13 protein-coding genes (1 of these 13 running past the window's edge) are annotated in these 57,671 nt (G+C 73.1%); 1 reads left to right on the forward strand and 12 read right to left on the reverse strand.

What is annotated here, in order from left to right:
- Window positions 1-396: 396 nt before the first annotated feature.
- The 10 genes from K8638_RS41090 to K8638_RS41140 are packed head-to-tail and all read right to left on the reverse strand — an operon-like array spanning window position 397 to window position 53,988.
- Window positions 397-4,941 carry a non-ribosomal peptide synthetase gene (locus K8638_RS41090; protein ID WP_223760236.1) on the reverse strand — a complete coding sequence of 1,515 codons (4,545 nt, stop codon included), beginning with the start codon at window positions 4,939-4,941 and terminating at the stop codon, window positions 397-399.
- On the reverse strand, window positions 4,938-11,333 hold the full coding sequence (locus K8638_RS41095) for a type I polyketide synthase (protein ID WP_223760237.1): 6,396 nt from the start codon (window positions 11,331-11,333) through the stop codon (window positions 4,938-4,940). The genes K8638_RS41090 and K8638_RS41095 overlap by 4 nt, the downstream gene beginning before the upstream one ends.
- A complete protein-coding gene (locus K8638_RS45055) occupies window positions 11,330-26,899 on the reverse strand; it encodes a type I polyketide synthase (RefSeq protein ID WP_305071229.1) in 15,570 nt (5,189 codons plus the stop codon). The genes K8638_RS41095 and K8638_RS45055 overlap by 4 nt, the downstream gene beginning before the upstream one ends.
- Before the next feature lies 1 nt (window position 26,900).
- On the reverse strand, window positions 26,901-32,477 hold the full coding sequence (locus K8638_RS41110) for a type I polyketide synthase (protein WP_223760238.1): 5,577 nt from the start codon (window positions 32,475-32,477) through the stop codon (window positions 26,901-26,903).
- Between the two features lie 16 nt (window positions 32,478-32,493).
- Complete coding sequence (locus tag K8638_RS41115; protein WP_223760239.1) at window positions 32,494-38,070, reverse strand: type I polyketide synthase; 5,577 nt, start codon at window positions 38,068-38,070, stop codon at window positions 32,494-32,496.
- Entirely contained in the window at window positions 38,067-43,655 is a 5,589-nt protein-coding gene (locus tag K8638_RS41120; RefSeq protein ID WP_223760240.1) for a type I polyketide synthase, read from the reverse strand. Before K8638_RS41120 ends, K8638_RS41115 begins: the two co-directional genes overlap by 4 nt.
- Window positions 43,656-43,677: 22 nt before the next feature.
- Window positions 43,678-50,235 carry a type I polyketide synthase gene (locus tag K8638_RS41125; protein WP_223760241.1) on the reverse strand — a complete coding sequence of 2,186 codons (6,558 nt, stop codon included), beginning with the start codon at window positions 50,233-50,235 and terminating at the stop codon, window positions 43,678-43,680.
- On the reverse strand, window positions 50,232-51,932 hold the full coding sequence (locus K8638_RS41130; protein WP_223760242.1) for a 2-oxo acid dehydrogenase subunit E2: 1,701 nt from the start codon (window positions 51,930-51,932) through the stop codon (window positions 50,232-50,234). Before K8638_RS41130 ends, K8638_RS41125 begins: the two co-directional genes overlap by 4 nt.
- Entirely contained in the window at window positions 51,932-52,900 is a 969-nt protein-coding gene (locus K8638_RS41135; RefSeq protein ID WP_225938024.1) for an alpha-ketoacid dehydrogenase subunit beta, read from the reverse strand. The genes K8638_RS41130 and K8638_RS41135 overlap by 1 nt, the downstream gene beginning before the upstream one ends.
- 5 nt (window positions 52,901-52,905) lie before the next feature.
- Window positions 52,906-53,988 carry a thiamine pyrophosphate-dependent enzyme gene (locus K8638_RS41140; RefSeq protein WP_223760244.1) on the reverse strand — a complete coding sequence of 361 codons (1,083 nt, stop codon included), beginning with the start codon at window positions 53,986-53,988 and terminating at the stop codon, window positions 52,906-52,908.
- A 278-nt stretch (window positions 53,989-54,266) separates the two neighbouring features.
- Between K8638_RS41140 and K8638_RS41145 the strand changes: the two genes are divergently transcribed.
- Entirely contained in the window at window positions 54,267-55,052 is a 786-nt protein-coding gene (locus K8638_RS41145) for a thioesterase II family protein (RefSeq protein ID WP_223760245.1), read from the forward strand.
- 143 nt (window positions 55,053-55,195) lie between these two features.
- Here the strand turns inward: K8638_RS41145 and K8638_RS41150 are convergent, their stop codons facing one another.
- Together K8638_RS41150 and K8638_RS41155 are read right to left on the reverse strand one after the other, a co-directional pair.
- Window positions 55,196-56,134, reverse strand: coding sequence for a DUF2381 family protein (locus K8638_RS41150; RefSeq protein WP_223760246.1), 939 nt, complete (start codon window positions 56,132-56,134; stop codon window positions 55,196-55,198).
- A gap of 106 nt (window positions 56,135-56,240) precedes the next feature.
- A protein-coding gene (locus K8638_RS41155) for a serine/threonine-protein kinase (RefSeq protein WP_223760247.1) crosses the window boundary here: on the reverse strand, window positions 56,241-57,671 show its 3' portion. Its footprint extends 552 nt past the window's final position; only the last 1,431 of its 1,983 coding nucleotides appear in the window; its start codon lies beyond the right edge, outside the window; its stop codon occupies window positions 56,241-56,243.

Here is a 57,671-nt window from a genome sequence, read left to right on the forward strand (position 1 = left end):
GGCGCTCGTCGCCGCCGAGCGCCACGGCAGTGCCGCGGAGGTGAAGGACCGAATCCGCAAGATGGTCGCAGCGGAAGATACGAGCGATCGGTTCGTGTTGAAGGTGCTCGGCAGGGAGCTGGGGCTGTGAGGGAGCGCGCGCGGAGATGCGTCACTTGAGCGTCTCGAGGCCCGTCCATTCGCCCTCGTCGTCCGCCTCCCAGCCGCGCCGACTCCAGCGCCCACTCGATGCATGCCGAGGCCCTCCCCTCCTACACACGATTCAGGACCTGACCAGCGTCTGCGCCGTGCTGCCCAGCGCGGCGGTCGCGAGCAGGAACCTCCTTCACTACACGTGCACCTGCCGCTCGAAGCGGGCGGGCACATACCCGTGCCCCCCCCGCCAAGGCGTGGAGGTCATGCGTTCACCGGGGCATCGATGAAGCCTCGACGCACGAGCGAGGAGAGGTAGGTCGACATCAGTGTGTCATTGACCGGGGGGCAGGACGTCCCGAGTGCTTCGAGGGCCTTCACCGCGTTACGGCTGTCGCAGACCGCCATGCGGGGTCCCGAGGCGGTCCGGTCCTCCGGCGGAACCTGCTGGAGGATGGAGTGAAGCTCCCGGAGGACGGCATCGGACGCCTGCGCCGAGGCGAGCTCGGACAGCCACGTGTCGAACCCGAGGATGCGCAGCGGGTAGCCGAACGCCTGCATGCCACTCCAGAGCGCGGTGGCGCGCACGGTCCTCGGGTTGACGATGTGGAACGTCTTGCCGAGCGACTCCGGGCGCATCGAGAGGTCCACGATGGCGCTGCTCGCGTAGTCCACGGGCGTCAGCTCGATCATCGCATCGAGCTGGGGAGCCGCCCCCAGCCGGACGCAGGCCTTGAGCGTCCTGCACAGCAGGTCATCCGTTCCCCAGGCGCCCGTCCGGCTGTGGCCGGTGATGCGCCCGGGCCGATGGATGGTGACGGGCAGGCCCCGCTGCGAAGCCACCCTCACGAGGCTCTCCGCCACCCACTTGCTCTGCGAGTACCCCCCCGCGACGGACGAGGGCGGGCCAAGTGGCTCGTCCTCGCGGATCGGCTCCGCACGCCCCGAGGGCAGCACCGAGATGGTCGACACGTAGTGCAGCGGCTTGACCCGGGTCCGCGTGGCCAGCCGGAGGATCTCCCGCGTGCCGAGCACGTTGGCCGCCCGCAACCCCTCGTAGGGGTAGAGGAAGTTCACCAGCGCGCCGTTGTGGTAGATGACGTCGACCTCTTCCGTCAGGCGCTGGAACTCCGCCTCCGAGAGGCCCAGGAGCGGCCGGCCGATGTCCCCGCGCAGGGGGACGATGCGGGCGGCCAGGGCGTCGCTCCAGAGCGAGTAGCCCTCCAGGTTCTTGCGAATCCGGCGCATCCCGTCCTGCGCATCCGCGCAGCGCACCAGGCAGTAGATCCTCGCCTCCGTCTTGCGGCAGAGCTCCTCCAGCAGGAAGGCGCCGAGGAAGCCGGTGGCCCCCGTCAGCAGCAACGTGCGCGGCGCCCGCGGGCTCGGCCCGGGGAGCCGGCTCGGGTCGATGTCGGCATCGAGCACGGCATCCGCCACCATGTCCGCCTGGGTATCGCGCACCTCGCGGACTCCCGAGCGCGCGGCGTCGATGGTCCTCGCCAGGTCGGCCAGGGTCGGCGCCTGGAGCAGCTCCCGCAGCGACAGCTCGATGGAGAACGCCGCGCGCACCCGGGTGAGCACCTGGTACAGCGAGAGCGAGCTGCCCCCGAGGTCGAAGAAGTTGTCGTGGACGCCGACCTGCTCGACGCGTAGCAACTCGCGCCAGAGGGTGGCGAGCGTCTCCTCGTCGGGAGTCCGTGGCGCGACGTACGCCTTCGTCACCCCCGCTCGCGCACCCTCCGGCGCCGGGAGCGCCTTGCGGTCCACCTTGCCATTCGGCGTCAGCGGCAGCGCGTCCAGGCGCACGAAGACCCAGGGGACCATGTACTCCGGCAGCCGGGCCTTCAGGTAGTTGCGCAGATCGGCCGGCTCGGGGGCCTGCTCACCACGCGCGACCACGTAGGCGACGAGCTGCTTCTCCGCCCCCAGGTCGTCGCGCACGACGACCACGGCCTCGCGCACGCCGGGGTGCCGCGCGAGCTCCGCGCCAATCTCCCCCAGCTCGATGCGGAAGCCGCGGAGCTTGACCTGGTGATCCATCCGCCCCAGGTAGTCGAGCCGCCCGTCCGGGAGCCACCGCGCCAGGTCTCCCGTCCTGTACATGCGGGCCCCGGGCTCCGCTCCAAAGGGTGAGCGCACGAACCGCTCCGCCGTGAGGTCCGGGCGGTCCAGGTAGCCTCGCGCGACCCCGATGCCACCGATGTAGACCTCGCCCGGCACGCCTGCCGGGACCGGCTCCAGGTTCGCGTCCAGCACGTAGACCTGCGTGTTGCCGACCGGGCGGCCGATGAGCACATGCTCCCCGCGCCCCACCCGCGTATAGGTCGAGTACGTCGTCGTCTCGCTCGGGCCGTAGAGGTTGAACACGTCCCGCACGTGGCTCAACTGGTAGATGCGCTCGACGAGCACGGCCGCGAGGGCCTCACCCGCGAGGTTCACCGTGGTGATGGACGGCGGGACGGCGCCCGCCTGGAGGAGCGCGTTCATCGCCGAGGGGACGGTATTGAGGAGCGTCACCTCCCGGGCGGCGGGGAGCTCCGGCAGCTCCAGCGCGTTCTTCGCGACGATGACCTTCCCGCCACAGCACAGCGGCGCGAACATCTCGAAGACGGACAGGTCGAAGCACATCGACGTCGAGGCCAGCGTCCCCGCGAGCTGCTCGCGCGAGAAGACGCTCGTGGACCAGACGAGGAAGGCCGCCGCGTTGCGGTGTTCAATCATCACCCCCTTGGGCCGCCCCGTGGAGCCCGAGGTGTAGATGAGGTACGCGAGGTTCTCCGGCCCCACCGTGCGCGAGGGATTCTCCACGCGCTCCGCGTCGAGGACCGGCCCGTCGGAATCCAGGCACAGCAGGCGCGCGGAGTGGGCGGGCAGGTCCGGGAGGAGGCGCTGCTGCGTGAGCAGCACGGGCACCTGGGCGTCCTCGATGATGAGCGCGAGGCGCTCCTTCGGGTATGCGGGGTCGAGCGGGACATACGCGCCCCCTGCCTTGAGGATGCCCAGCAGCCCGATGACGACGTCCTCCGTGCGCTCGACACAGATGCCGACTCGCACCTCGGGGCCCACGCCAAGGCGGCGCAAGTGGTGCGCGAGCTGGTTGGCGCGCCGGTTCAGCTCGGCGTAGGTGAAGCGCCGCTGCCCGCTCACCAGGGCCACGGCCTCCGGGGTCCGCTCGACCTGAGCCTCCACCAGCGCGTGGAGGGTCACCGGCGGGACGGGGAGCGCCGTGTCGTTCCACTCGACGAGGACCTTGTGCCGCTCCTCCCGCGTCAGCAGCGGCAGCCTCGACAGGCGCTCCGCCGGGCGGGCCACGATGGCCTCCAGCACCACCTGGAAGTGCCCCACCATCCGCGCGGCCGTCGCCGCGTCGAAGAGCTCCGTCGAGTACTCCAGCATGCCGGCCAGCCCGCTCTCGGCGGTGGCCATGATGAGCGCGAGGTCGAACTTCGCCGTGCCCTCCACGCTGCCGTCCGGCGCGCCGCGCAGGAACGACCACTTCGTGCCGGGCAGGTCGAGCGAGGGCGCCGGGATGTTCTCCAGCGTGAAGCAGGCGCGCACCAGCGGGTTGAAGCCCCCGTCACGCGGCGCGCCGGCGGCCTGCACCACCTCGCTGAACGGCAGCTCCTGGTGGTCCATGCCCTCGAGCACGAGAGAGCGCGCGCGGGCCAGCCACTCCGTGAAGGTGGGGTCACCGGACAGGTCGCAGCGCAGCGCGAGGGTGTTGGCCACGAAGCCGATGAGGTCCGGTGGCACCGTCCCACGGTTCGCCACCACCGTCCCCAGGCCGAAGTCGGCCTGCCCGGAGTAGCGGTGGAAGAGCGCCGCGAGCGCGGCGAACAGGACCATGAAGAGGCTGCACCCCTCGCGGCGGGCGAGCTCCTTCAGCTCCTCACTGAGCGCCGCCTGCAGGTGGAAGGGGAGGATGGCCCCCCGGTACGTCTTGAGGGCCGCCGCGCGATCCACCGGCAACTGGAGCTGCGGGAGGCCCGCGAGCTTCCCCTTCCAGTACGCGCGCTCCCGGGCCGCCGCGTCCCCGCGCAGCCACGCCTGCTCGCGCAGCGCCGCCTCCGCGAACTGCATGGAGACGGGCGGCAGCGGCGAGGGGCGCCCCTGCGCATGGGCCGCGTACAGCGCCGAGAACTCCCGGACGAAGACGCCGAGCGACCAGCCGTCCGTGATGATGTGGTGCTGCGTGAAGAAGAGGCCGAAGTCGTCGGGGCCCAGCACCAGGAGGGTGACACGCAGCAGCGGTCCCCTGGCCAGATCGAAGGGACGCCGGGACAGCTCCTCCGAGCGGCGGAGGAGCTCCTCCTCACGCTCCTGCTCCGAGAGCCCCGGCAGCTCGACGATGGACAGCCCCGCACCGGAGCCGGGGGGCGCGATGACCTGGCGGGGCCTCCCCTCCCCCTCGGGGAAGCTGGTGCGGAGCACCTCGTGCCGCCGCACCACCTCGTCCAGGCTCCAGCGCAGCGTCGGGACGTCGAGCGCCCCTCGCACCCGGAGGCCGAGGTGGACGTTGTACTGCGGCGTGCCGGGCAGGAGCCGGTCGAGGAACCAGAGCCGCTCCTGGCCGGTGGACAGCGGGAGGGTGTCCGGCCTCGCGGGGGCCTGTGCCGCCTCGCTCCCCTGCCCCGCGTTCCCCGTGTGCTTCTGGAGGAAGGCGAGGATCTCCCCCTTGCGCGCCGCGAGCTCCGAGCGCAGCTCCGGGGAAAGGACGGCCTTGCCCGCCTGGACGATGAGCTTGTCTCCGTCAGCGCGGAGCCCCACCCCCTTCTGGGTGAGGGTGACCAGGAACTCGCGGATGTTCATAGGACCAGGACCTCGTTGTCGTCAGCGGCGCTCTCGCCGTCCGCCACGGCCGCGCCCGCGTCCGCCTGCGTGAGCAGCTCGGCCAGGGTGCGATCCATCACTTCGCCATACAGGTGCTCGCCGAGTGCCGCCAGCGTCGGGTGCTTCCACATCAGCGAGGCCGGCAACGGCACTCCCAGCGCCGCCTCCAGGCGGTTGCGCAGCTCCAGGCCCATCAGCGAGTCGAGCCCGAAGCTCTGCAGCGGCGCCTCCCGGTCGACGCGCGAGGAGTCCAACCGGAGGACGCGGGCCATCTGCTCACGGACGAGCTGCTCGATGCGCCCGCGCCCCTCCTCCGGCGTCGCGTTGCGCAGGGCCTCCAGCAGGGCCTCGTCCCTCGCGCCGGCCCCCGCGACCGCTCCGGCTGGAACCAGCTCCGACCACCAGGGGGAAGAGCGGGCCTGTGGCGAGAGCTCCGTCCACCGGCGCAGGTCGAGCGGCATGACGCCCATCTGGGCCGCGTCCCCGTCGAGCAGCCGCCCGAGGATGGCATTGCCCTCGGCCGGCGTGAGGCTGCCCGCCCCCCGCTGGGCGAGCCGCGCTCCGCGGTTGTCCTGCGCCGCGGCCAGGCCCACCTCGGAGAAGGCGCCCCAGTTGATGCTCACGGCGGGCAGTCCCCGCGCCCGGCGCTGGTGGGCGAGCGCATCCATGAAGGCATTGGCGGCCGCGTAGTTGCCCTGCCCCGGTGCGCCGAACAGCGACGCCGCCGAGGAGTACAGGACGAAGAAGTCGAGCGGCAGGTCGCGCGTCAACTCGTGCAGGTTCCACGCGCCGAGGACCTTGGGCCCCATGACGCGGCGGAACCGCTCCTCGGTCTGCTGCGACAGGACGCCGTCATCCAGGACACCGGCGGCGTGGATGACGCCGCGCAGGGGGAGCGCCCCCGCCGCGATGTCCGCGAACACCCGGGCGAGCCGCGCCCGGTCGGCCACGTCGGCGCCAGCCACGGTGACCCGCGCCCCGGCGGCCTCCATGGCGGACACCGTCTCCCGCTGCGCCGGATTCAACTGAGTCCCGCGTCCGAGGAGCACGAGGTGCCGTGCCCCCTGCTCCACCATCCACCTCGCCACCGAGAGGCCGAGTCCGCCCAGGCCGCCCGTGATGAGGTACGTCCCGTCGGAGCGAAGCCGGCGTGCCTCCTTCGCGGGCACGACGACACGCGCCTTCGGGTCATTCAGGTCGAGCACGACGAGCGCTTCCGCCGTTCCGGGCTCGGAGAGGGCCTCCTCCACCCGCGAGACGGGGACGGTCCGCACGCTCGGCGGCGGTACCTCCTTCGCTTCGAGGGCAGCCGACACCTCACGCCAGAGGGCCGCCAGCCGCTCGGGCCGGCGATGGGCGAGCTCCGCCACATCGACGGCGCAGTAGGCGACATTGGCCTCACCCACGCGCGCCCGGGCACCTGGCTCGCGCAGGTCCAGCACCCGGCCTCCCTCGCTCAGCACGGACAGGCTCCGGTCGACCTCGACCGCGCCCGGCGTGATGACGGCGAGCTCGACTGCGCCCTTCACCGCGGCGGCATCCTGGAAGACCTCCGCGCCCGCCCGGCGGGCCAGCTCGACCACGGCCCTTTGCACCCCGCTCGGAGCGCCGAGGAGGAGGACACGGTCGCCGCCGTGGAGCCGCCCCAGGTGGTGCAGGGCGTACCACGCGGGCAGGAGGGTCGCCGCCATCGCCGCGACCTCCGCCATCGGCACCGACGACGGGCGCGCGGCGGTGCACGCGACAGGGACCCTCACATGGGAGCCGAGCACCGACGTCACGAGCGCGACTCGCTCCTCCCCCACCGCGACGCCTTGCACGCCCTCACCGAGGGCCACCACCCGCCCGCCGCAGCCCATGACGGACGCGCCGCCGTCACCACCGGGCACCACCGCCTCGGCCTCGATTTCAATCTCTCCCGGTCCAGGCGGGCACCGCTCGCCCGCTCGCAGCTCGAAGCGGCCCTCCGCGGAGCGCTCCACGCGGAAGGTGCGTCCCCGCGCCGGAACCACGGCCTCATGCTCGGACCTGCCGGGCGTGCTCCGCACGATGCGGGCGACGTAGCGGCCGTCGGAGCGAAGGGATACTTCCTCCTCCGCGTCCGCTCCCACCAACTCACGAACCAGCGCCGCTCCAGCGTCCCCGGGGCCCAGCAGGGTGGACACATCCACCCGCTTGCAGCGGAACTCAGGGTGCTCCTGCGCCAGCGTGCGCCCCAGGCCCCAAAGGGGGGCCTGCCCCACCCCCGCGGCCAGGTTTCCGTCGGCGCCGTCATGCACGCCTCGCGTGACGAGCCACAGACGGGGCGCCTGGCGCAGGCGCGCCCGGGTGAGCGCATGCAGGAGGTGCAGCACGGGGCCACAACCCAGGGACTGGCTCGCCTCCAGCGCCTCGGGTGAGAGGTCCTTCCCGTGTGCCCCACCGGGGCTGGCGAAGTGAATCAACCCTCGCAGCCCGGAGCCCGCCCCCGCCTCCGCCAGCACGCGGTCGAGGTCCTGGACACCCTGCCCCGCGACCTTCACGCGGAGGACGTCCTCCTGGCGCGCACGCAGCATCGACTCGACCGCATCGGCCAGCTCGCCGCCATCCCCCAGGACCCACCAGCGTCCCGCGCCACGCGCATCGGCCACCGGCTCCGCCGGAGCGGGCGCCTGCCGCCACTCGAGCCCGAAGAACAGCTCGCGCGTGTCGCGCTCCGCGGCCGAGACCTCCAGCCGCTGCATGCGCAGGCCGAGCGCCTCCACGAGGAGGCGGCCGGACGCATCCATGAGCACGATGTCGAAGTCGAGCGCCGCGCCCTGCCCCTGCTGCCCCGCGCGAGGCCGCACGTGGCAGAAGACCTCGGCGCCCGGGCGCTCGTGGATGCGCAGGCACTCCAGCGACACGGGGACGGCGGGACCGGAGTGGGCCCCCGCGTCCTCCCCGGAGACGGCCGCGGCCACCACCTGGAAGCACGCATCGAGCAGCACGGGGTGGATGCGGTACGCCGAGTCCTTCGCCGCGAGACGCTCCGGCAGGCGCACGTGTCCCAGCGCCTCCGAGCGGCCGCGCCACACCTGCCGCACGCCCTGGAACAGCGGGCCGTAGGTGACACCACGGCTCGCCAGCGCCTCGTAGTACGCCTCCCGGGCCACGCCGGTGACACAGCGCTCCCGGATGGCCTCGAGGGACTCGGGCGTCCGCTCCGGCCCGATCCGCGTCTTCCTGACACGGCCCGCGGCGTGGGTCAGCCAGCCCGTCCCCGCCTCGCCGGCCTTCTGGCTCGACAGCAGGAACGACAGGTTCCCCTCGCCCTCGTCCGTCAGCGCCGTCTGCACCGTGCGCGTCTGGCCCTCCGGGAAGAGCAGCGCCTCCCTGAAGGAGGTCCCGACGAGCTCGTACGCCGCGTCGCCGAGCACCTCGTGCGCCGCAGAGAGCGCCATCTCCAGGTACGCCGCACCCGGCAGGATGATGGCGCCCCCGACGCGGTGGTCCGCCAGGTAGGACGGCTCCGCCGGCGCCAGCACGGACTCCCAGAAGCGCGCCCCCGGCTGCACCGAGGTCGTGAACGAGACCCCGAGGAGCGGATGCCCCGCGCCCCCCGCACGCACCCGCCCCCGCGCGGCCGGGCCGGCCTCCACGTCAATCCAGTACCGGTCTCGCTGCCACGGATACGCCGGCAGCGAGACCGGGCGGCGCTTCACCGGGTGCAGCCGGCGCCAGTCGACCCCGTCCACGCTCGTGTACAGCCTGCCCAGCGAGGACAGCAGGACGGGCCACTCCTCCTGCTCGCGGCGCAGGCTCGGGACGACGAGCCCCCGGCCGGAGGCGTCCCACTCCTTCAGCATCGCCTCCACGAACGGGATGAGCACCGGGTGCGGACTCAGCTCGATGAACGTCACATGCCCGTCGCCCACGAGGCGCCGCACCGAGTCCGCGAACAGCACCGGGTCGCGCAGGTTGCGCACCCAGTACGCGCCATCCAGCTCGCGGCCGTCAATCACGGCCCCCGTCACCGTGGAGTAGAGCGGGATGGCGCTCGCGGCCGGCTTGACGCTCACCATCCGCTCCAGCAGGGCCTGCCGCAGCGGGTCCATCTGGGGGCTGTGCGAGGCCACGTCCACCTTGACCCAGCGGCAGAAGACCTCGCGCCGCTCCAGGCGCTCCACCACTTCCTTCAGCGCCACCGGGTCGCCCGAGAGAACCGTCGAGCGCGGGCTGTTGCTGACGGCGATGGCGAGCCGGTCCTCGAAGCCCCGGAGCTCCACCTCCGCCTGGGCCCGCGAGAGGTCCACGACGGCCATGGCGCCCCTGCCGCTGACGCCGCGCAGCAGCTTGCTGCGCTCGCAGATGATGCGGGCCGCGTCCTCCAGCGAGAGCGCCCCGGCCACGTGCGCCGCCGCGACCTCGCCCATGCTATGGCCCACCACCGCGTGAGGCTCCATGCCCAGCGAGCGCCACACCGCCGCCAATGCCACCTGCATGGCGAACAGCGTCGGCTGGATGACGTCGATGTCGTTCCAGCGCGGCGGCGACTCGGGCTGCGTCAGCATGTCGCGCAGGGACCAGTCGGTGAACGGGCGCATCGCCTCGTGGCAGCGGTCGATGGCCTCGCGGAAGGTGGCGTCCTCCGCGTACAGCCTGCGTCCCATGCCCTGCCATTGCGAGCCCTGGCCCGGGAAGACAAACACAATCTTCCGAGGCAGCCCCGCGCTCCTCCGGCCCACGGACAGCCCGGGGTGGCTCTCCCCCGCTTCGAAGGCGTCGAGCTGTTCGAGGAGCTCCTGCCGGGTCTTCGCCACCAGGGCGAGCCGGTGGTCATGGTGCGCGCGGCCGAGCGCCGCCGTGTAGCCGAGGTCCACGACCGGAACGCTCGCGGCCTCGTCCCGCTTCAGGTACGTGCGCCAGGACTCCGCGGCGAGCGCCAGCGACTGCTGCGTCTTCGCGGAGAGCACGACGAGCTGCGCCCTGCCATCCCCGGCGGGGGCGGCGGCCGGCGCGGGGGCCTCCTCCAGCACCACGTGCGCGTTGGTCCCGCTCAGCCCGAAGGCGCTCACGCCCGCGATGCGCCGGCCCTCGATGGCGGGCCAGGGCGTGCGCTCGGTGGGCACCCGGGCCGGGATGCGGTCCCACTCGATGTGCGGATTGGGGGTGCGGAAGTGGAGGTGCGGCGGAAGCTCCTTGTTCCGCAGGGCGAGGATCGTCTTGATGACCCCGGCGATGCCCGCCGCCGGCTCCAGGTGGCCGATGTTCGTCTTCACCGAGCCGATGAAGAACGGCCGGTCCTGGGGGCGTCCCCTGCCCAGCACCGCGCCGAGCGCCCGGAGCTCAATCGGGTCGCCCAGCGGCGTGCCGGTGCCGTGCGCCTCGATGTACCCCACCAGGGCCGGGTCGATGCGCGCGTTGTCGAGGGCGCGCTGGATGACGCTCTGCTGCGCCGGGCCGCTGGGGACCGTCAGGCCCCCGCTGGCGCCGTCGTGGTTGACGGCGGAGCCACGAATCAGCGCGAGGATGTTGTCCCCGTCACGCTGCGCGTCCGAGAGCCGCTTGAGCACGAGGACGCCGCAGCCCTCGCCACGCACGTAGCCGTCCGCGGCGGCATCGAACGTCTTGCACCGCCCGTCCCCCGCGAGCGCCTGCATGTTGCAGAGGCAGAGGGTGATCTCCGGGGAGAGGATGAGGTTGACGCCTCCGGCCAGCGCCATCGCCGACTCGCCGTTGCGGAGGCTCTCACACGCCAGGTGCAGCGAGACGAGCGACGACGAGCAGGCGGTGTCCACCGGCATGCTCGGCCCTTGCAGCCCGAGCACGTACGAGAGGCGGCCCGGCACGAAGCAGAAGCCATTGCCCGTCGCCGAGTAGCCGTCGAAGCGGGTGTCGTCCTCCCGCTTCATCAGGCGCGCCATGTTGTCGTTGGACATCACGCCCAGGAACACTCCCGTCTTGCTGCCGACGAGCCGGTCCGGGGCCTGCCCGGCGTTCTCCAGCGCCTCCCATGCGACCTCCAGCACCAGGCGCTGCTGCGGGTCGAGCGTCTCCGCCTCGCGAGGCGAGATGCCGAAGAAGGGCGCGTCGAAGTGCTCCACGTCGTCGAGGAAGCCGCCCCGGGTGCCGTACATCTTCCCGGGCACGCCCCGCTCGGGGTCGTAGTAGCTGGCCGCGTCCCAGCGCGAGGCCGGCACCTCCCGCACGGCATCCACACCGTCCCGCAGGAGCTTCCAGTAGGACGCCTCGTCGGAGGCACCTCCCGGGAAGCGGCAGCCCATGCCGATGACGGCAATCGGCTCGGTGCGCGCACGCTCCACGCCTTCGAGGCGGGCCTGCAGCTTCTCCACGAGCAGCGCGGCGCGCTGGAGCGCGGACAGTTCAGTCGGCTTTCCTGGCTTGCTCATCCGTCGTCTTCCATCAGGGCCGCGAGCTTCGCGTCGAGCGACGCGGCGAGCTCATCCGGCGACAGTTCCATGATCTTCTCGACGAGGGCGGTCTCCTCCGCCTTCGCCTCCTCGACACCCGCCGCCTGTTCCTCCTCCAGGTGGAGGACCTCGCGGAGCAGGTACGTCGCCAGCGCCTCGACGCTGGGGTAGTCGAACACCAGCGTCGAGGGCAGCGCCGCGCCCACGCCACCCTGCAGGCGGTTGCGCAGCTCCAGGGCCATCAGCGAGTCCAGGCCCGCCTCGAACAGCCGCTGCCGGGGCTCCAGCGGGAACGCCGGGTCCAGGCCGAGCACCTTGATGGCCTCGGCCCGCACGTGCTCCATGAGGAGCGACAGGCGCTGCCGGGGCGCCGCGGCCTCCAGCCCGCGACGAAGGGCCTGCGATGCCCCCTGCTCCGCCGAGGCCTGGTTGCCCACCCGGGCGGCCAGCTCCGAGAACAGCGAGGGAGCCGCGCCGGGCGGGAGCTGCGAGAGGTAGCGCGACCAGTCGACCCGCATCAGGGTGAGCTGCGCCTTGCCGAAGCCCAGCGCCCGCCAGAGGGCCTTGAGGCCCTCCGCCGGGGAAAACGTCTCGATGCCCTGCGCCCGGAAGCGGGCGGCGAGCGAGGCGGCCATGCCCACCTCGGCCCAGGGCCCCCAGTTGACGCTCAGCGCCGGCAACCCGAGGGCCCGCCGGTGGTGGGCCAGCGCGTCCAGGAAGGCGTTGGCGGCGGCGTAGCTGCCCTGGCCCTGCGCGCCGAGCAGCGAGGAGGCCGAGGAGAACAGGACGAAGAGGTCGAGCTCCATCCCCTTCGTCAGCTCGTGCAGGTGCCACGCGCCGTCCACCTTGGGGGCGAGCACGCGGGCGAAGCGCTCCCAGTCCTGCTGCAGGAGGACGCCGTCATCCAGCACGCCCGCCGCATGCACCACGCCACGCAGGGGCGCGTGCGCCGCCGCCGCGTCGAGGGCCCGGCGCACGTCCTCCCGCTTCGAGACATCCGCCTGCTGGACGAGGACCTTCGCCCCGGCCTCCTCCATGGCGCGGATGGCCTCCAGCGCCTCCGCCCCGGGCGCGCTACGGCCGATGAGCACGAGGTGACGCGCTCCCTGGCCGACCATCCACCGCGCCAGGGCGAGGCCCAGGCCACCGAGCCCACCCGTGAGGAGGTAGCTCGCGTCCGGACGCAGCCGGGGCGGCTCCGCCCGGCGCTCGTCCCTCGCGGCGCGCACGCGCGCCACGTGCCGCTGGCCCTCGCGGAGGGCCACCTGCCGCTCGCCGTCCGGCGCGCTGATCTCCCGCCAGAGCGCGAGCGCGTCGCCCTCGGAGGCGACCGGGTCGAGGTCCACGAGCGCCCCGCACAGCTCGGGGTGCTCCTGCGAGAAGACGACGCCGAGGCCCAGCAGCGGCGCCTGCTCCAGCGCGAGCGGCCTGGAGTCGGGTCCCACGGCGCGGGCTCCCCGTGTCACCAGCCACACGCGCGCGGACGAGCGGCCGCCGCTGGCCAGTGCCTTGACGAGGAGGAGCACGCTGCCGCAGCTCAGCGCGTGCACCGCCTTCAGGTCCGCCGGCTCGCCGCCGTGGAGCGCCCAGAGGTGGACGACGCCCGCGAGCGGCTCGCCTGGCAGCGCCACCTCCGCGAGCAGCCGCGTGTAGTCCTCGGCGCGCCGCGGGTCGATGGTGAAGCGCTCGTCATCCTGGCGGAAGAACGAGTCCCCCGAGTAGACGAGCGCGGGACGGCAGCCGCTCTCGCGCAGCTTCGCCGCGAGCGCCTCCGCCGGACCGGCGCCATCCGTGAACAGGAGCCACCGCCCGCGAGCGGGCACGCCCACGGGCAGGGCCCGGCGCTGCCAGCCAATCTCGTACAGGGCGTCGCGCGAGTCCTGGCGCAGCACCGCCATCAGGGCCTCGCGCGGGGCGCGCTTGTGCTTCAGGCCCTCGATCTCGACCAGCACCCGGCCCTCCGCGTCGACCACGTACACGTCGCCGGAGATGAGCTCTCCGGTGGCTCCGCCGCTGTCCCTGCGCACGGCGTAGGCCCACACGGGGCCGCTCGGGCGCTCGTGGAAGCGGAAGCGTCCCAGGGAGATGGGCACGTAGACGGTGGTGAGCTGCTCCTGGGCGCGGATGAGGTCCGTCCCCAGCGCCTGGAGGAACGAGTCGACGAGGCCCGGGTGGATGAACAGGCTCCGGTCGTCCCGGTCGGTCGGCCCCCGCATCTGGCAGAGCACCTCGCCCTCCCCGCCCCAGATGCGCTCGATCCACCGGAACCCGTGGCCCAGGTGGTAGCCGATGTCGCGGTTCTGCTCGTACATGCTCGCGTCCGCCTGATGCTGGCAGCGCGCTTCAATCTCCTTGAGCGTGAGCGGCGCCGGGCGGGCGGCCCCCTCTCCCGCGTGCAACGCGCCCGACCCGTTGAGGACCCAGTTCGCGGACTCATCCTCGGCGGACGCCTCCACGCTGTAGATCTCGAAGCCGTACCGGTTCTGTCCCTTGGGGGTGAGCACGAGCTGCACGAGCCGCTCCTCTCCCTCGGCGAGCACGATGGGCTGCGGGAAGAGGCAGTCCTCCAGGGTGTAGGGCCCGGCCCCGAGCGCCTGGGCGGCTGTCGCCAGGATGCGTGAGATGTGGCACGAACCCGGCACGACGACCGTTCCATAGAGCCGGTGGTCATCGAGGAAGGGCAGCGCCTCGGCGCTGAAGCGGGCCTCGAAGACGAGCGCCTTGTTCAGCGGCGAGCGCACACGCTGGCCGACGAGCGCATGGGCGCTGGACGCGCGCGGCGTGGCCGGACGGGACGCCCTGGGCGCCTCCAGCCAGTGCCGCTGGTGCTGCCAGGGGTACGTCGGCAGCGCCACGCGCCGGCGGCGGCGGTCGCCGTTCAGCGCGGCCCAGTTCACCGCGAGGCCCCGGGTGTACAGATCGCCCAGGCTCGTGAGGATCAGCGGCTCCGAGGGCTGGCCCTTGCGCATCGAGGGCAGCCAGGTGAGCCCCTCGTCGCCGAGGGCCTTCATCGCCATGCCGGTCAGCGTCGGATGCGGGCCCACCTCCACGAAGACGTCGGCGCCCAGCTCGCGCAGCGCACGCACGCCGTCATGGAACCGGACGGCCTCGCGCACGTGGCGGCGGAAGTAGGCGGCGTCGAGCGTGGCCTCTCCGTCGAGCACCTGGCCCGTGACGTTGGACGCGAGGCGGAGGCGCGGCGCGCGGAAGGAGACCTTCCGGGCCTCGTGCTCGAACGCATCCAGCATCGGGTCCATCAGCGGCGAGTGGAAGGCGTGGGAGACCGTGAGCCGCCGGGTCTTGAGTCCCTCGGCCTGGAGCGCCGAGGCGATGGCGTTCACCGCCTCGCGCTCCCCGGAGATGACCGTGTCCTCCGGCCCGTTCACCGCCGCGATGGAGACCCGCCCCGCGTACGGCGCCAACGCCGCCGCGACCCGGGCCTCTCCCGCGGTGACGGCCACCATCTCACCGTCCCGAGGCAGCGCCTGCATGAGCCGCGCGCGCTCGGTGATGAGCCCCAGCGCCTCCTCCAGCGTCATCACCCCCGCCACACAGGCGGCCACGTACTCGCCGACGCTGTGGCCCAGCACGCCCCAGGGCTCAACGCCCCACGAGCGCCACAGCTCCGCCAGCGCGTACTCCAGCGCGAACAGGGCCGGCTGGGTGAACTCCGTCTCGTCGATGCGCTCGCCCGAGCCATGCATCACCGACAGCAGGGACTCGCCCAACCGCCCCTCGAGCAGCGCGTCGCAGCGGTCGAGGGCCGCGCGGAAGACGGGCTCGGAGGCGTACAGCTCCCGGCCCATGCCCGCGTACTGGGAGCCCTGGCCCGTGAACATGAAGACGACCCGGGGAGGCTCGTCGCCCATGCGGCCGTGGACGAGGCGCGCGGCCTCCTCCCCTCGCACGAACGCCAGCAGCCGCTCGCGCGCCTGCGCCGCCGACTCCACCACCAGCCCCAGGCGGTGCGGGAAGTCGGAGCGCTGGGTGCTCGCCGAATAGCAGACGTCCGCGAGCGACTGCTCGGGGTGCTCCGCGAGGTGCTCGCTCATCCGCGCCGCGAGCTGCTTCAGCGCCCCCTCCGTCTTCGCCGACAGCGCGAGGACCTGGAAGGCCCGCTCCGCCTGCGCCACCGTGGGCTCGGGAGCCGGAGCCTCCTCGATGACGATGTGCGCGTTGGTGCCGCTGAGGCCGAAGGCGCTGACACCGGCAATCCTCGGGCGCTCGCGCTCCGGCCACCGCGTGGGCTTCGTCGCGATGTCCAGCGGGAAGCCGTCCAGCTCGATGTGCGGGTTGAGCCGCTTCAGGTGCAGGTGCGGAGGAATGACGCCGTGCCGGTGGGCCAGCACGACCTTGATGAGCCCCGCGATGCCCGCCGCCGCCTCCAGGTGGCCGATGTTCGTCTTCACCGAGCCGATGAGCAGCCGCTGCTCCGGCGTGCGCCCCTCGCCCAGCACGCTGGCCAGCGCGCGGATTTCAATGGGGTCTCCGAGCGACGTGCCCGTGCCGTGCGCCTCGATGTAGTCCACGTCGCCGGGCCTCACGCCGGCGTTCTCCAGCGCGGCGCGGAGGACCTGCTGCTGGGCCGCGCCGTTGGGCACGGTGAGCGCGCTGCTCGGGCCGTCATGGTTGACCGCCGAGCCGCGAATGACGGCCAGCACCTCGTCGCCGTCCCGGCGCGCGTCGGACAGCCGCTTGAGGACCACGATGCCGCAGCCCTCGCTGCGCACGTAGCCGTCCGCGGACGCGTCGAAGGTCTTGCACCGGCCGTCCCTGGAGAGGGCCCGGAGCTGCGCGAGGTACACGGTCGAGTGCGGCGACAGCGTCAGGTTGACGCCGCCCGCGATGGCCACGTTGCTCTCGCCCGAGCGCAGGCTCTGGCAGGCCAGGTGCACGGCCACCAGCGACGAGGAGCACGCGGTGCTCAGGCTCATCGCCGGGCCCTGGAGCCGGAGCACGAAGGACAGCCGGCCCGCGGCGAAGCTCGCGTCATTGCCCGTGGCGATGTACGCGTCACCCGAGGCCTTGTCGGTGCCCACGCCGTGGATGGAGGCGTACTCGTTGCTGCCCAGGCCCACGAAGACACCCGTGCGGGTGTTGGCGAGCCGCGCCGGGGCGATGCCGGCGTTCTCCAACGCCTCCCACGTCACCTCCAGCAGCAGACGCTGCTGCGGGTCCATGCTCGCCGCCTCGCGGGGGGAGATTCCGAAGAATTGCGGGTCGAACTGGTCGACCCCGTCCAGGAAGCCACCCCACCGGGTGTAGCTCTTCCCTGGCGCGCCCTCCGGGTCGTAGTAGGCGTCGAGGTCCCACCGCTCGGCGGGCACCTCGCGGATGGCGTCCACGCCGCGCTCCAGCAACCGCCAGAACTCCTCCGGCCCCGAGGCCATCGGCACCCGGCAGCCCAGGCCGACAATGGCGATGGGCTCGTTCGAGCGGATGGCCGCGCGCTCCACCGCCACCACCTGCTCCTCCACGCGGATGACGTCCCGCAGGAGGTGGGTCGCGAGGGCCTGCACCGAGGGATGGTCGAACGCGACCGTGGAGGCGACCTGCACGCCGAGCCGCGCCGACAGCCGGCCGCGCAGCTCCACCGCCGTCACCGAGTCCATGCCCGAGTCGACGAAGCCCTGGTCCAGCTTCACCGCCGTGACCGACGGGAAGCCGAGCACCCGGGCCACCTCCTCGCGCACCCATGCCGTCACCAGCTCCTTGCGGCGCTCGCTGGAGGCGTTGCGCAGCGTCGCCATCCACTCGCTGCCGGTGGCGGCGGGCTCCGCGGGACGCGGCGCCACCGGGGCACCCAGCCCCTCCAGCAGGGGCCGGCGCCCGCGCGCCTCGTACACCGTCTTGAAGCGCTCCCAGTCCACCACGGCGACGCTGCGCTGGGTGACGTCCGAGGCCATCAGCGCCTCGAGCACCTGGAGGCCCTGCTCCACGGAGATGGAGCCCATGCCCATGCGGGCGAACCAGCGCTGACCCTCCTCCGTGGCCATGCCCTCGGCCGCCCAGGGCCCCCAGTTGATGCTCAGCGCGCGCTCGCCCTTCGCGCGGCGGTAGTGCGCCAGCGAGTCCAGGAACTGGTTGCCCGCGGCGTAGTGCGCCATCTGCGCCGAGCCCCACACCGCCGAGCCCGACGAGAAGTAGACGGTGAAGTCCAGGTCCAGCCCGCGCGTGAGCTGGTGCAGCAGCCAGCTTCCCGCCACCTTCGGCTTCAGGATGGCCGAGAGCGTCGCGTCGTCCATCGACTCGAACGGCACGAGCGTGGAGACGCCCGCGGCGTGGATGATGCCACGCAGCGGGGCGGGCCCCTTCTGAAGGGCGTCGATGACGGCGGCCATGCGGGCCGCGTCTCCGGCGTCCGCGCTGACGGCCCGCACGGTGGCACCGGCCGCTTCCAGTGCCTCGACCGCGGCGATCTGCCGGCCGGTGTCGCTGTCACGCGGGACGGTGGGCCACGTCGAGCGCTCGGGCAGCCCGCGCCGGCCGAGCAGCACGAGGTGCCGCGCGCCCTTCTCCACCATCCAGCGCGCGACGTGGAGGCCCAGTCCCCCCAGGCCGCCGGTGATGAGGTACGTCGCGTCGGCGCGCAGGGAGAGCGCCGTGGCCACGGGGGGCGGAGCCGCGGGCACGAGGCGCGCGACATGCCGGATTCCGCCACGGAAGGCGACCTGATCCTCTCCGTCAGGGCCGGACAGCTCGCCCCACAGCGCCTCGGCCTCACCCGCCGGGGCGCCCGGCTCCAGGTCCACGAGCCCGCCCCACACCTCCGGGTGCTCCAGGGCGAGGACGCGTCCCAGGCCCCACAGCGGCGCCTGCACCGGCGAGCGGCTGGCTGCCCCCGCCACCGCCTGGCTGCCACGGGTGCCCAGCCAGAGGCGCGCGCCCGGGGTCCCGAGCCGCACGAGGGCCTGCGCGAGGCGCAAGGCCGAGTGGACTCCCAGCTCCTGCGCGGACTCGAGGTCCGCGAGCGAGGGCTCCTCGGAGGACGGCTCCCCCGCCCCCCACAGGTGGACCACGCCGCGAATCGCGCCGACCTCGCGCAGCAGCTTCTCGTACTGCTCGGGGCCGCGCGGCTCCAGCGAGCGCACGCCCTCTCCCGGAGCCTCCTCCGCGCCGGGGACGATGAGCCAGCACGCCTCGCCCCGCTCCTGGAGCAGCGTCTTCAGCGCGCCACCGATGCCATCGCGGTGGCCGAAGATGAGCCAGGCCCCGGTGCCCGGAGGCGTACGCGCGACGTCGCCGCCGCGAGCCCGCACCTGCCAGGAGACGTCATGGACAAGCTCACCCGGGGCGGCGGTGCCCGAGGCGAGCGCCCCGGCACCCTCGCCCTTCGTGCGAGCCGCCCCTTGCGTCAGCGAGCGCGCCATCATCGCGAAGCCGCCGAGGTCGACCCAGTACCGGGCGCGCTGCCACGGGTACGCGGGCAGCGAGACGACGCGCCCGCCCGAGGGAAAGAGGCGCGTCCAGTCGACGAGGAAGCCCCACGCGTGGAGCCCGCCCAGCGCGCCGAGGACGACCGTGCGTCCATCCCGGCCCTTGCGCATGGAAGGAAGCGCCGTGCCCTCCAGGGTGCGGCGCGAGAGCGCCTGGGACACGTACCGGCCGAGCGCCGGCTGAGGCCCGAGTTCCACGAAGAGCCGGTAGCCCTCGTCGAGCAGGGCGCTCGTGGCATCCGCGAAGCGCACCGCCTCGCGCATGTTGTCCGCCCAGTAGGCCGCGTCGAGCGCCTGCCCCTCGACGACAGCGCCCGTCACCGTGGAGAACATCGGGACGGTGGTCGGCCGCGTCTCCAGGCGTCCGAGCAGCGACAGCAGCTCGGACTGGAGCGGCACCATCTGGTGGCTGTGGAACGCGTAGTTGACGCCGAGGTCGCGCGTGGAGACGCCCCGCGCCTTGAGCGCCTCGAGCACCTCCGCGAGCGCCGCGGGCTCACCGGAGAGGACGACGGAGCGCGCGTCGTTGATGGCCCCGACCGAGAGCCGCGCTCCGAAGCGGGCAAGCTCCGCCCGGGCCTCTTCGAGCGTGAGCTCGACGGCGGCCATGCGGCCCTGGCCCGTCACCCGCTGCATCAGGCGGCCGCGGTACGCCACGAGGCGCGCGGCCTCGGCGAGGCTCAGCGCCCCCGCCACGTGCGCGGCGGCGATCTCCCCCACGCTGTGGCCGACGACGGCCTCCGGGACGACGCCCAGCGAGCGCCACATCGCCGCGAGCGACACCTGGATGGCGAAGATGGCGGGCTGCGCCACCTGCGTCTCATCCAGCCGCGACGCGGTGCCCTCCGCCTCCAGCGCCTCGATGATGGAGAAGCCGGTGTGCGGAGCGAGCAGCGCGTCGCACTCCTTCAGCGCGGCGGCGAACGCCGCATCCTGGGCGAGCAGGTCACGCCCCATGCCCTGCCACTGCGAGCCCTGGCCGCCGAAGACGAAGGCCACCTTGCCCGGCTTGCGCGGGACGACGCCCGTGGTGAGGTGCGCGGGCGCCACGCCGTCGAGGAAGGAGCGCAGCTGCTCGGCGATCTCCGACCTGGAGCGTCCCGCCACCGCCAGCCGGTGGTCGTGGTGGTTGCGCCGCAGCGCGGCGGTGTAGGCGATGTCCCGGAGCGAGAGGGACTCGCCGCGCGCGCCGGTCAGGAACTCCCGGTACGCGCCCGCGAGCGCCCGCAGGGCCCCCTCGCCGCGCGCGGACAGGACGAGGGGCTGCGCGACGTCCTCGGCGCCCGAGCTCGCGGAGGCCACGGCCGGCGCCTCCTCGAGGATGGCGTGCGCGTTCGTCCCACTCATGCCAAAGGAGCTCACGGCCGCGTAGCGGCGCCGCTCGGAGGCGGGCCACGGCTGGAGCTGCGTCGGGATGACGAAGGGCGTGTCCTCCAGCGTGATGCGGGGGTTGAGCGCCTTGAAGTGCAGGTGCTTCGGGATGGCCTGGTGCCGGAGGGCGAGCACCGCCTTGATGAGCCCCGCCATGGCGGCCGCGGACTCCAGGTGGCCCAGGTTCGTCTTCACGGACCCCAGGTAGCAGGGACGGCCATCCGGGCGCGCCCTGCCGTAGGTCGCCCGCAGCGCCTCGGTCTCAATCGGGTCTCCGAGCGGCGTACCCGTGCCGTGGGCCTCGACGTAGCCGATGTCCGCGGGCGACAGCCGGGCCGAGGCCAGGGCCTCGCGGATGAGCGCCTGCTGGGCGAGCACGTTGGGCGCCGTCAGCCCGTTGGAGCTGCCGTCCTGGTTGACCGCGGTGGCGCGGATGACCGCGAGGATGTTGTCGCCGCTGGCCACCGCGTCGGAGAGCCGCTTGAGCACCATGGCGCCGCAGCCCTCGCTGCGCACGAAGCCGTTCGCCCCCGCGTCAAAGGCGCGGCAACGGCCGTCCGGGGACAGCGCCGACAGCTTGGACAGCCACAGGCCCGGCCTGTCGGAGAGCACCAGGTTGACGCCGCCCGCGAGCGCCGCGTCGCACTCGCGGTTGCGCAGGCTCTGGCAGGCCAGGTGCAGCGCCACCATGGAGGACGAGCACGCGGTGTCCACCGTCATGGCGGGGCCGCGCAGGTCCAGCAGGTACGCGAGCCGCCCCGCGATGACGCTGTTGGAAACGCCGATGACCGAGTAGATGTCGCCATCGACATCGGCCCGCGCCTGCAGCATGGCGTAGTCGTTGCCGCTCGCGCCGACGAAGACCCCCGTCCGGGTGCCCGTGAGGCGCGACCTGGGGAGCCCCGCGTCTTCGAGCGCCTCCCAGGCGACCTCCAGGAGCAGCCGCTGCTGCGGGTCCATGGCCACGGCCTCGCGCGGGGCGATGCCGAAGAACTCCGGGTCGAACCCGTCCACCCGGTCGAGGAAGCCGCCCCAGCGCGTGCCCTTGTGCTCCGCCGCGTCAGCGCTCGTCCGCCAGCGGTCGGGCGGGACCTCGCGGACGGCGTCCACCCCGTCGCGCAGGAGCTGCCAGTACGCCTCGGGGCTGTCCGCGCCCCCCGGGAAGCGGCAGGCGAGGCCCACGATGGCGATGGGCTCGACGCCCGGCTCCACCGCCGCCGAGGGCTCGACGCCTGGCGCCACCACCGGCGGAGCGCTCCCGGTCCGCGCCGGCTCGGCGCCGGCCTCGAAGGAGAGGTCCAGCTTCTCGATGAGGTGGGCCGTCAGCGCCGAGACGGTGGGGTACGCGTAGATGAGCGTCGCGGACAGCGTGAGCTTCAGGCCGGTCTCGAGGCGGTTGCGCAGCTCCAGGCCCGTCAGGCTGTCCATGCCGAGCGCGCCGAAGGGCTGCTCCAGCTCGATGCGCGCCGCGTCCTGCTTGAGGGTGCGGCCCACCTGCTCCCGCAGGTACGACTCCAGCAGCGCCCGCCGGCGGCCCGGCTCGGCCGCCACCAGCCTGTCGCGCACGTCTCCCTTGCGCGGCGCGGCGGTGCTCGCCTGCTCCTTCATCAGGACGGAGAGGAAGGGCGACTGTGCCGCGGCCAGGTAGAACTCACGCCACTGCCGCAGGTCCAGCGGGACCACGATGGCCTGCGCGGTGGCCCGCGCCATCAGGCGCCCCAGCGCATCCAGCGCCTGCGCTGGCGGCATGTTGCCCACGCCCCGCAGCGCGAGGCGCTCCCCGCGATTCGTCGCCGCGGCGGCGAGGCCGACCTCGGCCCACGGGCCCCAGTTGATGCTCAGCGCGGGCAGGCCGGCCGCGAGGCGGTGGTGCGCCAGCGCGTCCATGAAGGCGTTGGCCGCCGCGTAGTTGCCCTGGCCCGGGGAGCCCAGCACCGACGCCGCCGACGAGAACATCACGAAGAAGTCGAGCGGCCGGCCCAGGGTCCGCGCGTGCAGGTTCCAGGCACCCTGGACCTTCGGCGCCAGGACGGCGCGGAGCCGGGCCTCATCGAGCTGCATCAGCACGCCGTCGGCGATGACACCCGCGGCGTGGAGGACACCGCGCAGGGGCGGCAGCTCCGCGTCGATGCCCGCGATGAGGCGCGACACGTCCTCCTCGCGCGAGACGTCCGCGCCGTAGACGCGCACGTTGGCGCCAGCGGCCCGCAGTGCCTCCAGCGCGCGGCCCGCCTCCTCGGAGGGAGCACCGCGCCCGGACAGCGCCAGGTGCCGCGCCCCCTTGCCCACCAGCCACTTCGCCACCTCGAGACCGAGCCCACCCAGGCCACCGGTGATGAGGTAGGTGCCGTCCGCCGTGACGGTGAGAGGCTTCACCTCGGCCGGGGCGGACGCGCCCCGCACGAGCCGAGCCACCTGGCGCACCGGGCCGCGCAGCACGAGCCGCTCCTCGGGCCCATCGGCCAGCAGCTCCTCGGCGAGCGACACCACCTCGTCTGAGGCGGGCCGCGCGCTCAGGTCCACATGCACGCAGCGAAGCTCGGGGTGCTCGTGGCCCACCACCGCCGCCACGCCGGAGAGGGGCGCCGCGGCCAGTGCACCGGGCTGCTCGCCCGCGGCGAGGAGACGGACACCGGCGGTCACCAGCCACAACCGGGGGGCATCCCGCCAGCCGCGCTGGGCCCAGGCCTGGAGCAGGTGCAGCACGCTGACGCTGCCCAGGGTCTGCGCGCGCTCCAGCGCCCCCGGCTCCCGCGCGTCGGGAGTGTCGAGGCTGAAGAGGTGCACCAGGCCCTTGCACGGCACCTGCTCGGTGAAGGCGTCCCCCAGGAGCGCCTGCATGTCCTCGCCGCTGCCGGGCTGGATGCGGTAGCGGTCCGCCCCGAGCCGCTCGTACGCGCTGCCCGCCTCCACGACGACGCAGCCCTGCGAGCGCTCCGCCAGCGCCGCGGCCAGCGCCGCGCCAACACCCCTTCCATCCGCGAACACGAGCCAGCGTCCCTCACGCTCCGCGGGGCCGCCCTTCGTGCGCTCCGGGCGCGGCTGCGCCTGCCATTGGACGGCGTGGATCCACCGCTCCACCTCGTCCACCTGCGCGCGGGACGTCTCGACACGCCGGCACACCAGCCTCCGCGCCTCGGCGACCACCGCACCCCGGTCATCCAGGAGCCGCACGTCGCACTCCACCACGCCCGAAGCCGCCGAGCTTCCCTCCGCGACCCGGACATGGCTCCACACCGCCGTCCCCGGGTGCGCCGGCATGCGCAGGCTCGCGAGGGACACGGGCACGTAGACGCCGCCCTTCCCATCCACCCCCTCCAGCGCCGCCGCCAGCACCTGGAAGCAGCCGTCGAGCAGCGCGGGGTGGATGCCATGACGCTCCGCCTCCGCCTCCTGCTCCTCGGAGAGCTGCACGCGGCCCAGCGACTCCGCGCGTGCCTTGCGCAGCTCCCGCACCGTGCGGAAGCTCGGGCCGTAGTCGAGCCCGATTCCCAGGAAGGCCTCGTACTGCTCCTCCACGGAGACCCGCGCGTCGCAGCGCGCGAGGAGCTCCCCCAGGGCGACCGGAGCAGGCCCCTCGGGCGTGCCCCCGTGACGGATGGAGCCCTCGGCGTGGAGCGTCCACTCCCGGGCGGTGGGAGTCCCCTCGCCTCCCGCGGGTGCGCTGAAGAGACGGAAGGTGCTCGCCCGCGGACGCTCCGAGGAGAGCCAGAGCTGCACCACCCGCGCCTCGCCCTCCGGGAACGACAGGAGCGAGCGGAAGCTCAGGTCCTCCAGGGACACCGGCCCCTCGAACGCCTGCCGCGCGGCGCTCAGCGCCATGTCCATCATCGCCGCCGCGGGCAGCGCGGGGACGCCCTGGACGCGGTGCTCCGAGAGCAGCGGGAAGTCCCGAGGCCCGAGCTGCACCTGCCACAGGCGTGCGACGCCGCCCTGCGCGGAGAGGTCCACCCGCTCCCCGAGGAGCGGATGCCCGACGACGCCATGCGACGAGCGCGCGCCCCGGGTGACGGGCTCCAGCCAGTAGCGCTGGCGCTGCCAGGGGTACGTGGGGAGCGACTCGCGCCGTCCCTCGGCCGGGAACACCTGCTTCCAGGCGACACGGTGGCCCGAGGCATGGAGCGCACCGAGCGAGGACAGCATCGTGCGCCGGTCCTCCTCGCCCCGGCGGAGGGACGCGAGCGCCGTGCCCTCCCTGCCCGCCAGGCCCATCGTCTGCTCGACGGCCGGGAGCAGGACGGGGTGTGGGCTCACCTCGACGAAGACATCGCAGTCGCTATCGATGAGCTTGCGCGCCGCCGCGGCGAAGAGGACGGGCTCGCGGAGGTTGCGCCCCCAGTGGGCGGCGTCCAGCCGTGCCCCGTCGATGAAGTCCCCCGTCACGGTGGAGCAGATGGGGATGTCCGTCGAGCGGGGCTGGATGTGGGCGATCCGCCCCTCCAGCTCCTGGCAGATTCCGGCCACCAGCGGGGTGTGCGACGGAACGTCCATCTTCACCCAGCGGCAGAAGACGCCGCGCTTTTCGAGCGCCGCGACGGCCTCCTTGACGGCCTCCGGCTCGCCCGAGAGCACCTGCGAGCGCGGGCTGTTGAGGGCGCCCAGCCACACCCGGCCGCTCCACGGGCGGATGGCCTCCTGGGCCTCCTCCTCCGGAAGCTCGACCATGGCCATGGTCGCGCCGCGCCCGCCCAGGGTGCGCATCAGCCGGCTGCGGTGGCAGATGATGGCGGCGGCATCCTCCAGGCTCAGCGCGCCGGCCACGTGGGCCGCGACCACCTCGCCCATGCTGTGGCCCATCACCGCGTCGGGCTCGATGCCCCACGAGCGCCACAGCGCCGTCAGCGCCACCTCGACCGCGAAGAGCGCCGGCTGGTTGATGTCGATTTCATGCAGGCGCGAGCGCGACTCGTCCGCCGCGAGCTCGTCCCGCACGCTCCAGCCCAGGTGGGGCCGCAGCACCGCGTCCACCTTGACGAGCGCCTCGCGGAACACCGGCTCGCTCGCCATGAGCGCCTTGCCCATCTCCGCCCGCTGGGCGCCCTGGCCCGGGTAGACGAAGACGACCTTGCGGCGGACGCCGAAGGCCTTGCGGCCCGTCCACAGCTCATTCGGCGACTCGCCCCGGGCGAACGCACGCAGCCGCTCGACGACGCGCTCGCGCGTGTCCGCCAGCACCGAGAGGCGGTGCTCATGGTGCGTGCGGTGGACGGCCGCCGTGTAGCAGAAGTCCGGCAGGGACACCTTCTCGTCACCGGCCAGCCGCTCCGCGTAGCGCTCCGCCAGCGCGGCGAGCGCCTCCCGGCCGCGAGCGGACAGGGTGAGCACCTCCAGGCGCTCCGGCAGCGAGGGCTTCGCGGCGGGCGCGGGGGCCTCCTCCAGGATGATGTGGGCGTTGGTGCCGCTGATGCCGAACGCGCTGACGCCCGCGCGGCGCGGCTGGCCGCCATCCGCCCAGGGCGTGAGCCGCGTGGGGATGAAGAACGAGCTGTCCTCCAGCCCGATGCGCGGGTTGACCTGCTTGAGGTGCAGGTGCGGCGGGAGCGTATGGTGCCGCATCGCGAGGACGACCTTCATGAGCCCCGCGACGCCCGCCGCGGACTCCAGGTGCCCCACGTTGGTCTTCACCGAGGCGAGGGCGCACGTCCCTCCAGCGGGACGCGGGGCGCCATAGGTCTCGCGCAGCGCCTCCACCTCGATCGGGTCTCCCAGGGAGGTGCCCGTGCCGTGGGCCTCCACGTAGCTCACCTGGGCGGGCTGCAGCCGGGCGTTCTCCAGCGCCTGACGGATGAGCGCCTGCTGCGAGAGCACGTTGGGCGCGGTCAGCCCCGTCGACTTGCCGTCCTGGTTGCTCGCCGAGCCGCGGATGACGGCGAGGATGCGGTCCCCCTCCGCCTGGGCGTCCGAGAGGCGCTTGAGGACGAGGACACCACAGCCCTCGCCGCGCGCGAAGCCGTTGGCCGCCGCGTCAAAGGCCTTGCAGCGCCCATCCGGCGCGAGGGCCTGCAGCTTCGACACCAGCACCAGCGACAGCGGCGAGAGGATGAGGTTGACGCCACCGGCGAGCGCCATGTTGCACTCGCGCGCCCGCAGGCTCTGGCAGGCCAGGTGGATGGACACCAGCGAGGACGAGCACGCCGTGTCCACCACGAGGCTCGGGCCTTGCAGGTTGAGGATGTACGAGAGCCGCCCCGACAGCACGCTCATCGCCAGGCCCGGGATGCTGAAGGCGTCCCCCGTCTCCGGGCGTTCGAGCTGCATGAGGTGGTAGTCGTCGTTGCAGGCGCCGATGAACACGCCGCTGCGGCTGCCCGCGAGCTTCTCCGTGTCCACCCCTGCGTCCTCGAGCGCCTCCCACGCGACCTCCAGCAGCAAGCGCTGCTGCGGGTCCATCCGCACCGCCTCGCGCGGGGAGATGCCGAAGAAGCCCGCGTCGAAGGCGTCCACCTCGTCGAGGTAGCCACCCCAGCGCATCGCCCCGTTGCCGATGAGGGCCGCCTCCTCCTGCGACCAGCGGCCGGTGGGGACCTCGCGCACGGCGTCGCGGCCCTCCTGGAGCAGCCGCCAGTAGTCCTCCACGCTCGGTGCACCGGGGTAGCGGCACGCCATGCCGACGATGGCGATGGGCTCCTTCGCCGCCCCCTCCACCGCGTTCAGTCGCGCCTGCAGCTTCTCCAGCGCCACGAGCATGCGCTTGGCGGGGGACAGCTGCTCACTGGAGTCGTCGCTGTGGTTGGCCATGTCAGTTCTCTTCGTTGAACGCGGCGAGCTTCTCCGCGAGGAGCGCCTCGGCCTCTTCATCCGAGAGCTGCTTGACGTTGTTGACGATGGCGGCCTCCAGGGCCGCCTCCTCGTTCCGGGGCTGCTCGACCTTGGGCGCGGGGGAGAGTTGCAGCCGCTCGGCCAGGTAGCCGACGAGGCCCTCCACGGTGGGATGGCGCCAAAGGAGCGTCGCCTGCAGCCGCAGCCCCAGGCTCGCCTCCAGCCGGTTGCGGATCTCCAGGCCCATCAGCGAGTCCAGGCCCAGGCTGCCCAGCGACACCTGGGGGTCGATCTTCGTCGGCGGCAACCGCAGCACCTGGCCGATCTGCTCACGCAGGTGGGCGTCGAGGAGCCGCGGCTGCTCACCCCGCTCCGCCGCCTTGAGCTTCTCCACGAAGGCGCCCGGGGCCGCCCGGGTGGCCGCCGGCGCGGCCTGCTCCACCGAGAGCCGCGAGACGAACGGCGACTGCGAGGCCGTCAGGTAGAACTCGCGCCACTGCCGCAGGTCGAAGCGCATCACCGCCACGCGGGAGCGGGGGCTGCCCAGCAGCCGTCCCAGGGCCTCCAGTGCCTGGGCCGGCGGCATGCTGGCGATACCGCGCATGGCCATGCGGTCGCCCCGGTTGGCGGACGCGGCCGCCAGACCCACCTCGCCCCAGGCGCCCCAGTTGATGCTCAGCGCCGGCAGCCCCAGGCCGCGCCGGTACGCCGCCAGCGAGTCGAGGAAGGTGTTGGACGCCGCGTAGTTGCCCTGCCCCGGCGAGCCCATCAGCGCACCGGCCGCCGAGAAGAGCACGAAGAGGTCGAGCGGCATCCCGGCCGTCAGCGCATGCAGGTTCCACGCGCCGTGGACCTTGGGCGCCATCACCTTGTGGAAGCGCTCGGCGGTGAGGTTCACCAGGAAGCCGTCATCGAGGACGGCCGCCGCGTGGAAGACGCCCCGGAGCGGCGGCCCACCCGCGAGCTCCGCGAGGACCCGCTCCACGTCCGAGCGCACCGCCACGTCGGCCCTGCACACCTGGACCTGGACACCGGAGTCCTGGAGCTTCTCGATGACCTGCCGTGCCTCCGCCGAGGCCCCGCCGCGCCCGGCGAGCGCGAGGGAGCGCGCCCCCCGGGCGGCGAGCCACTCCGCGAGCTTCAGGCCCAGGCCGCCGAGACCTCCGGTGATGAGGTAGGTGCCATCCGGGCGAAGCTCGGCCGGTGGGGCCGCCTCGCGCTCCATGCGCGCGAGCCGTGCCACGAACCGCTCCCCGCCGCGCAGCGCGAGCTGATCCTCCGGCGTCTGCGCCAGAAGCTCCTCGACGAGCGAGGCGGCCTCCGCCTCATCCCGGGCTCCGAGGTCCACGTTGGTGCAGCTCAGCTCGGAGTGCTCCACCGAGAGCACCCGCCCGAAGCCCCACAGGGGCGCCTGCTCGACACGCGACACCCGGTCCCCGGCATTGACGGCGTGGACGCCGCCCGTCACCAGCCACAGCCTGGGCACGTCGCGGAAGCTCGCCTGCACCATCGCCTGGACGAGGTGCAGCGCGCTCTGGACGCCGAGCCGGTGCGCCTCCTCCAGCGCCTCGGGCCGCTCGTCCGGCCTGGGCGCATCGAGGCTGAAGAGGTGCACCACGCCCCGGCAGGCGGGCATGCCGGGGCCGAACTCGCTCTTCAGGAGCTGCGTGAAGCCCTCGGGCCGCAGGGGGTCCACTTCATGGAGCCCGGGCTCGACACGGCGATACGCCTCCCCGTGAGAGACGACGACGCAGGACTCACCGCGCGCCTGGAGCGCCGCCCGCACCTTGCGTCCGAAGCCCTGGCGATCACCGAGCAGGAGCCACGTCCCGGGCGTGGAGCTCCTGCCGGGCGCGGCCTCCGTCCGCGGAGCCTGCTGCCAGTCGACCTCGTACATCCAGCCATCAATCTCATCCGCGGAGCGCCGCCGCGTGGCCCGCAGGCGCCGGCAGACGAGGCCCCGGGCCTCCACGAGGACGCGGCCCTCTGCGTCGAGCAGGGTCACCTCGCCCTCGAGCGTGCCCTCCCCGCCGCTCGCGCCGCGCCGGATGACGCCGTGTCCCCACAGCGAGCGGCCCGGCCGCCCGTGGACGCGGAGGCTGTCGAGCGCCACCGGCACGAACGTCTCGCCCCGCGCCTCGCCCAGCGCCGCCCCGTTGATGACCTGGAAGCACGCGTCCAGGAGCACCGGGTGGACCTGATGGGCCGCCAGCTCCGCGGCGACCGAGGGCGGCAGCTCGAAGCGCGCGATGGCCTCCCCGCCCGTGCGCCACAGCTCCTTCAGCACGCGGAAGCTCGGGCCGAAGTCGACGCCGCGCTCCTGCATCACCTGGTAGTGCGCCTCCCCCTCCACACGCTCCGTGCACCGGCCCCGCGCCTCCTCCAGCGAGAAGGCACCCGGCTCGCCGTCATCGGAGCGCAGCCGTCCCTCGGCATGCAGCGTCCAGCTCCCGCCCGCCGGGGCGCGGCTGAAGATCTGGAACCGCGAGGCTCCCTCGGCGTCGGGGGCGATGCTCAGCTGCACCGGGAGCAGGTCCTCCCGAGGCAGCGTCATCAGCGCCTGGAAGGACACGTCATCGAGCGCCCAGCGCTTCGGCCCCAGTGCCTCCACCGCCCCGGCCACCGCCATCTCCAGGTACGCCGCGCCGGGCAGCACGACGTCGCCGTGCACGAGGTGGTCCGCGAGATAGGCCGGGCTGTCCGCGGCCAGCTCCGTCTGCCAGAGGTGGGTGCCGGGCTGCGCCGCCAGCGCCACGTGGGCACCGAGCAGCGGGTGGCGCCCCGCCTCCCGGGCGCGGCGCGCGCGGGCCGGGGCCTCTATCCAGAAGTGCTCGCGCTGCCACGGGTAGGTGGGCAGGGCCACCGGGCGGCTCCGCGTCGGGTGCTGGCGGCGCAGGTCCACCTTGTGTCCCGTGACGTGGAGCGCCCCGAGCGCGGACAGCATCGAGCCCCGCTCGTCCTCCTCTCTCCGGAGCGACGGGATGGCGGCGCCCTCGCGGCCCAGGTGGCGCAGGTGCTGCTCCACCGCCGGCAGGAGGATGGGATGCGGGCTCAGCTCGATGAAGAGGTCGTGCCCCTCGGTCGAGAGCCGCTCGATGGCGGTGGAGAACAGCACCGGCTCGCGCAGGTTGTCGACCCAGTAGCGGGCGTCGAACGACGCGCCATCCGCCAGCTTGCCGGTCACCGTCGAGCACATGGAGATGCTCGCCGCGCGGGGCTTGATGCCCTGGAGCGCCGCGAGCAGCTCCGGCCGCAGCGGATCCATCTGGGGGCTGTGCGAGGCGACGTCCACCTTCACCGGGCGGAAGAAGACCTCCCGGGCCTTGAGACGGCCCGTCACCTCCTCGAGCGCGGCCGGGTCACCGGAGAGCACCGTCGAGCGCACCCCGTTGCTCACCGCGACGGAGACGCGGTCCTCGAAGCCGCGCAGGGCCTCCTTCGCCTCCTCCAGCGTGAGGTCCACCATGACCATGGCTCCCCGGCCACTCACGGTGCGCAGCAGCCGGCTGCGGCGGCAGATGATGGCCGCCGCGTCCTCCAGGCTCAGCGCGCCGGCCACGTGCGCCGCGGCCACCTCGCCCATGCTGTGGCCCACCACCGCGTCGGGCTCGATGCCCCACGCGCGCCACAGCTCCGCCAGGGCCACCTCCATGGCGAAGAGCACCGGCTGGATGACGTCGATCTCCCCCAGGCGCGAGCGCTCCGCGTCCGCCGCGAGCACCTCCAGGACGTTGAAGCCCGCCTCGGCCCGGATGGCCTCCGCGCACCGCTCCATCGCGGCGCGGAACGCCGGCTCCTCCTCCAGCAGGCGCCGGCCCATCCCGAGCCACTGCGAGCCCTGACCGGGGAACACGAAGACGACCCGGCGGCGGGCACCACCGGCCTTGCGGCCCACGGCCCCTCCCGGGACTGGCTCACCCCGCGCGAAGGCACTCAGCTTCTCCGCGAGCTCGGCGTGGGTCCGGCCCACGATGGCCAGCCGGTGCTCATGGTGCGCGCGCCGCAGCGCCGCCGTGGCGCAGAGGTCGCGCAACGAGACCTCCGGGTGCTCGGTCAACCAGGCCGCATGGCGCTCCGCCATGGCCCGGAGGGCCTCGGGGCTCCGCGCCGAGAGCACCAGCAGTTCCGCTCCCCTCACGGAGGCGGGGGCCTCCTGGGGCGGAGGCGGCGCCTCCTGCAGGATGATGTGCGCGTTGGTGCCGCTCAGACCGAACGCGCTCACCCCCGCGAACCGCGGACGCTCGCCACGAAGCCAGGGCCGCGGCTCGGTGGGGACGACGACCGGCGCGTCGCCGATGGCGATGTTCGGGTTGAGGCGCTTGAAGTGCAGGTTGGGCGGGATGGCCTCATTGCGAAGCGCGAGCACCACCTTGAGGATGCCGGCGAGCCCGGCCGTGGCCTCCAGGTGGCCGATGTTCGTCTTCACCGCGCCCACCACGAGCGGCGACTCCGCCGTGCGCCCCTCGCCAAACACGTGGGCCAGTGCCTGGAGCTCGATGGGGTCTCCCAGCGAGGTGCCCGTGCCGTGCGCCTCGATGTAGGAAATCTGCGAAGGCGTGAGCCCCGCGTTCGCCAGCGCCTGCCGGATGACCAGCTCCTGCGCCGGGCCGTTGGGCACCATCAGGCCGCTGCTGGCGCCATCCTGGTTCACCGCCGAGCCCGCGATGAGCGCGAGGATTTCGTCTCCGTCGGCCTGCGCCTGAGAGAGCCGCTTGAGGACGGCGACGGCCACGCCCTCGGCGCGCACGAAGCCATCGGCCGCCTCGTCGAATGTCTTGCACCGCCCGTCAGGGGCGAGCCCCCGGCTGCTGGAGAGCGCGATGGCGCCCTCCGGCGAGAGCATCAGGTTGACGCCCGCGGCGAGCGCCAGGTCGCACTCGCGGTTGCGCAGGCTCTGGCAGGCCGTATGGAGCGCCACGAGCGAGGACGAGCAGGCCGTGTCGATGGCCATGCTCGGGCCTTGCAGGCCGAGCGCATAGGAGAGCCGCCCGGCGGCCGCGTTCAGGCAGGTGCCCGTCAGGTGGTAGATGTCCAGCGAGCCCGCGAGCTGCTCCGATTGGAGTCGCGCGTAGTCGCTCCCGATGACGCCCAGGAACACGCCCGTGCGGCTCCCGACGAGCTGATCCGCGGGCTGCCCGGCGCGCTCCAACGCCTCCCACGCCAGCTCCAACAGCATGCGGTGCTGGGGGTCCATGCGCGAGGCCTCGCGGGGAGAAATCCCGAAGAAGCCCGCATCGAAGCGCTCGATGCCGTCGATGAAGCCTCCCCAGCGCGCATACGTCTTGCCGGGCCTGCCCGGCTCGGGGTCGAACAGCGCGTCCGCGTCCCAGCGCTCTCGCGGCACCTCGCGGATGGCGTCGACACCGTTGGACAGCAGCCGCCAGAAGGCCTCGGGGGTCTCGACGCCGCCGGGCAGGCGGCAGGAGGTGCCCACGATGGCGATGGGCTCCGAGCGCGTGCGCTTGAGCGCCTCGTTCTCGGTGTTCAGCTCCAGGGCCAACAGCGCGAGCCTCTTCGGAGGCAGGCTCGAAATCTTCTCGTAGAACTCTCGGCTCATGGTCGCGGCGCTCGATTCAGTTCTGGTTCCCGGCGATCTTCTCTGCGATCAGCCGTTCGATTTCGTCGTCGGACATCTGGTCCATGCGCGACAGGCGCTCGGACAGCCCGCTCTCATCCGTGGGCGCGGCCCGCACCTGTGGCGCCGCCACCGCCTCGGTGGGCAGCGGAATCTCCAGCGTCTCCGCGAGCCCGGCCAGGCGCTTCGCCAGGGCCTCCACCGTGGGGTAGTCGAAGGCAAGGCTCGCGGGGAGCTCCTTGCCGAAGCCGCGCTGGAGCACGTTGCGCAGCTCCACGGTCATCAGCGACGTCATCCCCATCTGGAAGAAGCCGCGGTCGGTGGGCGGCAGCTCCGCCGGCGGAAACCCGAGGATGCGCCCCACCTCGCGCTGGAGATGCCGCAGCAGCGCGTCGAAGCGGCGGGCGGGAGGCAGGGCCCCCAGCTCCGTGAGCACCTGCGCCCGCGCGGAGGCGCCCACCGCCGGCGCGGGTGCGCCCACCTGCTGGAGGAAGGGTCTGCGCCGCCGCGCCTCCCAGATGGGCTTCAACGCCGACCAGTCCACGGAGGCCACGGTCTGGATCAGCACGCCCGCCTGCATCACCCGCCCCATGGCGTCGAGTGCCTGCTCCGAGCGCATCGGCTTCAAGCCAAAGCGCTCGAATCCCTGCTCTCCCTCCGCGCGCGCGCCGGCCACCTCGTCCCACGTGCCCCAGTGGATGGTGGTGGCGGGCAGCCCCGCCGCGTGGCGGTGGTGCGCGAGCGCTTCGAGCACCTGGTTGGCGGCCGCGTAGTGCGCCAGGCCAGAGGCACCCCACAGGGCCGAGGTCGACGAGAACATCACGAAGAAGTCCAGGTCGAGACCGCGCGTCAGCTCGTGGAGCACCCAGGCTCCGAGCGCCTTGGGGCGCAGCATCGCCGTCAGCGCAGGCAGGTCCATGACCTCCAGGCGGTGCGGGCTCATGAGCGAGGCCGCGTGGATGACGCCGCGCAGGGGATGCGTGGAGGTCGCCTCGCGCAGGAGCGCCTCCATCTGGGGCCGGTCCGCCACGTCGGCGGCCAGCGGGGTGACGGTCGCCCCGAGCACACGGAGGGCTTCGATGGCCTCCTCCCGCCTGGCCGACTCGGCGCCCCCGGCGGAGAGCGCGCGCCGGCCCAGCAGCACGAGGTGCCGGGCGCCCCGCTCCACCAGCCACCGCGCCACCTTCAGGCCCAGCCCGCCGAGCCCACCCGTCACGAGGTAGGACGCGTCCGGGCGCAGCCGCGGCGGCTCCACCGCCTGCTGGGACCGGGCAGGGACGAGGCGGGGCACGAGGCGCCGCTCCTTCCGCAGCGCGAGCTGATCCTCCCCGTCCACCTCGGACGCGGCGAGCTCCTGGAGCAACGCCGCCGCCTCTCCTGGCGCGCCGCCCGGCTCCAGGTCGATGAGCCCGCCCCACAGGTCCGGCTGCTCCAGGGACACCACGCGGCCGAAGCCCCAGAGCGACGCCTGGGCCAGCGAGACCTTCTCGCCCGCCGCGCCAGTCACCTGGGCGCCCCGCGTCACCATCCACACCCGCGCCCGCCCGCGCTCTCCCAGGACGCCCTGGATGAGGTGCAGCGCCCCCGCGGAGGCCTCTGTCGACAGCACCTCCTCGCCGGCCGCGTCGAGCCCCCACAGATAGACGGCCCGCTGGCTCCGCGCCGCCGAGACAGGCGCCTCGCGCAGGAGACGCGCGAAGTCCTCGGGCCGCGCCGGGTCCACCACGAAGCGCCGCTCATCCAGGCGCTGGTACGCGCTCCCCGCCGTCACGGTGACACACGCCTCTCCCCGGCGGGCAATCTCCTCCACGAGCGCCGTCCCGAATCCGCTCCGGTCGAGGAACACCAGCCAGTCCGCCGCCCCGGGGTTGGCCTTGGAGGCGGGCCGGGTCTCCCAGGCCACGTCGTAGAGCCAGTCCCGAGCGCCCTCCCCGGTCCCCGCGCCCAGCGCTTCGAGGACGCGCTCGGCCGGGACGCGCCTCAGCCGCACACCGCGCGCCGCGGCCACCGTGGCACCGCCGCCATCCAGGAGCTCCAGCGCGCCCACCGGGGCCTCCACACCGCCGGTGGAGTCGACGGACGCGTGGGCCCACTGCACCTGGGAGCGACCCGCCGCGCACTCAATCACGTCGATGCGCACGGGCATGAACAGCGCGGCCCCATCCCCCTCCTCCATGACGGCGGACGCCAGGGTCTGCAACGCCGCGTCGAGCAGGGCCGGGTGGAACTGGTAGCGCTCCGCCTCCTGGACGGTCTCCGCGCCGAGCGTGATGCGCCCGAGCGCCTCACCCGGCCGCCGGAAGACCTCGCCCATCGTCCGCAGCGGCGGCTCGTACTGGACGTTGCGCCGGGCGAGCGCGTCGTAGATGGCCGTGGACGGCACCCGCTGCGTGCAACCCGCTTGCACCGCCTCCACGGATACCCGGGCGCCGGGGGGAGCCTCCGCGAGCCGCACGTTGCCGCGAGCGTGCAGCACCCACTGGGGCTCGCGCGTCGCGCCACCCGGGCGGCTGTGGACATGAAAGACCTGCTGCCCACCGGAAGCCGGCGAGAGGTGCACCTGCACGATGCGGCGCCGCGCCTCGGGCAGCACCATCGCGCGCTCGAACTCCACGTCCGTCAGCGTTCGCGGCCCGGAGCCGGAGACCTCCGCCGCGGCGCTCAGCACCAGCTCCACCAGCGCCGAGGCCGGGAGCACGGCCACGCCACCCAGGCGGTGCGCGCCGAGCCACGGCAGGGACGTGCTGCCCAGCTCCAGCTCGAAGACGTGACCGCCGAGCCCCTGCGCCACGCTCACCGGCCGGCCCTTCAGTGACGTCAAGCGCTCGGCCGTGGAAGGCACCGGCAGCACCGCGCCATCGAGCCAGTACCGCTTGCGCTGCCACGGGTACGGCGGCAGGGGAACGACCTGTCCGCCCTCCGGGAAGAGGCGCGCCCAGTCCACCGGGTGCTCCGCGCGGTACAGCGCGCCGAGAGACTCCAGCATCACCGCGCGCTCGGCCTCCTCGCGGCGCAGCGAGGCGAGCAGGAGGACCTCGCGGCCCGCGTGCTGCATGCAGCGCTCGATGGCGGGCAGCAGGATGGGATGCGGGCTCAGCTCCACGAAGACCGTGTGTCCGCCCTCGATGAGCCGGGCCACGGACGAGGAGAACAGCACGGGCTCGCGCAGGTTGCGCACCCAGTACGCCGCATCCAGGCTCGTGCCGTCACAGGCGGACGCGGTGACGGTGGAGAGCATCGGGGTGGACGTGGGCCGCGGCCGCACCGCCGAGAGCGCGGCGAGCAGCTCCTCGCGCAGGCAGTCCACCTGGGGGCTGTGCGAGGCGACGTCCACCTTCACCCAGCGGCAGAACACGTTGCGCGCCTCGAGGGTGGCCCGGACCTCCTCCAGCACCGAGGGGTCTCCCGCCAGCACCGTGGAGGTGGGGCTGTTGCTGACCGCGATGGCCACGCGCGCCTCGTGCCCGGCGATGACGGCTCGCGCCTCCGCCAGGGGCAGCTCCACCGAGAGCATCGCGCCCTGGCCGCTGAGCCGCCGCATCAGCTGGCTGCGGCGGCAGATGATGGCCGCCGCGTCCTCCAGGCTCAGCGCGCCGGCCACGTGCGCCGCGGCCACCTCGCCCATGCTGTGCCCCACCACCGCGTCCGGGGTGATGCCCCAGGAGCGCCACAGCTCGGCGAGCGCCACCTCCATGGCGAACAGCACCGGCTGCACGACGTCGATCTCCCCCAGCCGGGACTGCTCGGGCGAGGCGCGCAGCACCTCCGGCAGCCGCCACGCCACATGGGGCCGCAGGGCCGCGTCAATGCGCTCCAGCGCCTCACGGAAGACGGGCTCCTCCTCCAGGAGGCGCCGCCCCATGCCGAGCCACTGGGAGCCCTGGCCGGGGAACACGAACACGACCTTCCGGGGCCCCGTGCCCTTGCGCGCCGGCGCCGGCCCGCTGGCGGCCTCCCGGAGCTTCTCCGCCAGCTCCGCCGCGGACCCACCCACGACGGCGAGCCGGTGCTCGTGGTGCGTGCGCCGCAGCGCGGCCGTGCGGCAGATGTCCTGGAGCGGCGCCTCGGGAGACGCGGAGAGGAAGTCCGCGAAGCGCCCGGCCATCGCCTGGAGCGCGGCGGGGGTGCGGGCGGACAGGGGCAACAGCTGTGCGCCGGGCGCGGAGGCCACCTGCCGCGCGGGGGCCGCGGGCGGCTCCTCGAGAATCACGTGCGCGTTGGTGCCGCTGGCGCCGAACGAGCTGACGGCGATGCGGCGCGCCCGGTCCGTCGCCGGCCAGGACTGGAGCGCCGTCGGCAGGACGATGGGCGTGCCCTCCAGGTCGATGCGGGGGTTGACCCGCTGGAGGTGCAGGAGGGGGGGAATCGTCCGGTGCCGCAGGGAGAGGACCGCCTTGATGACGCCCGCGATGCCCGCCGCCGCCTCCAGGTGGCCGATGTTCGTCTTCGCCGCGCTCACGACGAGAGGCCGCTGCTCCGGGCGGCCCCGGCCATAGACCTCCTTGATGGCCTCCATCTCGATGGGGTCCCCGAGCGAGGTGCCCGTCCCATGCGCCTCGATGCAGTCGACGTCCGCCGGCTCCAGCCCCGCGCTCCGCAGCGCCTGCCGGAGGAGGTCCTTCTGCGCGACCATGTTGGGCGCGGTCAGGCCCGCCGACTTGCCGTCCTGGTTGACGGCCGAGCCGCGCAGGAGCGCCAGGATGGGGTCACCCGCCGCGATGGCATCGGACAGGCGCTTGAGGACGACCACGCCACAGCCCTCGCCCCGGACGAAGCCGTTGGCGCGCGCGTCGAAGGTCTTGCAGCGCCCGTCCGGCGCGAGCGCATCCCCCCGCGCCACCCGGAGCGAGGAGTGCGGCGAGAGGATGAGGTTGACGCCGCCCGCGAGCGCGAGCGAGCACTCCCCATCCCGGAGGCTCTGGCAGGCAAGGTGCAGCGCCACCAGCGAGGACGAGCACGCGGTGTCAATCACCATGCACGGCCCCTGGAGGTCCAGCAGGTACGAGAGCCGCCCGGCCACCACGCTGTTGATGGTGCCCGTCACGCTGCTGGCGTCCTGGTCGGAGGGGGTGCCCAGCTCGAGCCTGGCGTAGTCGTCGTTGTAGACGCCCGCGAAGACGCCCGTGCGGCTGCCCGCGAGCTTCGAGGCATCCTGCCCGGCGCTCTCCAGGGCCTCCCAGGCCACCTCGAGCAGGAGCCGCTGCTGCGGGTCCATGCGGTGCGCCTCGCGCGGCGAGATGCCGAAGAACTCCGCGTCGAAGCGGTCCACCTCGTCGAGGAACGCGCCCCACCGCGCCCCGGGCTTGTCCAGTGCCTCGGGGCCGAGCCGGGCCGCCTCCTCCTGGGTCCACCGGGACGGAGGGACCTCGGTGACGGCGTCCACGCCGTCGTGCAGCAGGCGCCAGAACGACTCCGGGTTGGTGGCACCGCCCGGGAAGCGGCACGCCATGCCGATGATGGCCACCGGCTCCGCGCGCGCGCCCTCCAGCGCATCGAGCTTGGACTTGAGCTCCAGCGCCAGCAGCGCCAGCCGCTTGGGCGAGTACTGCGCGATCTTCTCAGCGAAAGTCGTCATTTTCCCTGCGCCATCCTCTGGGCGAGCAGCCGCTCGACTTCCTCTTCCGACATGTCTTCAATCTCGCTGCTCACCGCGGCGCTCGTGCGCGCCGCCTGGGGCGCGGGAGCGGGGGCCTGTACCGGGGCCTCCTCGGCGCGGGGAGCCTGCTCGGAGAGCGAGAGCCCCAACCGCTCCGAGAGGAACGTGACGAGCGCGGCGAGGGTCGGGTAGGCCCACACCAGCGTCGCGCTCAGCTTCAGGCCCAGCGAGGCCTCCAGCCGGTTGCGGATCTCCATCCCCATCAGCGAGTCGAGCCCCAGGCTCCCCAGCGCGACGCGCGGTCCCAGCCGCTCCGGGTCCATCCGCAGCACCGCGGCGAGCTGCTCGCGCAGGTGCTGCTCCAGGAGGGCCTGCCGCTCGGCCGCCCCGGCTTGCTCGAGCCTCTCGCGGAAACGGCCCCGCCCGGCCTCACCCTCGCGCGGGGCGGCCTGCTGTTGCACCAGACGCGTGAAGAACGGCGACTGCGCCGCGGACAGGTAGAACTCCATCCACTGCCGCAGGTCGAGCGACACCACGCCCACCTGCGGCCGGCCCTGCCCGAGCAGCATGCCGAGCGCCGCGAGCGCCTTGTCGGGAGCCATCCCGCGCAGGCCTCGCGCCTCGATGCGCTTCCGCGGGTTCGCCCGCGCCGCGAGGCCGGTGCCGGTCCACGCGCCCCAGGCGATGCTCAGCCCGGGCAGCCCCTCCGCCCGCCGGGCATGGGCCAGCGCGTCCAGGAAGGCGTTGGCCGCGGCGTAGTTCCCCTGGCCCGGAGAGCCCAGCAGGGCCGCCGCGCTGGAGAAGAGCACGAAGAAGTCCAGCGGGCGCTGCCGCGTGGCCACATGCAGGTTCCAGGCGCCCTGGACCTTGGGGGCCATCACCGTCGCGAAGCGCTCCTCGGTGAGGTTGAGCAGCACACCGTCATCGAGGAGGCCGGCCGCGTGGATGACGCCCCGGAGCGGCGGCATGCCCGCGTCCACCACCGCCAGCGCGCGCGCCACGTCGTCCGGCACCGAGACATCCGCACGGAGGACCTCCACACGGGCGCCCGCCTGGCGCAGCTCGCCCAGCGCGCGCTCCGCCTCCTCGGAGGGAGCGCCGCGCCCCAGGAGGAGGAGGTACCGCGCCCCCTGCGCGACGAGCCAGCTCGCGACCTGGAGACCCAGTCCCCCGAGTCCGCCGGTGATGAGGTAGGTGCCGTCGGCGAAGACGCGCTCCGTCAGCTCCCGCGGCTCCAGCGCCTCCGCCGCGCGAACGAACCGGGCCACCTGCCGCACGCCGCCGCGCCAGGCGACCTGGTCCTCGGGAGAGAGGGACGAGAGCTCCCGGATGAGCGCCTCGGTGTCCACCTCCGCGTCGAGCTGGAAGTCCACCCGGGTGCACCGCAGCTCGGGGTGCTCCATGGCGATGACCTGCCCGAGGCCCCACAGCGGCGCCTGCGCCACGTTCACCCGCTCCTGCCGCGGGCCCACGGAGCGGGCCCCCTGCGTGACGAGCCAGAGCCGCGGCGCATCCCGCCAGCCCGCGCGCGCGAGCGCCTGCACGAGGTGCATCACGCCCGTCGTCCCCAGCCGCCGTGCCTCCTCCAGGGCCGCGGGAGTGAGCGCCTCGTTCGAGGCACTGTCGAGGCTCCACAGGTGCACCACGCCCCGGCACGGAGGCGCCCCCGGAGGCAGCGCGTCCCCCAGCAGCCGGCGCAGGTGCTCGGCGTTGCGCGGGTCCACCTCGTAGTGGCCCGGCTCGACAGCCCGGTAAACCGAGCCCGGCGACACCACCACGCAGGACTCACCACGAGCCTCCAGCAGGGCGCGAAGCCCGCGAGCCGCGCCCCGCTTGTCGGCCAGAAGCAGCCACGTCCCCGGCGATTTCTCCGGCCACGCGAGCGAGTCCGGCAGGGCCCGAGGCTCCCAGTCCACCTGGTAGATCCACTCGGCGAGCTCCGCGCGCGAGGCGCGCCAGCCCGCTCCCGGCAGGCGGCTGACCTGGACGCCCGAGATGACCGCCACCCGCCGGCCCTCCGCGTCCCGCAGCGTGAGGTCCCCGCTGAAGGTGGCCCCCTCTCCGTCGCGGAGCATCAGGTGCGCCCACACCTCGGCCGGAACCGGGCGGTCGAAGCGCGCCGCCTCCACGCCCCGGCCCACGTACGTGACGCCCGCGGGCAGGAAGGCCATCAGGAGTTGGAAGCAGGCATCGAGGAAGGCCGGATGGACGACGTGCTCCCCCGCATGGCCGGCCAGGGACTCGGGCAGCCGGAGGTGCGCGTAGGCCTCGCGCTCTCCCAGCCAGAGCCGCTGGAGCCCCTGGAACGCCGGGCCATAGTGCAGTCCGCGCTCCGCCATGCCCTGGACGTGCTCTGCGCCCTCGATGATGCGCGGGCAGCGCGCCTGGATGACGTCGGAGGGCGGGAGGGACTCGGTGGCCTCACCGGACACGCGCTGGATGGCGCCCTCGGCGACCGGCACCCAGGCGGGTGCGGCCGCGTGGGTGTCCAGGGCGAAGCACTGGAAGTCGGCGGCCCCCGGAGACCGCTCGGTCATCACCACCTGGAGGCGGCGGGTCCCCTCATCCGGAAGGAACACGGGCTGGACACAGACCAGCCGCGAGAGCGCATACCGTCCCTCACCCAGGGCCTGCCGCGCCGCCGCGAGCGCGATGTCCACCCACGCCGTCCCCGGAAGGACGACGGCATCCTGGACGCGGTGGTCCGTGGTCCATCCGACGTCCGCGACACCCAGGTCGCTCTGCCAGACGTGCGTGCCCGGCTGGTGGCTGAGCGCCACGTGGGCCCCCAGCAGCGGATGCTCGGCCGAGCCCTTCACGCGGTGGCCACCACGCCGCGAGACGGGCGCGGCGGAAGCCTCCAGCCAGAAGCGCTCGCGCTGCCACGGATAGGCGGGGAGCGTGACGACGCGTCCACCCTCGGGGTGGAGCCGCGCCCAGTCCATCGTGTGGCCCGCGGTGTAGAGCGCCCCCAGCGTGGTGAGCAGCCGCTCCCGCCCACCCTCCTCCCGGCGCAGCGACGGCAGCACGGCGAGCGAGCCGCACCGCTCGCGCAGTCCCTCCTCGATGGCGGGCAGGAGCACGGGATGGGCGTTGAGCTCCAGGAAGGTCTCGTGACCCTCGGCGCCCAGCCGCTCAATCGCATCCCAGAAGCGCACCGGCTCGCGCAGGTTGCGCTCCCAGTACTCCGCGGTCAGCGGCTCCTCGTTCCGCCGCCCCGTCACCGTCGAGTAGAGCGGCACCCGCTCGCGCTCCGGCCGCACGTCCGCCAGCAGCCGCAGCAGCTCGGCGCGCAGCGGCTCCATCTGAGGGCTGTGCGAGGCGTAGTCCACCTTCACCCAGCGGCAGAAGACGCCCGCCTTCTCCAGCCGTGCCAGCACCTCGGCCAGGGCCGCCCGGTCTCCCGACAGCACCTGGGAGCGCGGCCCGTTCACCGCTCCGACGGCGAGCCGTCCCTCGTAGCCGCGCAGCGCCTCGCGCGCCTCGTCGGCCGAGAGCTCCACCACCGCCATCCCGCCCTGCCCGCTCGCGCGCTTCACCAGCCTGCTGCGCACGCAGATGATGCGCGCCGCGTCCTCGAGGCTCAGCGCGCCGGCCACGTGGGCCGCGGCCACCTCGCCCATGCTGTGGCCCACCACCGCCTGGGGCTCCACGCCCCACGAGCGCCAGAGCGCCGCGAGCCCCACCTGCATCGCGAACACCGCGGGCTGGATGACGTCCACCTCCTCGAGGCTCGCCCGGGGCCCCTCGCCGCGCAGCACCTCCAGGATGGAGCCCTCCAGGTGGGGCCGCATCGCCCGCTCACACGCCTCGATGACCTCGCGGAAGACGCGCTCCTCCTCCAGGAGCCGCCGGCCCATGCCCTGCCACTGTCCACCCTGGCCGGGAAACACGAAGACGACCTTCCGGGCCTGCCCCGGGTCCTCCCGCGGCTCGGAGGCTTGCGGCTCCCGCGCGAGGAAGCCCTGGAGCTGGCTGGAGAGTTCCTCCTTCGAGCGCCCCACCACCGCCAGCCGGTGCGGATGGTGGCCGCGGCGCACGCTGGCCGTGTAGACGAGGTCCCCGAGCGAGTCCGCCGTGCCGGCCGACAGGTGCTCGACCCAGCGCCTCGCCTGCTCCCGAAGCGCGGAGGGGCTCCTGGCGGACAACGGCAGGAGGACCGCCGGGTGCGGCACCGGGCTCGCCGCCGGGCGCGAGGGCGAGGGTGCCTCCTCCAGCACGACATGCGCGTTGGTCCCACTCAGGCCGAACGCGCTCACCCCGGCGCGCCGGGGCTTCGCCCCGCGAGGCCAGGGCAGCTCCTGGGCCGGGAGCACGAACGATGTCCCACTCAGCGAGATGCGCGGGTTGATGGAGCGGAAGTTCAGGTTGCGCGGAATCACCTCGTGCCGCAGCACGAGCACCGCCTTGATGAGGCCCGCCACGCCCGAGGCCGCCTCCAGGTGGCCCAGGTTCGTCTTCAGCGCGCCGATGGCACAGGTGGACCCGTCCGGCCGCGGCTGCCCCAGCACCTCCCGGAGCGCCTCGAACTCGATGGGGTCGCCCAGGGACGTCCCGGTGCCGTGTGCCTCGACGTAGCCGATGTCCGGGGCGGCCACCTTCGCATCCGCGAGCGCCTGCCGCAGGAGGGCCTGCTGGGCGAGCACGTTGGGTGCCGTCAGCCCCGACGAGCGGCCATCCTGGTTGATGGCCGAGCCCCGGATGAGCGCCCAGATCCGGTCGCCATCGCGCTCGGCGTCCGAGAGCCGCTTGAGGACCACGAGACCGCAGCCCTCGCCGCGCACGAAGCCGTTGGCCGCCGCATCGAAGGTCTTGCAGCGGCCATCCGGCGAGAGCGCCTGCATCCGGCCCAGCATGGCCGAGTTCATCGGGTCGAGGATGAGGTTGGCGCCACCCGCCAGCGCGACCTCGCTCTCGCCGCGCCGGAGGCTCTGGACGGCCTCATGCACCGCGACCAGCGACGAGGAGCACGCCGTGTCGATGGACAGGCAGGGCCCCTGGAAGCCGAAGACGTACGAGAGCCGGCCGGCCGCCGTGGAGAGCAGCGTGCCGGTCAGGTCGTAGCCCTCGACGCCATCGACGCCCTTGGCGTTGACCCGCTGGCGGTAATCCGTGCTGCTCAGGCCGAGGAAGACGCCCGTCAGGCTCTTCGCGAGCCGCTCGGGGCGCACGCCCGCGTCCTCCAGCGCCTCCCATGTCACCTCCAGCAGGAGGCGCTGCTGGGGGTCGAGGCTCGCGGCCTCGCGCGGAGAGACCTCGAAGAAGGACGCATCGAATCCATCCACCGAGTCGAGGAGCCCGGCCCAGCGCACCGCCGGGTTCTCGCCTGGAATCACATCCGCGGGCCAGCGCTCGGCGGGAATCTTGCGGACCGCGTCCACACCGTCCCGGAGCATGCGCCACAGCGCGTCCGGAGCACGGGCCTCCCCCGGGAAGCGGCACGCCATGCCCACGATGGCGATCGGCTCCGCCTTCGCGGCCTCCTGCCTGGCGAGCCGCGCCTCCAACGCCTCGATCTTGAGGAGCGAGTTCTTCAGCAGGACTCGGTAGTCCGGGGTACTCATGAGCGACGCCTCTCCTGATGATTCATGGGAGGAGCAGCTTCTCGGCGAGGCGAGCGGCCAGTTCGTCCTCGGAGAGCTGATCCAGTTCCTGCTCGATGCGTTGCAGCTCGTCCGCTGCTGGGGTGGCCTCGACCGGAGCAGCCGCCTCTGGCTCCGAGGCCAACCCCAGCCGCTCGAGCAGGTGCTCGGCCAGCGCTGCCGTGTGGGTGTACGTGAAGAGGAGCGCCGCCGAGAGCTTCAGGCCGATGCCCGCCTCGATCCGGTTGCGAAGCTCCAGGCTCATCAGCGAGTCGACGCCGATGCTCTTGAACGGCGCGGTGCGATCGATGCGAGAGGCGGGAATCCGCAGCACCCGCCCGAGCTGCTCGCGGAGGTGTCCCTCCAGGATTTCGAGCCGCCCGGCCGGAGGCGCCACCTCCAGCGCCTGCCGCAGGGACGCCCCCTCCGCCGAGCCGGCGCGCGGCGCCTCGGACTCCCGAGGCAGCTCCGCGAAGAAGGGGACGCTGGCGGTGCGCGGGTAGAACTCGAACCACTGCCGCGCATCGAAGCGCAGCACGCCCACCACCGGGCGCGGGCGTTCGAGCAGCCGCGCGAGCGCGGCGACCCCCTCCACCGGAGAGAGGCTCCCGACGCCGCGGTAGGAGAGCCGGTCGCCGCGGACGTCCGCCGCCGCCGCGAGGCCCACCTCGGAGAAGGCCCCCCACTGGATGCTCATCGCCGGCAGGCCCAGGCTCCGCCGCTGCTCCGCGAGGGCGTCCATGAAGGCATTCGCCGCCGCGTAGTTCCCCTGCCCCGGCGAGCCGAGCAGCACCGCGGCGGACGAGTACATGACGAAGAAGTCCAGCGGCTCGCCCAGCGTGCGCGCGTGCAGGTTCCAGGTGCCCTGCACCTTGGGAGCGGCGACCTTTCGGAAGTGCGCGTCCGAGAGCTCCAGCAGGGTGTGGTCATCCAGGAGCCCCGCCGCGTGCACGATGCCGCGCAGCGGCGGCAGGTGCGCCCGGAGCTCCGAGAGGAGACGTCCCACGTCCTCCTCCCGGGAGACGTCCGCCGCGGCGACATGGACGCGAGCCCCCGCCGCCTCCAGGGCCCGAATCGCCTCCCCGGCCCGCGCCGGCGGCGCGTTGCGGCCCACGAGCGCGAGGTGCCGGGCACCCCGCTCCACCAGCCAGCGCGCCACCGCCAACCCCAGTCCTCCGAGGCCCCCGGTGATGAGGTAGCTGGCGTCCGCGCGAATGCCCAGGGCATCCGCTTCCACGGGAGCGATGCGCGCCTCCGGATCCTTCATGGAGACGGCGAGCTTCCCGATGTGCTTCGCCTGCGCCATGTAGCGGAAGGCGCCCTCGGCGTCCGACGCGGGGAAGACCCGCACCGGCAGGGGCTCGAAGGTGCCGTCCTCGACGCGCTGCATGACCTCCGCGAACAGCGAGGCGAACAGCTCCGGCCGGGCCTCCGACATCCCCATCAGGTCGATGGAGCTGTACGAGAGGCTCTTGCGGAACGGCGACAGGCCCAGCCGGACATCGTCGTAGATGTCCCGCTTGCCCAGCTCGAGGAAGCGGCCGTAGGGGGCGAGCACCTCCAGGCTCTTCACCAGCGCCTCGCCGGTGAGCGAGTTCAGGACCAGGTCGACGCCCCGGCCGCCCGTTGCCCGCATCACCTCGTCCGCGAACGCGAGCGAGCGCGAGTCCATGACGTGCTCGACGCCCATCGAGCGAAGGAAGGCGCGCTTCTCCTCGCTGCCCGCGGTCGCGAAGACCTCGAGCCCGAGCGCGCGGGCAATCTGGAGCGCCGCGAGCCCCGTTCCACCGGACGCGGAGTGGATGAGGATCCGCTCGCCACGGCGAGCCCTGCCCAGGTGGTGCACCGCGTACCAGGCGGTCATGAACACGCCCGGGAAGGTGGCGGCCTGCGCGAAGTCGAGCCGCGCGGGCTTGGGGGCCACGAAGCGCGCGGGCGCCCTCACATGGGTGGAGAAGCACGACGGCGCGAGGGCGACCACCTCCTGGCCAGGCGTGAACCCCGAGACGCCCTCCCCGAGCGCGACAATCCGGCCAGCGCACTCGGCGCCCAGGGCGACCGGGCCGGGAGGCAGGCCGGGGTAGATGCCCATGGCCTTCATCACGTCGATGAAGTTGAGCGCGGAGGCCTCGACCTCGATCTCCACCTCGCCGGGCCCGGGCCGCGTCCGGCGCGCCTCGCGCAGCACGAGGCGTTCGAGCACGCCCGGCTCCGGCAGCTCGAGGCGGAACGGGCGTCCGGCCGCCGGCTCCAGGCCCATGGATGTCCCGGTCGCGGCTCCGGCCTCGAAGCCGCTCCGGGTGAAGCGGGCCACGTAGCGGCCGTCGCGCAGGGCCACCTGGTCCTCAGGCCCCTTCGCGACCAGCTCGCGCAGCAGGAGCGCCGCGTCGCGGGCGTCCGGCGCCGCGGCCAGGTCGACGCGAGTGCACTCCAGCTCGGGGTGCTCCGTCGCGATTGTCTGCCCCAGGCCCCAGAGCGGTGCCTGGGAGGGTGCCACCGCCTCGCCCTCCACCACCGCCCGCGCGCCGCGAGTGACGAGCACGAGCCGCGGCACGTCTCTCCAGCCCTGCCGTACGAGCGCCTGCGCCAGATACGTGGCACTGACGCTTCCGCGCGCGAGGTCCGCGTCCAGCGTCGCCGGGGCCGTCGCCTCGAAGGCCGCGGCGTCGATGCTGAAGAGGTGGACGACGCCCTGGCACCGCCCCTCGTCCCCGAAGGACTCCCGCAGGAGCCGCCGGTAGTCCTCCGGCGCCGCGGGGTTGATTCGATAGAGGTCCGGCTCGACGCGCTCGTAGGCGCTGCCCGCGAAGACGCGCACGCAAGCCCCGCCGCGCGCACGCAGGAGCGACTGGAGCTCCGTGCCCAATCCACCGCGGTCCGCGAACACGAGCCATGCACCGCTCGCGGGCGCCTCCCGTGCGGGTGGCTCGGGCAGAGGCTCCGTCCGCCGCCAGGCGACCGTGAAGACGCACCCGTCGAGCGCATCCCGCGCCGCGCCGCCTCCGTCGAGCCGGCGAGCGCGCATCCCCTCCAACTCCGCCAGGACGTTCCCGTCCTCGTCCAGCAGCCAGACATCGAAGGAGCGCTCCGGGTCGCCCGAGCCCTCACCCGCGCGGGCCCTCACCCGCACCTGGAGTTCGCGGCCGGGCCGCCCGAGCAGCCGCACCCGCTCGATGCCCACCGGGACGAAGGGGTCCTTGGAGTCCGCGGAGGCCATCAGCGCCACGGAAGCCTGGAGGCAGGCATCCAGGAGCGCGGGGTGGAGCCAGTACGTGCCGGGCTCGGCGGCCACCTGCTCGGGTAGCCGCACACGCCCCAGCACTTCACCCTCGCCCAGCCACAGTTGCCGCAGTCCGCGGAACGTGGGGCCGTACCCGAGGCCCAGCGTCTCCATGCGCCGGTAGTGCGCTTCGGAGGAGATGGACTCACCCTCTCCCTTCCGAGGCTCCACGGCACGCGCCGGGGGACGGCCCTCCTCCAGGCGCAGCCGCCCCATCGCGTGCGTGCGCCAGGTGGCCTCATCCTCCGCGCGGCTCGCGATCTGGAAGGAGGCCCGGCCCGAGCCCTCCTCCGTCAGCGCGAGTTGCACCCGCCGCACCGCCCCCGGAGCGAGGGACAGCATCTCCCGGAAGGAGACGCCTTCGAGCACGAGGCCCGCCTCGCCGAGCACCTCCGCGCCAGCGGCGAGGGCCATTTCGACATACCCCGCGCCGGGGAAGACGGCCTCCCCCTGCACACGGTGATCGGCGAGGTATGGAAGCGCCTCGGTGCTCAGGCTCCGTTCCCAGAATTGGACGCGAGGCTGCAAGGACGAGGAGAGCGAACCGCCCAGGAGCGGATGGCCTGCCCCTGCCTCGCGGGCCGCGCGCGGGTGCCGCCCGGAAGCCGCTGTCTCCCTGGGAGCGTCAAGCCAGTAGCGCTCCCCCTGCCAGGGGTACGACGGCAGCTCGACGGGGCGGCCGGCGTCCGGGTACAGCCGGCTCCAGTCGACGGGATGGCCGTGGACGTACAGCGCCGCGAACGACTCCAGGAGGGTTCGCCGCTCGTCGGCCTGCCGCCGCAGCGACGCCAGCGCGAGCCCACTCCGCTTCGCATCCTCCAGCGTCTCCTGGATGGGCGCGAGCAGGACGGGATGCGGGCTCACCTCGATGAATACCGCGTGGCCATCCTCCAGGAGCCGCTCGATGGCGCCATGGAACAGCACCGGCTCGCGCAGGTTGCGCACCCAGTAGGACGCGGTGAAGTCACTTCCGTCCCCGGTCTCCCCCGTCACGGTGGAGTAGATGGGAACCGGCGCGCTCCCGGGGGAGACGCCCTCCAGCGCGAGCAGGAGCTCCTCCTTCAGCGGCTCCATCCGCGGGCTGTGGGAGGCCACGTCCACCTTCACCCGGCGGCAGAAGACGCCCCTGCCCTCCAGGTGCCGCAGCAGTTCCTCCAGCGCCGAGGTGTCACCCGAGATGACCGTCGAGCGGGGGCTGTTGCTCACGCCAATGGACAGCCGCGTCTCGTACCCGGCGAGCACTTCCCGGGCCTGCTCCAGGCCGAGCTCCACCACGGCCATGGCGCCCTGCCCGCTCACGCGGCGCAGCAGGTGGCTGCGACGGCAGATGATGCGCGCGGCATCCTCCAGGCTCAGCGCGCCCGCTACATGCGCCGCGGCCACCTCGCCCATGCTGTGGCCCACCACCGCGTCGGGCTCGATGCCCCACGCGCGCCACAGCGCGGCCAGCGCCACCTGCATCGCGAAGAGCACCGGCTGGACGACATCGATTTCCCGCAGGCGCGAGCGCGACTCATCCGCGCCAAGCTCCTCCACGAGCGACCACTCGACATGTGGCCGCATCGCCCGCTCACACGCCTCGATGGCCTCCCGGAAGACGGGCTCCTCGCGCAGGAGCTGGCGCCCCATGCCGAGCCACTGCGAGCCCTGCCCCGGGAAGACGAAGGCGACCCGGGGAGACTCCTCCTCGAAGCTCACCTGCCGCCGCACCACGCCGGGGTGGAGCTCCCCTCGGGTGAAGGCCTGGAGCGCCTCGACCATGTCCCGCCGCGAGCTCCCCACCACCGCCAGACGGTGCGGGTGATGGCTCCGCCGCACGCTCGCGGCATGGGTGATGTCCCGGAGCGGCCCCTCTCCCGCCGCATCGCCCAGCAGGGCGCCATGAGCCCCCGCGAGCGCCGTGAGCGCCTCGGGGCTCCGTGCGGACAGGGGCAGCAGCAGCGGGCGCCCCTCCCCTTCGTGAGCCACGAACCCGGACTTGGGACGCGGGGCCTCCTCCAGGATGACGTGGGCGTTCGTCCCGCTGATGCCAAAGGAGCTCACCCCCGCGATGCGAGGACCGCGCGAGGTCCACGGCGTCAGCTCGGTGGGCACCTTCAGCGGGAGCTGGCTCCAGGGGACGTGCGGGTTGGGCTGCTTGAAGTGCAGGTGGGGCGGAAGCTCCCCGTGCCGCATCGAGAGGATGACCTTCATCAGGCCGGCCACGCCGGCTGCCGCCTCCAGGTGCCCGATGTTCGTCTTCACCGAGCCGAGCAGGAGCGGCTCCTTGGCGGAGCGCCACTCGCACAGGGCCGCGGAGAGCGCCTCGAGCTCGATGGGGTCTCCGAGCGGAGTGCCCGTGCCGTGGGCCTCGACGTACTGGATGTCTCCCGGCTTCAGGCCCGAGCGCGCGAGGGCCTCCTTGAGCACCGCCTCCTGGGCGAGCCCGTTGGGGGCGGTCAGTCCATTGCTGTGCCCGTCCTGGTTGACGGCCGAGCCGCGCACCACGGCGAGCACGCGGTCTCCATCCCGGAGCGCTTCCGGGAGCCGCTTGAGCACCAGCACACCGCAGCCCTCACCGCGCCCGTAGCCGTCCGCGCTGGCATCGAACGTCTTGCACCGGCCGTCGGCGGAGAGCGCGCCCAGGCCGGAGAAGTAGATGCTCTTGCCCGGGTCCGTGATGACGTTGACGCCGCCCACCAGTGCCAGCTCGCTCTCCCCATCCCGGAGGCTCTGGCAGGCCAGGTGCAACGCGACGAGGGACGACGAGCAGGCCGTGTCCACGGCGATGCTGGGGCCGCGCAGGTCCAGCAGATAGGAGATGCGGCCGGCCGCGACGCTGAAGAGCGAACCCGTGCCCGAGTAGACATCGGACGGGTCCGTGCGGCGCGAGTAGTCGTCCGTGGCGATGCCCACGAAGACGCCGGTCCGGCTCCCCGCGAGCGAGTCGATGGGCTGAAGGGCATGCTCCAGCGCCTCGTACGCCACCTCCAGCAGCAACCGCTGCTGCGGGTCCATGCTGGTGGCCTCTCGCGCGGAGATGCCCCAGAAGCTGGCATCGAACGTGTCCACGCGCTCCAGGAATCCGGCCCGAAGCGCACGGATCTTCCCGGGGACGCTCGGGTTGGCGTCGTGGTACTCGGCCGCATCCCAGCGTTCGGCCGGCACCTCGCGCATGGCATCGACGCCCTCGCGCAGCAGGCGCCAGAAGGACTCGGGGCTGTCCGCGCCGCCGGGGAAGCGGCAGGACATGCCGATGATGGCGATCGGCTCCGAGGACGGACTCCCGGGAACGGATTTCATGAAGCCCTCGATGCGGCGAGCCTCTCGGTGAGCATCGCCACGGCCTGGCTCTCCGGCAGCCCCTTCAGCCGCAGGAGGAACTCACCCGGCGCCTCGGGCGGCCGGGCCTCCTCGCGGGGGCCGGACTCGAGCTGCGCCAGCAGGTACTCGGTGAGCGACGCGAGCGTGGGACGGTTGAAGAGGAGTGTCGCCGGCAGGCCGCGGCCCAGCCCATGGGCCAGCGCATCTCGCAGCGCCACGGCGATGAGCGAGTCCATGCCCAGATCGCGCCACGTCCGCCCTCGCTCCAGGGGCTTCTTCTTCCCTCCCATACGCTTGGAGATCTCCCCCTCGATGAACGCTTCGAGCCGCTGCTTGCGCCGGCGGGCGTCCAGGCCCAGCAGCTCGCGCGCGAGGCTCCCCGGAGCGCCCACGGCCTCGTTCTTCGCACCGGCCCGCACCGGCCGCGCCGTGGACATCTCCTCCGGCTGAGTGCCCGTGATGGCGGGGTCCGCTCGGAAGATGCCGTCCGCGAACGCCTGGAGCGGCTGGGAGAGGTGGCCCGCCACCGAGCGAATGAAGTGGCAGGCGGTGATTCCGTCGATGACGCGGTGGTCGATCGTCAGGGTGACATGGGCCGCCGTGCCCACGCGCAGCTCCCCGTCGATCACGAGCGGCCGGCGGGTCGGACGATGCAGCCCCAGGATGGCCACCTGGGGCACGTTGAGCAGCGGCGTGGCGAGCAACGAGCCCTGGTCTCCGGGGCACGAGATGGTGAACGTGCCGCCGGTGCTCTCCCCCGGGCTCAGCGTCCGGGCCCGGGCCATGGCCCCGAGCTCCTGGACGCGGGCCTCGAGCGCCTGGAGCGACAGCCCGGCGCAGTCGCGGATGACCGGAACAGCCAGCCCCTCCTCGGTGTGGACCGCGATGGCCATGTCGACGCGGTCGTAGATGACGACCTCCTCGGCGGCTTCATCGAAGAGCGCGTTGGCCTCGGGCACCTCGCGGAGCGCGGCGACGACGGCCTGGATGAGGAACGGCACGTAGCCGACCCCCAGCAACTGCTGGAGCATGAGCAGCGTGTCGAAGGAGGCCTCCTCCACCACCGCCACCGAGGGCACGGCCTGGGCCCGGGTGAGGTGCGCGGAGGCCACCCGGCGCAGCCCGCTCAGCGGGACGCGAGCGCGGATGCCCTCCTGGGGCAGGCGCTGCACGGGGGGGACGGCCTCCGGCTTCCGGGCCGGAGCCACGCCAGCGGCCTTCGCCGCCGCGCGCACGTCCTCCTCGGTGATGGCGCCCTCCTTCTGGATGGACTCCAGCGCCACCCCGAGCTGCTCCGCGAGCTTGCGCACCCTCGGCAGGGCCTGGATGGACTTCCGGGCAGGCGCCCGGGTCGCGGCCGGAGGCGCGATGGGCTCCGGGCTCGCGGGCGACGCGGCCGGCTTCCCCCAGGAGCGCAGGAGCTGCTCCGGGTCCTCGCCGGGCTCGCCGATGACGATGAGCGGCGTGCCGACGGAGACCTTCTCCCGCGGGCTCGCGAGCAGCCGCAACGCCACGCCCCTGCCCGGGGCGGGCACCACCACGGTCGCCTTCGCCGTCATCACCTCGAGCATGGGGGCGTCCTCCTCGACGCGCTCCCCTTCGGTGATGAACCAGTGGACGATCTCCGCCTCGGCGACGCCCTCTCCAAGGTCGGGAAGCACGTAGACGAGTCCCATCAGGCCTCCAGGGTGGCGTGGACCGCCGCGAGCACTCGCGCGCTGTCCGGACGGTGGTGGTGCTCGATGCTGAAGTAGGGGTGCGGCACGTCGAAGCCCGTCACCCGCTGGATGGGCGCCTTGAGGTCGTACATGGCGTGCTCCGCGAGGAGCGCGGCGATCTCACTGGCCACGCCACAGGTGCGCGGCGCCTCCTGGATGATGACGACGCGGCCGGTGGCACGGGCGGCGGACAGCAGCCCCTCCTCGTCCAGCGGAGACAGCGTCCTCACATCGCAGACGTGGGCGGAGATGCCCTCCTGGCCCAACGCGTCGGCGGTGGCGGTGGCCACCTCCACCATGGCGCCCCAGGCGATGAGCGTCACGTCCCCGCCCTCGCGCACCGTGCGCACGACACCGAGGGGCGTGACGTGCTCACCGTCGGGGACCTCCCCCCGGAGGTGGCGGTAGAGCTTCTTCGGCTCGAGGAAGATGACGGGGTCGGGGCTGCGCATCGCGGCGGTCAGCAGCCCCTTGGCGTCCGCGGGGGTGGACGGCATGACGACGGTGAGCCCGGGCGTGTGGCAGAAGTAGGCCTCGGGCGAGTCCGAGTGGAGCTCGGGCGCGCGCACGCCGCCTCCGCAGGGCATGCGGATGACCATCGGCATCGGGGCCGTACCCCGGGTGCGCCAGCGGTAGCGGCCCACGTGGGTGATGATCTGGTTGAGCGCCGGGTAGCTGAACGCGTCGAACTGGATCTCACAGACGGGGCGCATTTGGGCGAGGCACAGGCCCACGGCGGAGCCCACGATGCCCGCCTCGGAGACGGGGGTGTCGACGACGCGCTCGGCGCCGAAGCGGGCCTGCAGGCCCTGGGTGACGCGGAACACACCTCCGTTGCGGCCGATGTCCTCGCCCAGGAGCACGAGCTTCGGATTGCGCTCCAGCTCCTCACGCAGCGCGCTGGTGAGGGCGTCCACGAAGAGCATCTCGCTCACGACAACCTCCCGGGGGTCTTGCCCGCCGCCGCGCGGGCGTGGAGCTCCCTCAGGTGCGCCAGGTCACGCTCCATGGCCGGGGTCTTCCTCTCGTAGGCATGGTCGAAGACGAGGCTGGGGTCGGGCGCGGGCAGCGCTTCCGCCTCGGTGATGGCCGCCGCCATCTTCTGCATCCACTCCTCGCGGAACCGCGCCGCCGCCTCGGGCGTCAGCAGGTCGCGCCGCAGGAGGTAGTGCTCGTAGCGCACGAGGCACTCGTTGCGGCGCGCCGCCTCGGCCTCCGTGTCATCCCGGTAGACGCTGGGGTCATCGGGGAAGGCGTGCGCCTGCATGCGGTAGGTGACGCACTCGATGAAGGTGGGCCCACCGCCCGAGCGCGCCCGCTCCGCGGCCTCGGACACCGCGCGATGGACGGCGAGCACGTCGTCTCCGTCCACGCGCACCCCCGGAATGCCATAGCCCGCGGCCTTGTCGGCGAGCGCCTGGGCCCGGGTCTGCCGGTGGAGGGGCGTGCTGATGGCCCACTGGTTGTTGGTGCACAGCAGGATGACGGGCGCGCCCAACACGCCCGCGAGGTTGGCGCCCTCGTGGAACTCGCCCTCGGAGGTCGCCCCATCGCCGAAGAAGGTCAACGCGACGGTGTCACGGCCCTGGAGCCGCTCGCCCCAGGCGAAGCCGACGGCGTGGGGCACCTGGGACGCCACGGGAATGCTGATGGAGCCGAGCCGCCAGGTGTAGGGGTCCCACCAGCCTCGAGGGTGCCCGCGGCACCCGGCGAGCACGTCCGCCGGGGACATGCCCCGCGTCAGGCCCACCTTGTTCTCCCGGTAGGAGGGAAACGCCCAGTCGCTGTCGCGCAGCGCGAGCATCGCTCCCACCTGGATGGCCTCGTGCCCCCAGGAGATGGCCCAGGTGCCGATGCGGCCATGCCGGTGGTAGATGAGCGCGCGCTCGTCGAAGACGCGCAGGTAGAGCATCTGCCGGTACAGCTCGACGGCGAGCCGCTCGTCGATGCCCGGCGGCAGCGGCTCCGCGCCCTCCGTCTCGGGGGAGCCAATGAGCCGCAATGGGGAGACCACTGGAGAGAGGCCGCTCCGAAGAAGGGTCGATGAGCTCACAGCGTTTCCTCACAGAGAGCGCCAGGACGGCGGCATCCAGACGCGGTGTGCGCCTGACCCACCCGCCAAAATGATTTGGAAATCAAATCAGTGTGACTTATAGCGTCCGGACTTCATATTACCGATTCGACGTTTGCCTTCAAGCCAGGACTTAGCAAACAGCACTGACTTCGCCGTCAGGTGCGCCGCGAGCGCCTGTGACACGGGTCTGCAACGCCGGGGAGATGGAGAGACAGCGGATGTTTCCAATGAAGGACGCCGCGGAAGAGTGGCTGATGTTCGGCGGGCAGAAGAAGCCGGCGGCGCGAATGCAGCTCTTCTGCTTCCACCACGCGGGAGGCGGCGCGTCGATGTACCGCAAGTGGGTGGATGCGCTGCCCGAGGAGATTTCTCTTTGCGCCATCCAGCTGCCGGGGCGGGAGTTCCGGCTGCGGGAGCCGTGCTTCACGCGGATGGAGCCGCTCGTCCAGGAGCTGGCGCGCCTGCTGACCCCGCGGCTGGAGCTGCCGTTCGCCTTCTTCGGGCACAGCATGGGGGCGCTGGTGGCCTTCGAGCTGGCGCGGGAGCTGCGCCGGCGCGGAGCGCGCGAGCCGTTCCACCTGGGAGTCTCCGGGCGCATCGCCCCTCAAGTCCGCTCGCGCTTCCGTCCGGCCGCGGAGCTGACGGATGCGCAGCTGATCGAGCGGGTCCGCGAGCTCGGAGGTCTGCCCGAACACATCGCCCGGGAGCCGGAGCTGCTGGCGCTGGTGATGCCGGTCATCCGCGCGGACTACGGCATCGTCGACAACTACACCTGCGCGTCCGAGCCTCCGCTGTCCTGCGCCATCTCCGCGTTCTGGGGGCGAAGCGACATCCTGGCCACGGAGGAGCAGGTCTCAGGGTGGAAGCAGCACACCACCGGCAGGTTCACCGTCCACGACTTCCCGGGCGATCACTTCTTCGTGAACACCGTGTGGCAGGACGTCCAGCGCGCCTTGCGTGAGGACCTGACGCAGGCGTTCCAGCAGGCGGACACGAGGCCGTGAGCGCGCTGGGGCGCGCACGGTGGAGCGAGGCCCTGGCACGTCCTCCTTGGAGTTGCTGTTCCTCTCAATGGTGGCGCCGAGCCCGCTTTGCTTGCCGCGGGCCGTAGTCACTCACGAGGATGAGGCCCGTCAGCGGCTTCACTTCACTTCCCGTCTCCCAGGGGGGCAAAGCCGATGCCGCTCAGGACGAGGGCTCGGCTGCCGCCGTCCTCCGACAGCCACAGCGTCCACGACTCCGGGGACAGCGACTCGTCGGCCTCGGCCTCCACGAAGATTCGTTTCGAATCGTCCGAGGTGACGGGGGACTCCTGCCACACGGAGAGGATCTTCAGGAACTCGCCCTCACTCCCGGCGAGCGACGCGGCCCGCGCCATCCACGGCGCCCCTGGCTCACGGGCCCGCAGGGAAACCTCTACGAGCACCCGGCCTTTGGCTCGGTAGGTGCGCAACTGCATTGCCACGAACGCACTGCCCTGCCATCGGGCAAGCACCTCCGGGAGATTCCGCACGACGACTCCGCCGTCAGTGAGCGCTCCGGAGAGCCGCAGCGCCGTCAGGCCCCCAGGCATGGCCTGAACCCTGGCCAGCGCGTCCTGGCACTGGCGCATGGCGGCCCAGGCCTCTCGTACCTCCCTCGGGACTGACGCCTCCGCACGAGACTCGCGGACCACCTCCACCAGGCGGTCCGCCCTGTCCGCCGTCACCCGCAGGACGAAGTTGGCCATCGGTGGAGCAGCGCCATCTTCGAAGCGCACCGACAGCCGCAGGTGGTCACCTGCCTTCAGCTCACGGGAAGGAACCAGCCGGAGGACGGTCTCCCCCGGCTCCACCCGAGTGAAGGCGTCTGCACGCTCCAACTCCACCTTGAGCCGTCCCGCCGGCTCACGTGCGAGCTTCACGTCGAAGGTGAGCACGGTGGAGACACCAGGACGGATGTGGAGTTCCCGCTCCGCACCGGCCTCGTCGGCACGCAGCTCGATGCGACGGAGGCCCGTCTCGGGTGGAGGCTGCTGCGCGGCGGCGGTGGCGCCCATGCCACACATGAGGATGAGCACCAGCAGGGAGACAGAAGGTAGGCGCACGAGACGGAATCTCCTGGAGGTCACGCCCCTGGCGCCCTCGCGGGCAGCTCCACGCCGCTGATGGCGAAAGGCGGAGGACACGGCCCGGGGGGCGGACAGCGGCATGTCACTTGAAGTGCTTCACCCACCGGACTTTTCCAATCGGCAGGACAATCACCGTGCCGGGCTCCTCTCCCACCCCCCGAAACTCCCAGCCGATTGCGTGATGTCCATCCAGCAACACCATGCAGACGGGGAATCTCCGGCCATCCCTCGTGCGAGCCTCGGTGAACCTCCCGTGAATGCGGCCCTCGGCGAAGAACAGGCGCCCGACCACCGTGGTCCCGTGTCGTGGCAGGGTGCCAATCGCTTCATCGAGTTCCATCACCGCGGCCCCCTCCCGGACGGTGGCCAGACCCGGCTCGATGGGAAAGAGGTTTACGTCCGGAGTCGAGACGCCGGCCTTGCCGAACTGGAGTTCCTTCATGGCGTCCAGTGCGGCCTGCGGGCACTCCTCGGGCGGAGGCCGTGGCTGTCGCAGCGCCGCCAGGGTTCGTGCCGGCTCGGTCTGCTGGGGACCGGCGCAGGCCGCGCCCACGCATGCGGCGGCCGCCGCGGCGCGCACGGCCTCCGGTGTCTTCGAGCGCTTCTTCGCGAGAGGCCTGGAGGGTGTAGAGGTCTTCACGTCGGTGGTGTCCTTGGGCTGGGTCATGGGCGCAGCATCGGTGTTGGCCGGGCTCGCCACCAAGCGTGGAGCCGCGGCCGCCTCCGGCTCCCGCGTCCCTCCAGGAGGGGCCACGGGAGAATCCATCTCCAGGGGCTCGGCTGGCGCCACTGCCCCTCCCCCGCGCCAGGTCGCCAGCAACGCCACGAGGCCGAGCAGCATCAGCATCCCCATCGCCACCGCCCGTCCCTCGCGCGGCAAACGCCCCCGCCCCGCTGCCCCGGCGCTCCGTTCCCAGGGACGCACGGTGCCCGCGCGAACCAGCGTCAGCTCGTGCACGGCCCGGGCCTCTGGGGCCGAGACAGGAAGCAGCATGGCCCCGAAAACCCTCCGTCCGGTCGTCGAGCCGCGTCTGGCCGGCCCACCCTGACGCGGCGCTGGCGTGGCCGGTGGCACGGGCATGTCCGGTATCACCGTGCGCCGCCTGGAGGGCTCCGCCAGCTCCGAGCCCTCTTCCCAGGCGAACACGCGCGCCTCCCAGGCCTGCGCAGAGCCGAGCGCCAGCGCCGCCTCCAGCGCCAGGTGCAGCTCGTGCCCGGAGCCGTGGCGCGCCTGGGGCTTCTTCGCCAGCAGCCGGGCCACGACCTCGCTGAAGGCCGGCGGCACCCGGGGGTTGATGACGGCCACGGGGAGCGGCACATGCGCGGCGATGGCGAGCATCAACAGGTCGCCGGGGAGGTCTGGAGGGAACGGGTAGTGCCCCGTCAGTGCGCGGAAGAGGCACACGCCCAGGGCGTACAGGTCGTCGGTGGGAAGGAACGTGTAACGGGCTCCGGCCTTGCGGTAGTTCAGGCGGTGGAAGTCCACGGCCTCGGGGCTGCGCATGTGCGCGGT

It is taken from the genome of Myxococcus sp. RHSTA-1-4, assembly GCF_020037125.1.
Classification (GTDB): Bacteria; Myxococcota; Myxococcia; order Myxococcales; family Myxococcaceae; genus Myxococcus.

Coding starts and splice junctions, on each gene's coding strand:
- K8638_RS41130 (WP_223760242.1), bottom strand. CDS start 51,932: ATGGGACTCGTCTACGTGCTTCCCGACCTTGGAGAGGGCGTCGCCGAG.
- K8638_RS41145 (WP_223760245.1), top strand. CDS start 54,267: ATGTTTCCAATGAAGGACGCCGCGGAAGAGTGGCTGATGTTCGGCGGG.
- K8638_RS41120 (WP_223760240.1), bottom strand. CDS start 43,655: ATGAGTACCCCGGACTACCGAGTCCTGCTGAAGAACTCGCTCCTCAAG.
- K8638_RS41095 (WP_223760237.1), bottom strand. CDS start 11,333: ATGAGCAAGCCAGGAAAGCCGACTGAACTGTCCGCGCTCCAGCGCGCC.
- K8638_RS41135 (WP_225938024.1), bottom strand. CDS start 52,900: ATGCTCTTCGTGGACGCCCTCACCAGCGCGCTGCGTGAGGAGCTGGAG.
- K8638_RS41110 (WP_223760238.1), bottom strand. CDS start 32,477: ATGAGCCGAGAGTTCTACGAGAAGATTTCGAGCCTGCCTCCGAAGAGG.
- K8638_RS41115 (WP_223760239.1), bottom strand. CDS start 38,070: ATGACGACTTTCGCTGAGAAGATCGCGCAGTACTCGCCCAAGCGGCTG.
- K8638_RS45055 (WP_305071229.1), bottom strand. CDS start 26,899: ATGGCCAACCACAGCGACGACTCCAGTGAGCAGCTGTCCCCCGCCAAG.
- K8638_RS41125 (WP_223760241.1), bottom strand. CDS start 50,235: ATGAAATCCGTTCCCGGGAGTCCGTCCTCGGAGCCGATCGCCATCATC.
- K8638_RS41090 (WP_223760236.1), bottom strand. CDS start 4,941: ATGAACATCCGCGAGTTCCTGGTCACCCTCACCCAGAAGGGGGTGGGG.